Here is a 57671-nt window from a genome sequence, read left to right on the forward strand (position 1 = left end):
TCGCGGCCGAAGCCACCGACCTCACCTTCACGGTCGACTCGATCGCCGCCGTCCTGGCAATCACCACCCACACACTCATCGTGTGGACCGCCAACAACCCGCTCGGGACCGTGAGGTACTGGGGTGGGGACTACCACCAGATCGACAGCTCCCGTTACCCGGCGGAAGGGGAGTCCATCGATCGGATCGGCGTCAGCAGCCAGGACACGACGGGCAACGTCACCAAGACGAGCGTGACCGTCTCCCTCGAAGGGAAGGCGCTGTACGGCATGATGGAGACGAACAACTGCGCTCTGGGCGGCGCCAGCGGCGGGCCGGCACTGAACGGAACCACGGCCTTGGGTCTTCTCTCCGGCGGCACCGCCGAGACCGTGTGCACATCCTCCTCCAGCGGCACCTACCGGAACTACTTCACCAAGGTGCAGACCGTGCTGAATGAACGCGGCCTTCACGTCTACTGACGGCACTGGCCTGTTCAGCTGCCGTAACCGGTGAACCCTTTTTGGCCCGGCCACGTCACAATGACAGAACAGCTAGCCGCCGCTCCGCTTCGTCCGGGAGGGCACATGCGCTTTAGTGCATCGCGCTCGGTCAGTCTGCTTGCTGGGGCTACCTTGTCCGCTGTCGGCCTGGCGGCCATCTCCGGTTGCGGCAGCCAGAAGGAGGCGGCCGGCAGTGACACGGATGTACTCACGGACCGCGCCCGGCAGGTCGCCGCGGCCTGGGACGGCTCAACCGCAGCTGCCGCGTGGCATGCTGGCTACTACCCCATGGGAGAAGCGGTCCAGCTGCCGCGCGGCGGCCTGCGCAGCAAGGCTGACAAGCAGGCCTACGAGGTCCAGAACTGGGTCTGCCGCACGATCGGGTGACATCTGAACTGGCTTGCCCTGTGGGGCGGGTGGGAAGGATGTCGCTGTGCCCAAGCCTTATCCGGAAGAGTTCCGCGAGGACGTCGTGCGGGTCGCGAGGAACCGCGGCCCGGGGGTGACGGTCGAGCAGGTGGCCAAGGACTTCGGAGTCCACCCGATGACGCTGTGGAAATGGATGCGCCGCGCGGACATCGATGACGGAGCCAAGCCCGGGACGACCAGCCAGGAGAGCGCGGAACTGCGGGAAGCACGTCGGCGGATCAAGCTGCTGGAGCAGGAGAACGAGGTCCTTCGCAGGGCCGCGGCCTATCTGTCGCAAGCGCATCTGCCGGGAAAAGGATCTACCCGCTCGTGAAAGAGCTCGCCGCTGACGGGGTGCCCGTCACGGTGACGTGCCGGGTGCTCAAGCTCGCCAGACAGCCCTACTACCGCTGGCTGGGCAAGCCGGTCGCCACCGCTGTCCTTGCGGAGGCATATCGCGCGAACGCACTGTTCGACGCCCACCGCGACGACCCGGAGTTCGGCTACCGGTTCCTGGCCGATGAGGCCCGTGGTGCCGGCGCCGGGATGGCGGACCGGACTGCCTGGCGGATCTGCCGGGACAACCGCTGGTGGAGCGTGTTCGGCAAGAGGCGCGGCCGGAGCAGGAAGGCCGGCCCGCCGGTGCACGACGATCTCGTGAGCCGCAACTTCACCGCGTTGGGCCCGAACCGGCTGTGGCTCGCAGACATCACCGAACACACCACCGGTGAAGGGAAGTTGTATCTCTGCGCGGTCAAGGACGTCTTCAGCAACAGGATCGTGGGCTACTCCATCGACGCCCGGATGAAGTCCCGCCTGGCCGTGACCGCTCTGGACAACGCCGTCGCCCGACGCGACCAGGTGGACGGGTGCGTTCTACACAGTGATCGCGGATCGCAGTTTCGGTCCCGGAAGTTCGTCCAGGCCCTCGGCCGCCACCGGATAGTCGGTTCGATAGGAAGAGTCGGGGCGGCCGGCGACAACGCGGCCATGGAGTCCTTCTTCAGCCTGCTGCAGAAGAACGTCCTCGACCGCCGAACGTGGACCACCCGTGAGGAACTGCGGATCGCGATCGTGACCTGGATCGAGAAGACCTACCACCGACGCCGCAGACAAGCCGCCCTCGGCCGGCTGACCCCCGTCGAATTCGAGATCGTCATGACCACACCGGTCCTCCAGGCCGCGTGACCGAACCTGTCACCCGAACCTGCATCAGACCCACTTCGTTCTGAGAGGCGAGTTGCCCGGCACCGGGCCGAAGGACGGCCAGGTGACGTGGGCCGGGGACGGCTCACTCACCCGTCCGCTGGTCGGTGCGGACGAGTCGTACAAGACCTTGGTCGGCACCCGCGTCGATGGAGAACCGCACCTCACGGTGACCGGGGCGGAGCTGGGCGAGATGACGCTGGCCACCAGCCGTGGACCGGCGACGGTCCCGGCTTGGCTCTTCACCCTGGACGGCTATGCCACCCCTCTCAAGCAGGCGGCGGCCATCCCGTCAAAACTTCCCCCGGCGCCGATCAAGGCCGCCCGCGACATCCCTGGCCATCCGATCAACCGGCTCGTCCGGATCGCCGAAGACGGGCGCTCGGTGACCGTGGTCGCCCTCCACGGCGTCTGCGACGACGGTCCCGAGGTGGACGTGCTGGAAACGAGCAGCAGCGTCGTGCTGTCGGCCGCCGTCAAGGACCACAAGGACGACGGCACCTGCACCAAGCAGGCAAGAATGCAGCAGGTGACGGTGAAACTGGAACGCCCTGTGGACGACCGCGTCCTGCTCGACGCGCGCACCGGCCAGCCCGTCCCCTACAAGGGGTTGCGCGGGATCTCGGCATCGCCGAGTGGGAGCTGACTCTGCCGTTTCCGATCCCTGTTCCGCTGCGCTCCCGCAGCGGAACAGGATTCGACAACGCTGCCGAGCTTATCGGCCAGTTCACCACTCGCAACGCTGTGACCTGCAAACAGAAGGGGTACAGCTTCTGACGGCGATGACGCGGTCACCGGTTGACCTGGGCCATCAGCTCGCGGTTGGCCGCCCGTGCCGCAGCGAGGTCCTCGTCCCGTTCGTCGAGTTCCGCGCGGAGGTCGAGGATCTGCAGACCCTGCGCGCAGTTCCCTGACCCATGGGCCCATAGGAACCGGCGCACCCCGACCGACGGTGGGCCGCTTCACCCAGACATGCACCTGGGCGAAGCGGCTCGTCCGGACATTCCGCCACCAGGGTCGTCAGCTTCGGCTTCGAACAGGCGGGCCTGACGATCACCGTCTGCGCGGCCTGCATCGGAAAAGCCCGCCTCGTGTTCGCCCCGCGGCACGAGGGCAGTAGGTCGACACCGATGTCGGTCCGCTCGGGCATGATCGGCTCCGATCAGACTCAGCGGTGGGGTGGTGTGACGTGGGCGAGTGGCAAACCGATCCGACGTTCGCGATGTGCCGGGCGTTGACGGACGGGGCAGACCTGTCCTCATTCGCGGGCGGGCAGTTCGACGTGCGGGCGGTGGTGGCAGCCATCCGGCCCGAGGCGAAAGACGGATTCCTGCTCGACGAAGTCCCCTGGGAGCACTTCCCGCAGGGGGATCACGTCAGGGAGGCCGTGCACCTGCTGCACACCGGCAACTCGCCCGTTCCCACCGGAACGGGCGTCGTGAGCGGCATGTGTGCCAACGACATGCGGGCCGCCACCGCGCTCGCCGTACCGTTCCTGATCCGGATTGCAGCCGACACCCGCCACCCACAGCGTGCCGACGCGCTTACCGAAGTCTCCGCCCCGGCCCGCGCCCGCTACTTCGGCGTCGCCTCCCGCGACCAAATGCTGCGCCATCGCGCCGACAGCCAGTACGACAACCTCTACGACGATTACGACGTCGAGGTGACCGGCTACCCGGCGGGCTGGTCGGTCGCCGCCGCCCGGGCCGCGATCACCGCCGACACCACCCTCCTGGAGCCCCTTCTCGACGACCCCGACCCCGCAATCCGGATCCACGCCGCCTACGCCCTGGCCACGGCCACCGACCCCGACCGCACGGTCCGTGCCGCCTTCCGCACGCGGCTCGACCCCGAGCGGGACCCGATCGTCTGCGCCGCACTGGTCCTCGCCACTGCCGAAGTCACCCGCACCCACCCCCATCCGCCGACCACCGCATGGATGCGAGAGCGTTGGCGGGACCGGACGCAGGGGCCTGAGGTCCGGCTGGCCGCTGCTATCGGCTGGCTCTGCCTCGCCGACGAACCCGTCCCCGACGACCTGCGCGCCGCCGTCGACGACCTTGCCACCGACGAGCGCGTCCACGCCATGGACGCACTGCCCTGGATGGCCGCCGCCGGCGGATCCCACGAGACAGGACTGCGGCGCTGCGTTCGAGAGATGCTCCACCCCGAACGGCCCGATCCGGCGGGGTACGACGACCCGTGGGCCCCGCGCCGCTGACGGCGGAAGCCGACCACCAGTACGCCCCCTGGTTAAGCGCGACCACACCTACTACCCAGCCAACCTCGCGGTCGTGGAGGACTTCCCCGGTGAGGACCTGATGGACCTGGTCGACCGCGACCCGCGCGCCGAGAACCAACAATCGCACGCCTCGCCGAGGCCTTAGCCGCTCTGTGCCCCCCGAGGCGCCGTCTTTCAGCAAGGTGGCCCTGATCGACGGAGACGAAACGTCGCGGACCCCGCGACCAACTGCAGAAGGGCGAGCAATTCCAGATCCGCCCTCAGAGTCAGCTTGTGGCAGCAGCCCAGGTTTCTCCGGGGAATCCCTGTCCCTCACATGCCTCAACGGGGCCTGGCTCGCCATGGTGCTGCTGCACCATGGGACTCACATGTCCGCCCAAGTCCGGGCATGCAGATAACGCGGGTGTTGCAGGAGTCCATGTCGGCATCGACCCAGTGCCTGAACGACGTGCGTTGGTAGCCGTCGCGGGACTCGGCCGCAGTCGGCAGCAGGTCGATGCCCGCAGCAAGCGGCAGGGGAACGGTCCGCGTCTCGTGTGCGGGGGCCGGCTCTGGGGTTGCGATGTAGAGCCAGCCCAGCAGACGCTCGTTGGGCTGTATGCCCAGCAGGCGGCGGAGCTGAGCAGATTCGGTGAGACGGCCGGTGGGCCAGATGCTCCCGAAGCCGCGTGCGTGCAGCAGGAGCATCAGAAAATTGGTCATGGCGCTCGTGGCGGCCAGTTGCTCCCATTCGGGCACCTTGTGGTCGCTGAGCGGGGTGAACACGAGAGTGGCGAGGAGCGAGGGGCGGCGGGTCTGAGATGCCGTGCAGGTCAGGGCCTGTGACAGGGGGCGTCCGCAGCCCGCGGAGCAGGCACGCCCATCCCGGCGACACCCGTAGCGGTCACGGCCCGGCGCAGCAGATCCGCGTGCGGAGAAAGGTACCTGCCGTCCCGCGCGCAAGCGTCGACGAGCTCATCGCAGGAGCACGGCCCGAAAGCCCCGGCACATGGTCCACCCGCCAGGAGCGGATGCCGTCTGATGTCGGCCACCGCCGTACTCACCTCCCCGCCGGCTCCAGCAGTCGGCATGACCCTGCCGCGCCAGATGCCAAGCCGGCGCGCTCCGTAACTCCCTGCGACGGCACCCGCTGCCACGGCCGAGGCTTGCTCCTACTTCCCGAGCAGGCGTTGATGGAGGGGTTCCTGCTCTTTGGTCCGGGCCGGGCGGGCGCCCCGTCCTTTCGCGTGGACCCGAAGGCGGTACCAACCCGGGCCCGCGGGGTTGAGGGAGGGCGGTCCGTGGACCGGGCCCTGTTCCAGCGACTCGATCTGCGGCAGGCCCGTGGAGGCGTGCACGCTCACCTCCACGACCTCTTCCCAGGTGTCGTCCGCCGGGGTGGCGGGTGGGTGGGTGAGTGAGAGTTTGGGCTGTGAGACGGATGTGTCCCGTGTGGATGCCGGTGACGATGGGCACCCCCTCGGACATGGGCGCTGCAAGGCCGTTTGCCCAGTCGGCCGTCTGGACGGGGATCTCACCAAAGTCGAGGACATCGAACGTGCCCTCGGGGACGTACACGTTGTGCTGGGTAGTCATCGGGTCCTCCTGGTTTCCTCTCTGGATTGGCTGGTTCGGGCTGTGGACGGATGTGGTTGCTCTAGGGTGCGTGGCCGTGACAACCGTTTCGGGTGGGGCTTCGTGGCGTGACCAGCAGTTCGCGTTGCTTGCAGGGGCGCGGATCATCTCGGTTCTGGGTAACGGGTTTGCGCGGGTGGCGTTGGCGTTTGCGGTGCTGGCACTGCCGGGGGCCGGTGCGGGTCGGCTGTCGTTGGTGGTGGCGTGCCAAGCATTGCCGCAGTTGGTGTTCATCCTGGTCGGCGGTGTGATCGCGGATCGTATGTCACGTGCGCGGTTGATGGTCGTGGCCGATGTGCTGGGAACGGTCGCGTATGCGGGGCTGGCGGCGATGGTGCTGACTGCTCACGCGCCGCTGGTGGCGATGTGCCTGCTGGCGGTGGCGGCCGGAACGGCCACAGCGTTGTTCGCTCCGGCGATGGATGGCCTGGTGCCGCTCGTCGTGCCGAGAGACCGGTTGCAGCGGGCCAACGGCCTGTTGCGGGTGGGCACCAACAGTTCCATGTTGCTGGGGCTTGCCTTGTCCGGAGTGACCGTGGCACTGATCGGTGCCGGTTGGGCCCTCGCGCTCAACGCCGCTTCGTTCCTTGTCAGTGCGGCCCTGACGGCCCAGTTGAAGGTTGTCGCGCGGCCGCGTAAGAAGGCGTCGGGTTGGGACGATCTGCGGGAGGGGTGGCGGGAGTTCGCCTCTCGGCAATGGCTGTGGGTCGTGGTTGCTCAGTATGCGGTCGTGGTGGCCGCGCTCAATGCAAACGTCGGAGTCCTGGGCCCGCTGACGGCCGAGCAGCGTCTGGGCGGCGCGCGGGCGTGGTCGGTGATCGTTGCTGCGCAAGCGGTGGGCACCATCGCCGGTGCCGGACTCGCCGCTCGTGTGCGGGTAGAGCGTCCCCTTCTGGTGGCCGTGCTCTGCACATTTCCCGCTGCCGTACCGATCGCCCTGCTCGGCGCCGCAGCGCCCGTCTGGCTGATCGCCGTGGCCATGTTGGGCGCCGGTGTCGCCAGTGACATCTTCGGTGTCCTGTGGACCACCACCATCCAGCGCGAGGTCCCCGAGGAGGCTCTGTCCCGCGTCAGCTCCTACGACTGGTTCGGCTCCTTGGCCTTCGCTCCCCTCGGTCTGCTGATCGCCGGCCCGATCGCCACCGCCGTCGGCACCAGCCAGGCCCTGGCAGGCTGCGCAGCCCTCATCGTCCTGGCCACCGCAGCAACGCTGCTCTCCCCACAGGTACGCACCCTGCGCGCCCCCACTCAGCCACCAGCCGAAGCCCGGGACGAGAACCACCACAGCAGCGCAAGTACGGCAGATACAGACGCTGGGCCGGCAAAAGCGCAGAGCGCCGGTCCGGGCAGAGAGCATCGCTGCCACCAACGCGATGATCGCACCGAGACCGCCTGAGAAGTCCTATCGGGACCTGCCGCCGCAGCCACCGCAGCGCCACGCCCATGGCCGGCCATCCGGCAGGGGCTGTGCCGAAAGTGGACCTCCGCCCCCGCCAGGGGGAAACACGGGACAGAGACCCACCTCCCCATCACCCAGGCCGACTGCCCCGCTCCGCACTTCGACGACGCCTGCGCGCAACCGTACCGGGTGGCAGCCGCCTTCGGGCTGCAGGCCTGCTACCTGGCGTCCTGATGGCAGTGGCGGACGCCGGTGCAACGGCGAGACGGTGAGCGTCCGGACAACGAGGTGCTGCTCAACACCGTGGCGCAGAGGCAGCTGGCCGGGTGGTGTGGGATGCCGGCGGCGCATCTGGCGCGGGCGCTGCCGTCGTGGCAGACCGGGCCGGGAGCGCCGGACCGCTCCTACGGTGCCGGTCGCACGCCTCGCGGACCCACTGAGGGTCCAGGCAGGCCAGGCCGATCCAACCCGGCGAACCTTCCCGGTCAGAGCACCAGCGCTTGGCGGCGTCAGGCTTTGGGGGGTGTGTTCGGTCATGGTGCGGCTCGGTCGTTGGTGGCGTCGAGGTTCGTGTGGGACGGGTGGGCTTCCGGTTCTCGTCAGTGTGACCGTAATTTGGACGGGGGCGTGCTGTCACCGGACCGCGCGGCTTCGACGCGTCGTCATAAGGGTTGTTCTGGAGGCGAGTTGTGGAACCGTACGTAAAGCTGGCGTTCGCCATGCGCGACACCCCCGGTGCCTACGCGGTCCTGCTGGGAGCCGGAGCCTCGGTCGCGGCGGGCATGCCGTCGGCGTGGGATGTCCAGCAGCACCTCATCGAGCGTCTTGCTGCCGCGGAGGGCGCCTCGCACATCGGGGACCCGCACACCTGGTACCAAAAACGCTACGGTCGTCCCGCCACGTATGACGATCTTCTGGCGGCGCTCACGAGCACCCCTTTCGAGCGACAGGCGATGCTGCGCTCCTACTTCGAACCCGACAAGCAGGAACGCGAGGACGGCCGTAAGCAGCCCACGGCCGTACATCGTGCGATCGCCCGTCTGGTGGCTGCCGGGCACGTCCGTATCGTGCTGACGACGAACTTCGACCGGCTCATGGAGACCGCACTGCGCGAGGCCGGCGTCGAGCCGGTCGTCGTCGCCAACGCCGATGGTGCTGCGGGCCTTGCTCCGCTGCACACCCTCAAGTGCCTCGTCGTCCACGTCCACGGCGACTACCTCAACCCCACGAGCATGCTCAACACCCCCGAGGAACTCGACCGCTACGCCCCCGAGGTCGATGGGCTGCTCGACCGTATCTTCGCCGAGTACGGGCTGGTCATCTCCGGCTGGTCGGCCACGTGGGATCCCGCGCTGCGCAACGCCCTTTCCCGGAGCAGCACCCGGTTCTTCGCCTCCTACTGGACCGACCCGAAGGAGCTTTCGGTGACCGCCCGCGAACTCCTCACCCACCGGGGCGCCACGTACGTCCGGACCGACGCCGACGCCTTCTTCTCCCAGGCCGCCGACGCCGCCGCGGCGATCACCGACGCCGTCCGGCAGCACCCGGCGAGCATCGACGTCTCCGTCGCCGTCGCCAAGCGTGCCCTGTCCGGTACCAGGGTGGCGATCTCCCTGCACGACACCCTCCGCCGCGAGATCAGCCGTGTCGCCTCCCTCCCCCTGCGGAACAGCGGTCCCTGGCAGGTCACCGACACCGCTGCCGAGCACGGCCGCCGGCTCGAGACGCTGGAGGCCGAGGCGGAACTGTTGCTCGCCCTGGTCGCCACGACCGCCTACTGGGGGCGCACCGAGACCGACCGCTGGTGGCTCCGCGACATCGAGCAGCTCGGCACACACCACGACAAGTACGGCGACACTTCCCTGCTCAGACTGGCCCAGGCGCCCGCCACCATGGTGATCTACGCGGCCGGCATCGCCGCCCTGGCCGCGGAACGGTGGGGCACCCTCGTCCGCATCCTGCACGAGCCTGTCGTCTACGGCCCGCGCGGCGAAAGACCGTATGCCGCGGCGGGGCTCCTCAGCCCCGAGTGGACACTGGGGCTGCCCCAGGCCTCCGAACGCCTCCACATACAACTGAACGACGTCTTCACCCAACACCTGGCCCTCAGTGAGACCACCTACCTCGAGGCGTGGGAGCGCTTCGAGTACCTGCGCCTGCTCGTGCAGTGCGATGCCGGACTGGGATTCAGTGAGCCGCACATCCGCCTGCCCGGGTATCTCGACGACGCAGCGCCCGTCACCTGGCTGGACAAACAGGTCGCCCTGTACGGCGACAACCTCCCCCTGATCCGTGAAGGCCTTCTCGACGGAGACTCCCGCCGACTCCAACAGGCCAGGGACTCCACGAGCAACACGTTCATCGCGATGGCCGCCCGGCAGCGGCTCGGGTAGCGGCCGTCGACACCCACGGTCTCCCCCGTTCGGCCCCGACCGTTACGGTGGGCCGGTGCCCGATCCTCTCCCCTAGTGTCCTGAGTCGGGAATTCGGTTCAGATATCCGGCGAGGCGTTCGAGGATCTCGTCCGAGCTGGACAGCCTGGTCCTCGACGAAGCCGGCTCCACGGTGGGCGGCGACGAGGGTGAAAGCAACTTTCGTGGCCGCCGCTGCCGGTGGTCCCATCCAGATGGTGCGGCACGCGACAGGCACGATCTACGCGACCGACTCGGCAGAACACCCCCGCACCGGCGGGGAGAACAAGAGCCCGATGGTGTCGGCCCCGTAGCCCTGCGGAACACTCCCGCACCGGCAGGGAGGACCCAAGCCCGACCGGGGTCGTCACGGTGGCGTTCGGACCACCCCCGCACCGGCGGGGAGAACGCCCCCGTCCTCCGCGCCCTGCGGTCGCAGTGAGTCGAGACTGTCCCTCAGTTCGCTCAGGCTTCTCCTTCCCCGGTGCTCGCGCTTGCACCCACGATCGCCACCGCCTGTCCGCTCACTCGCACGCGCGGGTCCGTGGTGGATGCCTCGACCTGGAGCAGGCTGGAGCGACCGAGATCCTCCCCCTGGCGGATGGTGAAGGCACCGGAGGGCGGGAGGGCGCCGAGGGCGCGCAGGTAGCCGCCGAAGGCGGCGGCCGCGGCGCCGGTGGCAGGATCCTCGACGACACCGCCGATGGGGAAGGGGTCGCGGGCGTGGAAGAGGTCCTGGGCCTCACGCCAGACCAGTTGGAGCGTGGTCCAGCCGTGACGGTGCATCACTTCGGCCAGAGCGTCGAAGTCGTAGTCGAGGGCCGCGAGACGCTCGCGGGTGGCCACGGCCAGAACCAGGTGCTCGTTTCCGCCGAAGGCGACGTGCGGTGGGAGTGCCGGGTCGAGGTCTTGTGGGGACCAGTGCAGGGCCGCGAGGGAGGCTTTCACCTCCTCGTCGCTCGCCCGCCGGGAGCGGGTGGGGACGCTGGTGAGCGTCGCCGTCACGGAGCCTTCGGGTTCTGCAGAAGTGTCCAGGGCGATCTCACCCGCCGGTGTGTCGAAGACGAGCGGGCCGGGGCCGATCCGTTCGGCCAGGGCCACCGCGGTGGCGACGGTTGCGTGGCCGCAGAAGGCGACCTCGGCAAGCGGGCTGAAGTAGCGCAGTCGGAACCGGCGCGACGCGTGGTCCGCAGCGGTGACGAACGCGGTCTCCGAGTAGCCGACTTCGGCGGCGGTCGCGAGCATGGCGGCATCGTCCAGTGCGGCCGCGTCGAGCACGACGCCGGCCGGGTTGCCGCCGGCGGGGTCGGTGGTGAAGGCGGTGTAGCGCAGGATTTCGGGGCGCATCTGCAGGCTCATGCCCCTACCGTGGCACTGTACAGACATCCATACAAACAATGGATGCCGATTGAATCCATCGTGCGTATCCGATGCTCAACGCCATCGTCGGCGGCCTGGACACCCGACTGCTGCGGGCGGCCGGCACGACCATGGTGCCCAAGCGCACCACCGTCGATGCCTGGATCGACAGCTTTGACGGCGCGGCGGATGCGGTGCGTGCCGCGGACGGGCTGTGGAGCCAGGCGTGCGTCGAAGAGCGCGGCCGGCTGACGCAGTTGCATGTATTGCGCCCGAACTCATCTGTGACGATGTCGACTTGAGCAGTGCGTCGGCGGTGGTGTTCGAGCAGGCCGGGGCGCTGACCCTGTGCGAGATCGGCGGTCGTTCGGGTCATCCGGGCACCCGAGCCCCATTGCGCTGGGGCGTCGGGCGGCTCGCGGATGGCCCTGGTGGAGGTGATGCTCTGCCTTGCTCCGGCCGCCCGACGGGTGGTCGGAGCAAGAAAGAAGTCCGCGAGGACCGTGACGGCGTGCCCCGTTCCGGCTCAGCTCGCGTCGCGGAGCATCGGGGCGGCCGGGGCCGAGGCTGTGCCGAGGGCCAGCACCACGGTGGCTGTGAGTGCCGCGGGCAGGTGGTCGGGGGGCATGAGGACGACCGACCAGGGCTGGGGCTGACCGTTGCCGCCCGAGTTGCCGATGAGCATCATCGTGATCACCCAGGCGGCGGGAGTGATGGCGGCCGCCTGGTGACCGGCCACCCGCCGGGCACACAGCATCAGCCCGGCCAGGAACGCGGTGTTGCGGCCGGCCGTGTTCGCGGTCGGGGCGTCGAGGAGCACCGTGACGGTGTAGGCCACGGCCACCGTGGCCAGGACGGTGATCAGGATCAGTGCCTGGTCGAAGCGGGGAACGGGACGGCTGCCCGAGGTCTCGGCGGCGGGGAGCCTGCTGCTGAGGCACAGCGCGAGCCCCATGCAGGCCAGGAGCGGGGCGAACAGAACCAGGGGCCGGGCGGCGCCGCTGCCCAGGGAGGGGAGGTCGACCAGCGTGTCCCCGGCCGCCGCGGTCAGTGCGGCGTATGCCACGAGAGTGGCCGTGAGGATCGGGATCTGTCGCGTTTTCAGCCACAGGTGCATCGGTTCAACCTTCCGTCCTGGCGACGGCCGGCATGGTCTCCGGAGCGGGTTTGCAGTGCTGGAGCAGTGTGACGTTGCGGGTGAACCACGACAGCTGCTCGGTGGAGGACCGCTTGGTCTGCTTGTCCACCACGGACATCACCTGGGGGTCGGCGGCCAGCTTTTGACTGTACTGACTTCGGATCTCGTCGGCGTCCATACCGGCCTTGACCATGAGCCAGGCCGCGAGCGTGCCCGCATGGCCGGTGCGGGTATCGGAGGTGGTGGGGCACGGCGGGATCGTCGGCAGCGCCGACGCCGCGATGCTCGCTCTCACATCCATGTCGCTCATGTCCCGCTGGAGGAACAGCCGCCACGTCCGCGCATCGATGTCGGCCGCCTCGGAGACGAACGCGATTTCCTGCGGCGGCTTCAGGCCCGCGTCGACGAGGCGCGGCACGATCTCCTTCGCAGTGGCGTCCAATTGGTCCAGGCTGCCGGCCGCTTCCAGGGGGACGCAGATCCTGGGGGCCTCGCCGGTGCACACGGGCGGGTCGGTGCGGGCGCGCAGCGGCGGGTCGCCGTTCCAGTCGCGTACGGGCAGGATGGCCGCGACGGTGAACACGCTCAGGCAGACCAGGGACGCGGCGGCCGCGGCACCGACGCGCACGACGCGGGTGTGACGCCACCGGGCGATCTGGGCGCTGACCAGGACGGCCGTCAGGAAGCCTGTGGCCAGCACCATCGGTACGACGAGCGCCACCGGGTTCATGGTGATGGTGACGTCTCCGTAGGGGGCGGCGAGCCATCCGGTGAGTTCCCGCAGCCACATCGGGTCGACGACCGTGACGGGCATCACCAGGCACAGGTAGTCGATCACGAGGATCAGGGGCGTGGCCAGGATCCGCGGCAGCACCATGCCGAGCCCGTAGCCCAGGACGGTGTGGGCGGTGATGAGGTACCCGGCCATGGCCAGCACGCCCAGGTGGGGCCAGTCATGTGCGGCGCCGGTCTCCAGGCGCACGGTCAGCAGGCACATCATGACCCCGGCCACGCCGAGGAGTGCCACGGGCCACAGTGTGCCGACGGCGATGACGTATCTGCCGCGCACGGCCGCCAGTCGGTGGATGCCCGCCTTCCTCATGCGTCCGGCCTCCCAGGCCGCGAAGGCCGCGCAGGCGGGGGCGTAGAAGGGGAGGGTGTGTCCGACGAGAGCGGTGTTGCCGGCCCAGTAGGCCGGCTCGTTCGCCGCCTCGTGGCTGGTGACCAGCCACACCCAGGCGAGGACCAGAGGAGCGATCCAGATGACGCTGGTGGTGCGCAGTGCGGTTGTTATACGCACGCCGCCTCCTCCTGGACGGTGGCGTAGTAGGCGGCCTCCGCGAGGCGGCCCGGTGCGGTGCCGGACGGGGCCAGGGCGAGGAAGTCGCGTACCGCACCGGCGTAGCGGATGACGCCGCCGTCGAGGACGACGACGTGGTCGTAGGTGTCCTCCAGATCCGCGACGTCGTGGGTGGAGAGCAGCACGTGCTGGTCGAGGCCGCCGAGGATCTCGTGGAAGACGCGTCGCTGGCGCGGGTCCATGCCGGCGGTCGGCTCGTCGAGCAGGAGGACTTCGGCCTCGTGCACCAGTGACTGGGCGACGCCGACCCGGCGCTGCTGCCCGCCGGACATCCGGCGCACCTTCTGGTCGGCCATGTCGGCGAGTTCGACGCGCTCGAGAGCTGCGAGGGAGGCGTCCCAGGCGTCCCGGCGGTTCATGCCTTTCAGCCAGCCGACGTAGGCCACTTGTTCGCGGGCGGTGAGCCGGGGAACCGATTCGATGTGCTGAGGCAGCCACGCGATGCGCCGGCGGTACTCGGCCAGGTCGCCACGCCGGTCAGGCCTGCGCCTGCCGTAGGCGACGGTGCCGGCCTGCGGCCGTAGCACGGAGGCGGCCAGGGACAGGACCGTCGACTTGCCGGCGCCGTTGGGGCCGAGGAACACGGTCCGGCCGGGCGGGAAGGCGAAGGTGAAGTCTTGGATGACCGGACTGCGGCGGCGATAGCCGAACGCGGCCGCGTGGAAGCCGATGGGCATGGTGTGTGCTCTCTGAACGGTGGGGGGTGGAAGCCCGCACCGGTTCGGTGCGGGCCCTGAGCCGGCTCAGATCACCACATGTGCACGCGGCTGGCGCTCAGCGTCGGTCCGCTGCCGGCACCGTTCGTGCTCCCGTTCACCGACTTGATCTGGAAGAAGAGGTCATCGCCCTTCCTCCCGGTCCACTCTCCGTGGGACTGGCCTCCGTCGAAGCAGGCGGTGAAGGTCTTCGTCTCCCAGTATTCGTTCGGCGTGGTGTAGTTGTAGTTGATCAGCTGAAGCGAGGTCGACTCGTCGGTGTACCCGTGATCCGGGGTTCTGCAGTCGTAGAAGTCGATGATCGTCGGGGCTGTCCCGATGTCGGTCTTGCTGGACTGGAAGCCGGGCCGCACGCCCGAGAGGTAGCTGTCGATGGCCTGTACGGAGATCCCCTCCTGCTTGCCTCCGACGGCATCCTCGGCGGACGCGACTGGTGCGGCGACGAGCGGTAGCAGGGCGGCGCATGCAACAACCGCCGCAGCCTTCGTCATACTGAGAGAAGAACGCACGGATCACTCCTGGTGTGAGGCGTTCGCGAGGCCGGGATCGGCCTCGCCGTCCCCTTCGGGATTACGGCCCGGAGGGGACGCCAAGCTTCACTTGTGGTTCAGACCACACGGAAGATCATCTCCCTGAACGTGATCCTTCTGTGATCAACTCCCGTTCATGCAGGCGCATTTGTGTAGTTCCTCAACAGGGATCTGCTGATCGAGTGCCGAGTGCGAAGCCGCTCCGGCGCTGAGCCCGGTGGACACGTCGGCACTCCCGTTCGAGGCGACATGCCCAGTAAGCTGCGATTTCGCTGTTGCCGTACAGGTGCGGAGTCCGAGGATGGCCTCGGCTCCGGCAAGCCCGCCCGCTCCGCTCGGGCGCCGGTGATGTCGTGGCGGTGGCCGATGACGGCACGGCCGTTGCGGCCGGATAGGGGCGGAGGCCGCTGAGCCTCGCGACGCAGGCAAAGCGGAAGAGGAGACGGTGGTACCGGTACGGCGGTGACAGGACGAGCGATGGGCCACCCACCTCACCGCGGACCGCCAACTCCACACCCCCGAAAGCCACCTGCACGTTGCGAGGAAGACAGTGAAGGACGTCGCCGGCGAACAGATCAAGCTCGGGGCGTTCCTGGACAACGCCCGTCGTCGCATTGGAAGGTTGGGAGCAGCGGCGCACGGCGCTCGATGAACCCGGCATGCGCTGGTAGTCCTGTGGGTGCCGGCGAGGATCACTGCGAGGTGTTCTCGTCCAGCGCTTTGACGGTCACGCCTTGACAGGTCCGCTGCCCGGCTCCTTCACGATGCGATCGCCGACCGCGATCGACTTCCACAGTCCACGGTCGATGCGTACCTTGATGAACTGGCCGTCCGCACGCCTCACCTTGACGAAGTGGTACATGTTCGCGCCGTCGAGCATGCCCCGCGATTTGTCCTCAACGATGCCTTCCCAGGCATCGTCCGGTCCTGGTTTGCGAGATTTGAACATGCCGTAAGGCTACGGAGGGCGACAGGCGTGGTGCAGTGCCAAGGGGCACACATACGGCAGTACAGGTGTCACACAAGGAGCCCTACAAATGTCCTGAGCAGAGCAGTGCAGCAGCGAAAGCCCTCAGGGCACGACACGCCGGCCATGGCCAACGCTCCATCGGGAGACTGCCGCCGCATGTGACCGCGTGGCCGGTCGTGGATCCGCCGTCACCTGCTCCAGAGGACAGGCGGTGCGGGCTCAGGCCGCATGGAAATCGTCAGCGTGGCAGCGCATTGCAGCGGCTCGACCGGTTCGGCGTCCTGGCGGCACTTCGACGGGTGAGGCCTCTGAGCCGGGACGTCTCCACTCGCGAACGCTCCCCATTGCTGAGGCGTGTCCGGCGGACCAAGCTGCGATCGGCACGGTCTGGCAGGCCACGCACTACGATCACGTGATGTTTGAGTACCACGGTTGGATCACGGTCAGGGAGACCGCAGTTGGTGACGACGATGAGGCCCGTCTGCGACAGATCGTCGATGAGCTTCGGCTTCGCATCGCTCAGATGGACAGCCCGTACTTGCTTGACCTCAGGTGGATGAACGGCGAGCCGTTCATCCACCTCGGCGGCTGCGCCAATCACCGATCGTCGCCTGATGTCGCCGAACTGTTCGAGCATGTGGCGGTGGTTGCCCCTGGTTCCTACGGGCTCCTCCACGTTCGCGATGACGAAGAACCGGACCACGAAAACGAGGTACGCGTGCTCAGGCTCGTGAGGGGCGTGGTCACGCAGCACACGGAGGCGCTGCTGTGCGCCGGCTCGATGGCTGCGGCACCGCCTCCGCGTTCGCGCAGAGCCGGTCAGCGACAAGGCGGTCGCCCCTGACTTGCGGCAGCAGCCGCTCCTTGCCGTCCGGTCACGCCTGAGAACACCGGCCGACAGGTCGAGCACTGGGACGAGTCCCGTGACCGTCGGTGCAGGGGTTCAGGACTGTGCCGGGCTGCCGCACATGCGGTGCGGCCAGCCCTTGACGGAACCCGTCACAGGGTTCGGCTTGCGGTCCATCGCCGTGCACGGAAGCAGTGAGGACGTCACGGAACTCTTGGGGCGGGCGGCGCGGAGGGTATCGGCATCAGCCCTCGCCGCTCCGGTGCCGACCACCAGCACCGCCAGGGCCGCCCAGAGGGTCACAAAGGAGGCCACGACCTCCACCCGTCGGTTGCGGGCGGCCATGGGGCTCGTGCGGGTATCGGACATTTCACCACTCCGGGGATTGGGGGTCCTCCGCGGGAGCGCGAAGGCTTGTTCGGGGTTGGAGTCTCGCGAGAGGGCAAGTTCTGCATCGAGGAGCCCTGGAGGTCGCTCGCACGGGACGGCGATCAGGGCGGTAGCGCCACGTCGACCACGACGGAGGGCGACAAATAGGACAGTAGCGCTTACCTCGCACGCAAGTAAAGATTATGCTCTTAAAATGCGCAAAAGGTGAGATGGCGCACAAGGGGCACACTTCCGCGAGACCGCAATGTCCGGCGGGGCAGAGGGCGAACCGGCTCCGGGGCACCGAACCTCACAGCCTCGGCCGATGCCGGAGCGCGAGGCCGTGGCGGATGGGTGGCAGATGCGGTGAAAGCTCGGACGTGTACGCGTCGGCGATCTGTCCGGAGACCGTTCCCTGCGGGTCGGCGACGGGGCAGCCGGGTCAGGCTGCGGAGAGGTTGGCTGTCAGACGCTCGAGGAGGGACTTGGCATCCTCGATCTCCCAGGGACTGAAGCCGACAGCGTCCCTCATGGCGGCGGGGACGGCACGAGCGCGCTCGCGGAGCTCGGTCCTTTGCTCGGTGAGAGTGATCCGTACCGAGCCACTCAATGACTGTCCGTGCGAAGGCGCCCGCAGTGCGTGATCGTCGGGAGGGGTACGCACAGTACGCAGCTTCTCGGAACCTGGCCGGTCTCGCCTGCCCGGTGTCGGAGGGCTCCTGCATGAGGCCACCGTCGGGCGCGGGGGCAGTGCCGATCGACAGGCTGTGGCACGCCGCCCCGGCTTTCCCCGCGATCAGCGAGGTCCGGCTGAGGCTGCTGGAGACCCACCGAGGCTGACGGCGGTCGCTGCGGGTCGACCGGGCCCTGTCGGGTGGACGCCGCCTGCGGCAGTTTCCGCTCGCTATGCCCTGATCGCCGACGGCGAGCAGCCACACCCTTTGGGCTCACCTTGGCCGGACCTCCGATGCCGGGCTGCACGGCTCACGCTCCCGGCGCCGGAAGGCCTTGTCGGATGCGGGTGGCCAGCCACAGGTCGAAGCGGTCGTCGCCGTCGTCGAAGTTGCGGCCGGTCAGGCGCATGGCCTTGTCGATGCGGTTGCGGACGGTGTGACGGTGGACGGCAAGGCGGCGGGAGGTCTCGTCCCAGGAGCCGCCGGTGTCGAGCCAGGTCGCGAGGGTGCGGACCAGGCCGCCTGCCGGGTCGGCGGAGTCGAGGGGGGCGAGGACGGCATCGGCGTAACCGCGGAGCGCTTGGCGGTCGCCGAACCCCAGCAGCAGGCGCGCGGAACGCGCCTCGCGGGCCTCGGCGGGGTGGCCGAGCGCGCGGCTGACGCCGACCAGCGCGCGGGCCTGGCGCAGGGACCCCGTGGCTGCCTCCGGCGGGACGGCGGGGCCGATGCCCGCTGGAGAACCGGGTGCGAAGCGGGTGAGCACGTCGAGCAGGCCGAGGTCCTCCCCGACGACGGCCTCGACCAGGCCGTCGTGGACGCGGACCAGACCGCCCGGCACGGCGAGGGCGAGGTCGGCCGCCACGTCGGCGGGGGTGGCGCCGCCCGCCGGTTCGACGGCGACCGTACGGACGGTATCGGTGGACAGGCCCGCCACCGAGAGAACGTCGCGGGCGTGCTCCTGCGAGATGCCCTCGTCGAGCAGCCGGCGCAGCAGTGCCGAGCGGCGTCGCCGCTCGGGTTCGTCGGCCAGGTGGCGGCGCTCCAGTTCCAGTGAGAGCAGCGAGACCAGTCCGGAAGCCGGCATCCGGTCGTCCGGAGTGAGCGCGCCGACGAGCACGAGCAAGCCGCGCAGCCGGTTCGCACCCAGCGGCTGGACCTCGACGCCGAGGCTGCCCGCCGTGCTGCTGGCGGTGGCGCGTAGGCCGCGCGCGGCGACCTTGTGAACCAGTTCGGTGACGCGCGGCGGCAGGCCGTGTGGGCCGAACTGGTCGAGGCTCTCCAGTCCGACGGAGGCGATCGGGCGGCCGAGCAGGTCGGTGACGGCGGCGCCGACGCCGGTCGCGTCGACCCAGGCCTCCAGCGTCGCGGTCAGGCCGCGCCCCGAGGCCGCGGCGGCGGTCAGCCGGCGCTGGGCTTGGAAGGCCCGCTCCAGGGCGCGGTGCTGTTCGGCGGCCTTGGCGGCGAAGACGGCTTTGGTGATCGCGATGAACGGCACTTCGTCCGGGACGGTGAGCAGCGGCAGACCGACCTCCGCCGCGGCGGCGATCAGCGGGGCTGGGGCCTGTTGGTGCGGTAGGTCCTGACCGAGGCCGAGCACCAGCGCGCTGGCTCCGGCCGTCGCGCAGTCGAGCACGTAGGCGCGACAGGCTTGCGTCGTCATGGGGAGTAGCAGTCCGATGGTCATCAGCAGCTCACCCCCTTGCAGCCACTGTCCCGGGCGGAGTAGTTCGGAGACGTGGGCCGCCTCGACCGGACGGTCCAGCGGGTCCGGCGCGGCGACCACCGACAGGCGAAGCTCGGGTAGCGCGACCAGGTCGGCGAGGCGGAGGGACATGTACACAGTGTCCATCAGTCCGATCAAGAATCGACTCCGTGACCATCGTCCGGTGGCGGGAGGTCGCATACGTTCCTGCTACCACTCCGCCTCCGTGCAAGTCTGAAGGGCCTCATGGACCAGCACAGACACCACTCTCCGCATCTCGACGGCGGGTCTCGCGCCGAGAGTTCCAGTTCTGGTGGCGTCATTGAGACGCGCTCCATCGACTATGTGCCTGCCCGCGAGCGGCACGGCAGGGTCTGGCACCAGGGACCGTTCTGGTTCACCGGCAACTTCGTGCTGACCACGATGGTCACCGGCTTCATCGGCCCCTCGCTCGGGCTGGGCCTGCGCTGGTCGGTGCTGGCCGTCGTGCTGGGCGCCTGCTTCGGCACCTTCTTCATGGCCTTTCACGCCAACCAGGGCCCGCGGATGGGCCTGCCGCAGATGATCCAGTCGCGGGCCCAGTTCGGCATCCGCGGCGCGATTGTGCCGTTCGCGGCCGTGGTCTTCGTCTACATCGGCTTCAACGTCTTCAACGTGGTCCTGGCGACCCAGGGCCTGCAGACGATCCTGCCCGGCGGCACCACCCTGTGGTACGTGCTGCTGATCGGCCTGGCGATCGTGCTGGCCGTGGTCGGCCACGACCTGCTGCACGCGGTGCAGCGCTGGCTCACCTACGTGCTGATCGCCGTCTTCGGCGTTCTGACCGTCGGTGCGATCGTCCAGCTGCACCCGCACGCTGCGGCGGGTGGTTCGGGCGGCGGCGGGTTCACCGCGTTCCTGGTGGTCTTCTCGGCCGCGGCCGGTTACCAGATCAGCTACGCCGTCTACGTCTCGGACTACTCGCGCTACCTGCCCAAGGACGTTCCGGCCAAGAAGGTCATCTGGTGGACCTACCTCGGCGCGGCCGGGTCGGCCGTGTGGCTGATGTCGCTGGGCGCGCTGCTGGCCTCTTCGCTGCCGAACCCGGACGCGATCAGCGGACTGCGGCAGGTCGGCAACGACATCCTGCCCGGCTTCGGCACCTTCGCCGTGGTCGTCTCCTCGCTGGCCCTGATCTCGATCATGGCGGTCAACGCCTACGGCGCGATGCTGACCTCCACCAGCGCGGTCGACGCCTTCCGCAAGGTCCGTCCGACCGTGAAGTCCCGGATCGCCGGCATCGTCGTGATCGAACTGATCGTCTTCGTGGTCGCGCTCGCGCTGCCCGCCGACTACCTGGCGAACTTCAACAACTTCGTGCTGCTGATGCTCTACTTCCTGATCCCGTGGACCGCGGTCAACCTGGTGGACTTCTACTTCGTCCGCCGCGGCCACTACGCGATCACCTCGATCTTCGACCCACGCGGCATCTACGGCCGCTGGTCCTGGCAGGGCCTGACCGCCTACGTCGTGGGCTTCGCGGCGATGATCCCGTTCTTCGCCACCTCCTTCTGGACCGGCCCCGTCACCGAGGCGCTGGGCGGCGCGGACATCTCCTTCGCGGTCGGCCTGGTCGTCGCCGGCGTCCTGTACTACGTGCTCACCCGCGGCCTGGACCTGAGCGCCGAAAAGGCGGCGATCGCCGCGAGCGACCGTGAGCTGGAGGGCGAGGACGCGGGCGGTCCCGATGCCCGCAACGGCTCCCCGCTGGGGGCCTGACATGGCTGTCCCTCACGCCGACACCACCCGTGTCGCCTGCGCACAGCTCACGCTCGACGTCGGTCGTCCGGAGGGCAATCGCGCTGCGGCCCGCACGGCGATCGAGCGCGCCGCAGCAGCCGGGGCCGAGGTCGTGATCTTGCCCGAACTCACCAACAGCGGCTACGTCTTCCACGACTGGGCGCAGGCCGCCTCGCTCGCGGAACCCCTTCACGGCCCGACCGTCGCCGACTGGACCGCGCTCGCTCGGCGCCACCGGCTCGTCGTCGTCGGCGGCCTCTGCGAGCGCGGCGAAGACGGTCTGATCCGCAACTCGGCCGTCCTCGTCGACCCACAGGGCCTGCGGGCGGTCCACCGCAAGGCCCACCTCTTCGGCAGCGAGAAGGAATTCTTCGTCCCCGGCACGGAACCCCCGCCCGTGGTCGATACCGCCGTGGGCCGGGTCGGCCTGATGATCTGCTACGACCAGGAGTTCCCCGAGTATGTGCGCGCCCTCGCGCTGCAGGGGGCGGACCTGTTGTGTGTGCCGGTCAACTGGCCGCTGTTTCCCCGCCCCGACGGTGAGCGGCCATCCGAGGTGATCCGTGTGCAGGCGAACGCGGCGACCAACCGGATGTTCGTCGCCGTCTGCGACCGCGCCGGAACTGAGCGTGGCGTTTCGTGGACCGGTGGCTCGGTGATCGTCGACCTGGACGGCTTTCCCGTTGCCGGACCCGCGACCGAGACCGGCGGCGACCTGCTCATCGCCGACTGTGCGCTGGCCACCGCCCGCGACAAGGGTCTCGGCGAGCACAACGACGTCCTCGGTGACCGCCGTCCCGAGCTCTACCGCAGCATCGTCAGCTCCGCCGGCCCCGAAGAGGACGAGGCACGCTGAGCGCGACGCTCAGCGGCCCGATGGATGCCACCCGAGTCCCTCGCCAGGTCGACCATGTGGACGTGGCCGTTGTCGGCGTCCCGTTCGACAGCGGCGTCAGCTACCGCCTCGGCGCGCGCTTCGGCCCTGCCCATGTCCGCGCCTCGTCCAAGCTGCTGCTCTCCCCTACCACCCTGCACGGACAAGAGTCCGCTGCGAGCGTGCAGGGCCGTGCAGGGGGTGTCGGGTTCGGTGGTGCAGGGGCCCGTGGCTCTACGGCTGGGTCTGCGGCGGGGAGGGGGGTTCCAGGGCGTCTCGCAGCATGGCCCGGGAGGTGATGCCCAGTTTCGGATAGATTTGGTAGAGGTGGGCGCCGACGGTCCGGTGGGAGAGGAACAGGCGTTCCGCTATCTGCTTGTTGGTCAGTCCCTGGGCGGCGAGCCGGGCGATCTCCAGTTCCTGGGGGGTGAGCGTGCGCGCCTTCGGTGTGCCGGGCCGGCGTCTGCCGGAGCCGGCGGCGCGCAGTTCCGTCTCGGCGCGTTCTGCCCATGGCCGGGCCCCGAGGTGTTCGAAGGTGGCCAGTGCTGCGCTGAGCGGTCCTCTGGATTCCGTGGTCGCTCTCACGCGTCGCAACCGCTCGCCGTAGGCGAGCTGGACGCGGGCGAAGTCGAACAGCCATCGTTCGGCGTCCGCGGTCGTCAGGGCTTTCGTGAACAGGTCGAGGGCTTCGTCGTCGTCCGCGGTGGCCAGGGCGGCGCAGGCCTGTGTCAGCAGGGCGTGGCGTGAGGAGAGGGCGGCCACACCGGCTTCCCGCATCGCGCGCGCATGGGCGGCGGCCTCGGTGCGCCGGTCGGTGCGGACGGCGGCTTCCACCAGGTCCATCGTCGCCCACAGGGCGTGCGGCGCGTGTGAGGCGAGGCTTCCGGCCGGGCTGATGGCGCTGGCGTGCCCGTACGCGCCGGCGAAGTCACCGCGTCCCAGGGCTGCCACGGCCGCTGCGTGGTGGGCGTAGTGCGCGGCGCAGTTCGCCCTCTGGCGGGTGGCCCAGTGCATGATCCGCCGGGCTGTCGCGTCCGCCCGGTCCGCCTGTCCGCGTGCGGCGTCCAGGATGGCCTGCACGTAGAGGAAGTACCAGACGAAGGCGGTGTAGCCGTGTGTTTCGCACAGCTGGATTCCTTCGTCGGCCAGTTGGGACGCCTCGTCCCACTGGCCGGTGAGGTAGTCGTCCAGGCAGAGGTGGATCAGGCCGGACAGGTAACGGCGGGCCGGTCCGCCGTCGCGTCCCACGCGCACCACGCGCCACATCGCCTCGCGGGTGTCGCCGAGCCGGTCGAGGTAGAGGGCCGCCGTGCCGGTCCGCGTGATCTGGACGAAGTCGGTCGCCCGGGCCAACTGCGCGATGAGCTCGTCGAGTTCCTGTGAGGCCTGGGCGCCGGTGCGCGCGGGGTCGGAGAACGTCTTGCCCAGCGCGGACAGGAGCGTGGGCGCCCTGGGGGTCAGTTTCTCCAGTGCCCGGTAGTAGGGCTGCCACAGGTCTCGCCGGGCGCCGAAGAAGCAGATCAGTGCGAGCGTGTGCAGAGCGTCCACGATCGCCTTGTCGTCGGCGTCGTACGCGTGGATTCCGGTGTCGATGGCGGCCACCAGCAGGCTGTGGGCCGTGTCGACGTCGCCGTCGCCGTTGAGGAGGAGAAGGGCGGCGGCCGCCGCCGAGTGCAGGCAGCTGCGGGAGGCCGGGGCCGTGTGCCTGGCGTCGTCCAGGAGCCGTCGGGCGCTGGGCAGTGCTCCGGTGGACTCGGCGCCGACGTAGGCCGCTTCCGCGAGCCGGCGGCTGCGGGCGGGGCCGGGCGGGGTGAGGTGTGCTGTCCGGATCAGGGTGCGCATGCCGCCCACGGCATCGCCGCGGCGCAGGGTGATCCGCGCCGCGTGCTCCAGCAGGGCGGCCACGTCCTCGTCCGGTTCCAGGGTCGCCTCGCCCAGGTGCCAGGCCCGGCGCTCGGGCTGGTCCACCAGGACGTGGGCGAGCGCCGCGTGCACCGCACGTCGTTCGCCGCTGGTGGAGGCCTCCACCACTGCCGAGCGGATGAGCGGGTGGCGGAAGGTGAGCCGTCGTGCTCCTTCGTCGATGTGCACCAGCTGCCCGCGCTCGGCCGGTGCCAGGTCGTCCAGGTCGTATCCGTCGTCCGCCTGACGCGAGGCCGCCTGCAGCACCCCGAGATCACCGACGCCTTCCAGTGCGGCCAGCAGCAGGAAACGCTGCGACGACTGCGGCAGACTCGTGATCCGGGAGCCGAACACGGTCTTCAGGCGCCGGCTGAGCGGCAGCACGGCGGGGATGTCGTCGTGGAGGGGACCGTGCACCGCGGGCAGCGCGGACGGCAGCTCCAGCAGGGCCAGCGGGTTGCCGTGCGCCACGGCCAGCAGGCGCCGGCGTGCGCAGGTGACCAGGTCCGGGAACCTCGTGCTGACCAGGTGGTCCGCGGACTTGCCGTCCAGCGGCTGCAGCCAGTAGGTGGGCAGGACGCCGCTGTCGTGCAGGCTGTGGGAATCGGAACGCGACGTGGCGAGGAAGCTCACGCGGATGCCGGCGGCCCGCCGCGCGACGAAGACCAGCACCGCCGCGCTCGCCGGGTCGAGCCAGGGCAGGTCGTCGACGAGCAGGACGAGCGGGTCACCGGCCGCCACCTTCTGCAAAAGGAGCAGGACGGCGTTGGAGACCATGAGCTGTTCCGGCGGCGGGCCGCTTTCGAAACCGAGCGCGACGCGCAGGGCATCACGGAAGGGCGCCTGCAGTTCGCCAAGTGCGTCCTGGAAGGGGAAGAGGATCTGGTTGAGACCCGAGTAGCTGCAGTTCGCCTCGAACTCCACACCGGCGGCGCGCAGCACCCGGGGTCCCTGCGTCCGGGCCGTCTCGGCGAGGGCGTCCAGCACTGCCGTCTTGCCGACGCCCGCTTCTCCCGACAGCAAGAGCGCTCCGCCTGCGGTACCGAAGCCCACAAGGTCGCGGATCCGCTGAAGGTCCTGGTCCCGGCCGATCAATGGGCGGGCCGTGCCGCGTGGGCGGGAGTCACTGTCGATCATTACACGCTTTTCGTCGCTGTTCGCAGGCCAGCTCCATTTTGAACTAGTGCATAACAGTAATTGAAATAGGAGAATACACGGTCGATGGCGGGCTCTGCCGTCCGGTCCACGCCGCCGGCCACGGTCGGTCCTGGCCGGGCTCAGCTCCGGATGCTCGACGCCGCGGAGTGCACGCCCGTCGGCCGTCCGCGGCCCCGTGACGCGGTGGTGGTGGAGGGCCTGGGCCGGGGCGGCCTCTTCGGCCTCGTCCCCGCCCGGGGACTGCGGCCCGTCCCGGCCGGCGTCGACGACGAGGCCCTGCCCAACGACGTGGACGCGGCCCTCGGCAGGGTGCGGGGCGGCATGTCCCGCGAGCTCTCCAGCAACGCCGGAATGCGTCGCTGGGACCGCTGCGGGCCGGCTTCGGTCCCTACAGGAGCAGGGCAAGGCTCACACCACCGCACGTGCGGTGGTGTGAGCCTTGCCCTGCCTGCGGCGGGAGGGGGTGGGTCAGGGACCGGTGCCGAAGGCCTGCCTGAGTGTGGTGATGGCCTGGGCCGTTGCCCTGCGGGCCGGCTCGGTGGACGACAGCGCGTCGAGCATGACGAAGTCGTGGATGGTCCCGTCGTACCGGGTCGCGGTGACCGGCACACCCGCGGCGCGCAGTTTCGCCGCGTAGGCCTCGCCCTCGTCCCGTACGACGTCGGCCTCAGCGGTGATGACGAGCGCCGGGGGCAGATCGGTGAGCTGCTCAGCGGTGGCCCGCAGCGGGCTGGCAGTGATCTGCGCGCGGTGCGTCTCGTCGCTCGTGTACTGGTCCCACAACCACCGCATGACGTCGCGGCGCAGACCGTAGCCCTCGGCGAACCGGTGATAGGAGCCGGTGTCGAAACCCGCGTCGGTGACGGGATAGAACAGCACCTGCTGGACGAACGAGACGTCCCCGCGTTCCTTGGCCAGCAGCGTCAGGGCCGCAGCCATGTTGCCGCCCGCCGAGTCGCCGGCGACGGCCAGCCGGGCGGGATCGATGCCGTGGTCGCCTCCCTGGCGCGCCAGCCACCGGGCCACCGCGTAGCACTCCTCCAGCGCGACGGGATAGCGCGCTTCGGGCGACAGCGTGTACTCGGGGAAGACCAGCGCGCTGCGCGCGCCCACGGCCAGCTCACGCACCAGCCGGTCATGCGTGCGCGCACTGCCGAAGACCCAGCCGGCGCCGTGGATGTACAAGGTGGCGGGCAGCATGCCGACGACTCCTCTGGGGCGCAGGATGCGGACCGCGACACTGCCCTTGGGGCCGCCGGAGACCGCGACCCAACGCTCGTCCGTCTCCGGCTGGGCGGGCGGTGGGGACTGCGCCTTCTCCAGCGCCCTGCGGCCCTGCACCAATCCCAGGTCGAACAGGAACGGCGGGGACGCGGTCGCCTCGGCGAACTCGCGAGCGGCCGGTTCCAAAACCGGTTCCCCCGGGGGCAGGACGTAATCAGGCATCACACATTCCTTGGCGGGTCAGGGCACCGCGCGAGGCACGGGCGTCCCGACAGCGAACGCCCGTTGAGTGTCAAAAGGCCGGCCGTGGCCGCGCAGCGCGGGACTGCTGCAAGACAACTCCCCCAAGAACGTCTGTGCATCGGTCATGTGACTGCGGGCGTGCGGCTCCGTCCGGCCTCGAGCGCGCCGGGCAGCCAGGTGCCACGGCCGCTGCGGCCGCCCCGTGCAAAGCCGGCCGGTCCCGCCGGACCCGCTCCGGGTCCGTCCGGCGAAGCACCCGGCCCCCCGGGGTATCCCTGCGTCTTTGGTCAAGGTGTCTTTGGTCAGGGTGTCTTTGGTCAGGGTGTCTTTGGTCGAGCTGGTGGAGTGGGGGGGCGGGGCGCCTGCGACGATGTGTCCGTGCATGCTGATGATCAGGTTGGCGAGGGTGTCTCCGCGGAGCTCGCGGCCTTCCTGCGCAGTGCGGTCGACGGCCGCCCGGTGAAGATCGCGCCTTCTGTGTGTGGGTGCGGCGGCCGCGTGTTCTTGGTGCTGGTCAATGCGTCCGGAGCGGAACGGGTGTGTTCTGGCTGCGAAAGCCGTGCGTTCGTCGCGGACAGCGAGGAGTACTGGAACGAGGAGTCCTGGGAGGACGACGAGCCTGGTGCGGCCGGCTGTCCGTGCGGGAGCGAGGAGTTCGAGGCCGCGGTCGCGTTCTCGCTCGGCGACGACGGATCGGTCCGCTGGGTGACCGTGGGCCTGCGGTGCACCAGGGACGGATTCTGCGGGGTCTATGCCGACTGGAAGATCGACTACGGCCCCACGGATCACCTCCTGACCAGGGTCTAGGCCGGCCGGGCGATGGTCCGGACGGGCTGGGGTTCGTGGAAGGTTCCGTCGCGGAGCAGGGCGAACAGCACGTCGGCCCCTCGTCGGGCAAGGCGCCGGGCGATGGAGCACCGGCTGCTCAGGCGGACCTGTCGCTGCCGTTCAGGATGGAGAACAGCTGCAACGCCTCCACATAGATCCACACCAGGGTCAGGGTGAGGCCGAAGGCCGCCAGCCAGGACTCCTCGCGTGGGGCCCCGTGGGTGATGCCGTCCTCGACCTGCTTGAAGTCCAAGGCCAAGAAGCACGCGCCCAGAAGGATGCCGACGACGCCGAAGACGAGGCCGAGGCCACCGCTGCGCAGGCCCAGGCCGTCACCGCCGGCGAACGCGGAGACCAGCAGGTTGGCGGCGTTGAGCAGCACGAAGCCGATCGCGGCGGCCGTCACGAAGCCGTAGAAGCGCCGGGTGACACGGATCCAGCGCATCTTGTACGCGATCAGCACACCGGCGAAGACCGCCATCGTGCCGAGCACCGTCTGGATCACCACGCCGGAGCTGATGTAGGTGGAGGTGACGCTGGAGATGACTCCGAGGAAGACGCCTTCGAACGCCGCGTACGCCAGGATCAGTGCCGGGAGGGGCTTGGCCTTGAACGTCTGGACGAGTGAGAGGCCGAAGGCCAGCAGACCGGCTCCGATCGCGATGCCGTACGACCTGCTCAGGTCGGCCTCGTCGACGGGCAGGAGCACCCACGCGAGGACGGCGCAGAGCACGACCGTGGCGAGTGTCGTTGCGGTGCGGGCCACGACGTCGTCGATGGTCATCGCGCTCTGCGCAGCAGGCCGGGCATCAGGCATGGTGTCCGCGTCGTGTGCGTTCGCGCTGCGGCCGGCCGTGTCCTGCGCGTAGGGGTTGGTACCCATCGGGGTGTCATCGGTGTGCGGCTGCTGCCCGGTGTGGTGGAACGCCCGTCGTGAGAAGACGGGATTGCTGCTCTTCATCTCACTCTTTCCTCTGTGGTTCGCCCCGGGTCCGGTCTCGATGTGGATCTGAAGATCCGGGTACCGGGTCGGCGGGATGCCTCGAAACGGTTTGCGTCGATGGCTTGCGGCACGGGCGGCAGCTCACCGGCCTCGTGCAATCGGGTGTCTGAGGGGTGCGCGGGAGCGTGGGCCGCTTGCCTGGGGCCGGTGTGCTCGTGTGTTCGTTCTCGGCCACCGACCGTGCGGATGCGGAGCCGGCCGAAGCCCGGCGGGCCGCGCCGACCGGCCATGCGCTCACGGCCGGTGCCGCCAGGCCGGCGGTAGGCCGCCGGCGTTCCTCATCCGCGTCGGGACACGGCGGTTCGCCGGGCGTCGTCGGTGTGCACCCGGCCGGCGGCAGTGTCGCGGTCTCGGCGCGCAGCCCGCTCGCTCGCAAAAGCCCGGGGACCGTGGTCAGTCGAAAAGGCCGCGCCGGCATGCGGCATCGGTGAGCTTCCGGACCAGACGCAGGCGACCCTGACGCAGGTGCGCGGTCACGGTGCCCAGGGGCAGGCCCAGGATCTCCGCGATCTCCACGGGGGAAAAGTCCTCGGCGTCCGCCAGGTACACCACCATCCTCAGCGCGAGCGGAAGGTGCTCGAGCGCGGCCGTCACCTCATGGCCGGGCAACCGGTCCAGGGCCTGGACCCCGAGCGTCAGCAACGCCGGGGCATGCGGGCGTTGCCCTGCCGGCCGGCCGTCGCGGTCCTGGTCTGCCGGCCAGGCGGGGCGCGGCGGGCACGGCCGCCCGCCACAGGCGCTAAGCGCGCTGTCGTCCAGGGTCCGGAACATCCAGACCCTGAGGTCGGTGATCTTTGCGCCCGACCCGAGCGCGTCGAGGGTGCGGCGATACGTCTGATGGACCAGGCCTTCCGCGCAGGCGCCGGTGCATGTCATCTGTCTCGCGGCTGCGTACAACCGGTCCAGCAGCGGCACGGCCTCGCGCTCGAACCGTGCGAGTGCGGCACGCGTGAGGGTTGTCGGCGGGCTTCCGTGCCCGCCTGCGCTCTCACCGTCGTCCTCGCCCGTACGACGTTGCCGGCCGAGGTGCCCGGCAGGGCAGGGGGTGGGGTTCACGTCTGCGGCTGTGCGGGATCGTGAACGGCCAGGTGGCGGTGGCGGCCCCGGCCGGGACGTCTGAGGTCCCACACGCGTTCGGGCGCCGCTCCCCCACGGTGGCGGCCTTGCGCGCGATCGGTGCTCCCCGACCGCCACGGGGCGTCGGCAGTCAGAGATATTGCTGAGGACATGGCGTTCTCCAGAAGGCGAAACAGAATGCGTCCCGCGAAAGGGCGATGGACGCAGGAAGCCTGGCCGCCGGGCAGGCGGCGACAGGAAAGTCATCGGATGGAGTGGATTGCGTGGTCCGGGGCGCTCTGCCGGGCAGCGGGCACGCCTCGGCGCCGGATGCGCACACCGACGTCACAGCGCCGGCGCGCCGGCCGGCCCGTGCACGGGCCGAATCCGCACCGACCCTGCCGGAACAGGCAGCACCGCCCCTCCCCCACCGCTCACGCACATGCGCGTGCGTGGAACATCACGCCGCACGGACGCCCAACGCACCCGCATGCCAGGTGTCTTGAGGCACCGTCGGGCATCCGGCCCGGCGGCCGGCGTCGGGGGCGGACGCGGCATGCGGCGTGGCCGCGTGGCCCGGGGTGGCCGAGGGACCCGGGGTCGAGTCGCTCGGCCACCCCGTGGAGCCGGAACCGCTGCCCAGGGTCGGGCACGGCCGGGCACGGTCTGCTAGCGAAGGGACCGGAAACCGGCGCGGAGCTCGTCGACGAACAGGGCCGGCTGCTCCCAGGCCGCGAAGTGGCCGCCCACAGGGAGCCGGTTGTAGTGGACGAGGTTCGGGTAGGCCTGCTCGGTCCAGCTCTTCGGGGGCTGGAAGAGCTCGTCGGGGAAGACACTCACGGCAACCGGGAGCTTGACGCCCTTCGGGGCGAAGAACGGGGAGATCCGGTTCTCGGCGTAGAGACGGGACGCGGACACACCCGTGTTCGTCAGCCAGTAGAGCGTGATGTTGTCCAGGACGTCGTCCCGGGACAGGCCCTCGACCGCCCCGTCGAACGCCCGGGAGATCATGGCCAGGCTGGCCGCGTCGTGGTCGAGCAGGAAGGCCGCCAGGCCGACCGGGGAATCCGCCAGCCCGGTCAGCGTCTGCGGACGGGAGGCCATCATGAGGGCGTAGTAGACGTGCTTGTAGAAGAAGTCCAGCTGCTCGACAGCGGCCTTCTCCTCGTCGTCGGCCAGAACGACGTCGGACGGCAGCGGGTTGCCCACCGCCACGGCCTGCTCGATGGCGGGCGGGAACACGCACGCCAGGTTGGTGTGGATGCCGACAAGACCCTCGGGTTCCTGCACACCCATCATCTCGGTGATGAGCGCACCCCAGTCGCCGCCCTGGGCCACGTACTTGGTGTAGCCCAGGCGCTTCATCAGCTCGGCCCAGGCCACGGCGATGCGCTCGGGGTCCCAGCCGGTCGAGGTCGGCTTGCCGGAGAAGCCGTAACCGGGCATCGACGGGATCACCACGTGGAAGGCGTCCGAGGCGTCCCCGCCGTGGGCCGTCGGGTTGGTGAGCGGCTCGATCAGCTTCATCTGCTCGATGACCGTCCCCGGCCAGCCGTGCGTGACGATCAGCGGCAGGGCATCCTCATGCTTGGAACGGACGTGGATGAAGTGGATGTCCAGACCGTCGATCTCGGTGATGAAATGCGGCAGCGCCTTCAGCTTCGCCTCGGCCTTGCTCCAGTCGTACTCCGAGGCCCAGTACCGCGCCAGTTCCTGGAGGGTGGCCAAAGGGGTGCCCTGCGACTGGTCGGTGACGGTCTCCTTCTCGGGAAAACGCGTCGCGACGATCCGCGCACGCAGGTCCTCGAGCTCCGCCTGGGAGAACTCGAACGTGAACGGGCGGATCGCTTCCCGGTCAGGGGTGACGGACATGATGGCCTCCATGATGTCTCAGCTAGGTGCAGGAGAAGTCGGGATTCGACGCTGAGTTCGCAGATGAATGTGCGACGTGTCGATCCCGTCGGCCGGCACTGCGGGCTGCGGCCCGCACTTCCTTCCGGCGCATTTCCATGATGGGCCAGGGCCGCCCCATCAGTAATCTGGAAAGTGACCTAGATTCCACAGAGGCGGTGGCATTTTCTTCTAGGTAACGTGACGCGGCGCCACCGGCAGACGGCATGACAGTCATGTGACCCAATCCCGCCCGACCCGCCATGACGACGGACTGGGCAAGGGAGTTGCCGCATGATCGGGTGCCGTCCGGCAAAAAAAGGGGGGATCACGCAGCACAGCAAAACCCCGGACGCCCCCGTACTTTGACCCGCTTGCTTCGACGCCGGCGCCATGGACCGGAAGAAACTCCGTGATCCTCACTCATGGCCAAGTAGCCACCGATCGACGCCGATTACGGGAGCGACCTCGACCGCTCACGCCGGTCACTGCCCTGCGCACCGGGACGGGATCGGGGGCAGGCGCCTGATCAGCTCGGCCGGGGCCAGAGCCGGGACGCGCGGCTGCGGCTGCGGCTACGGCGGAGGGGTCGATGGGGCCGGACGCGCCGGACGCTCTGCGGGCCCGGCGCCCAGGGCGACCACCGCGGTCACGAGGACCTGGTTCTGCCGCAGGTACCGGGCAAGCCGGCAGCCGTGGGCTCCGGTGCCCTCGACCCCCACCGGCAGGTGGGTGCCGGCTGGTGGCAACAACGCACCTTTACGTCTGTGGGCGATGCGCGGACATGTGTGAGCGCCGACGACCGTGAACTGCGCGGCCTGGACCTGGAAGAGGCGCACAAACGCCCGTCGCCCGTCGCCTGTCGGGCGACGGGCGACGAACGACGGACGACGGACGACGGGCTGGGACCATGTGACACCAGGGCAGCTGCACGGCCGGGTGGCGTGGAACGACGGTCTCTGCACACCGGAGCCTCGGCGAAGGCGTGCGGGTGGGGCGGTGAGCCGCCGACGCAGCCTGAAGGCCGCCCCTGCAGGCAGCGGGCTCTGGCCGAACAGGGACAGCGGGCGGCTGTGTTGCAACGGAGCCGCCCGCAACACCCTGAAGGGGCCCCGCCTGCTAGCAGGCGGGGCCCCTTCACGCGGGTACGACACCACTGCCTCAGATGCCGTCCCCGTGCGCCGCAGGTTGCTTGGTGACGTTGCGCGCACCTTATGGGTTGCCACCGATACAGCAGGCTTGGGCCGGCTCAGCTTCTGAGCCGGCGGGAGCCGATGAGGGCGGCGGCTGTGCCGGCGAGAGCAAGGAAGTGCTCGGCCTTGCGCTCGTAGCGGCGGTGCAGGCGTCGGCATCCGGCGAGCAAGGACACGGTTGTCTCAACGACCCAGCGGTGGCGGCCCGGTCCCGTGCGTTGTCCGGCTTCGCCTGGCGCGCGTCATGCCGCCCGGGGGAAGGGTCAGGCGGCGTGGTGGACGGCCACGGGTTCGCCGGGTGCAGGGTGGTGGGCCACGCTCGGGTGCGCGCGAGGGGCGGTGCGGTCGGTGGCCGCGCTCTGCGGCCGGTGCCGTGCGAAGACGACGAGGCGCAGCACCGCGAACCGCGCGATGCCGACGAGCGCGGAGGCCGACAGGTAGACGATCTGCACGAGCACGACGCCGGGTGCCACCACAAGTTGCTGCAGGATGAACATCGCCCCGCAGGTCGCCACATAGGCGGCCGCCGCGGACCCGGCGGACTGCGCATGCTGGCGCCGGGTCGCGCGGGTGCCCCCGCCGAAGGTGAAGCGGGCGTACAGCTCGGTGGCCAGGAGCGTGGAGACCACGGCGACCAGGGCGTTGGCCAGGCTCCAGGCGATCAAGGAAGCCAGGGCCGTCACGGCGAAGCTGGAGGCGAGTCCCACGGCGCCGCCGCAGAGCACGAATCGGGCGAAGGCGGTGACGTTGCCGGGTTCCGCCGGCTGCTGTCTCGGCGCTGTGTACATGTTCTGCCCCCTGTGAGAGCCCGCCCCGCACAGCGCGCACTTCCCGCCCCCGCAGGGCTCTCTCGCGTGTGGCGGATGAAGGAGGCGCCACGGTGCGTTCATGTCGCGGGCGATCTGCCTGTTGCGCACGGCCCGTATGTCCGCAGGCGGTGCCGGAGTGGTCATCGCGATGGTTCGGCTTCGACGCGACGAACGAATGTGGAGTCCCTTGCGATGCCCGACGTGTCGGGGAAGGGGCCCTGTCCCGTCACCTGCCGGAGGGCGGCGGCCCCAGGTGTTCCTGGTGCGGACGCCGCCTCCGGCACCCCGCGGGTGCCGCACCCGTCACCCGTGGCCGGCAAGGCCGCAGGGTCAGGAGTCCGCCCGTCTCGGCAGCCGCCAGTTCGGGCGCACGAAGTGACAGGTGTAGCCGTCCGGATAGCGCCTGAGGTAGTCCTGGTGCTCCGGCTCGGCTTCCCAGAAGGTGTCGGCCGGCACGACTTCGGTCACCACGCGTCCCGGCCACAGGCCCGACGCGTCGACGTCGGCGATGGTGTCCTCGGCGATGCGCCGCTGCTCGGCGTCGTGGTAGAAGATGGCGGAGCGGTAGTCGACGCCGACGTCGTTTCCCTGCCGGTATCTCGTCGTCGGGTCATGGATCTGGAAGAAGTACTCCAGGACGGTGCGGTAGTCGGTGGCGGCAGGGTCGAAAACGATCTCGATCGACTCCGCGTGGTTGCCGTGTTCGAAGTAGGTCGGGTGGCGCATGATGCCGCCGCTGTATCCCACCCTCGTGCTCACGACGCCGGGGAGGGTGCGGAGCAGATCCTGCATGCCCCAGAAACAGCCGCCCGCGAGCCATGCTTTGTGCTGGACTTCACTCATAACCTGTTCGCCTTTCTTCGATGTTCGAGAACACCCGTGCATCCGGGCCGGTGCGCGTTAGGGTCGGCGGCCGGCCAACGCCCGGGCGTCCTGTAGTGATTGCGGGCAGCTCACGCGCCGGGCCGGTTCGCGGTGCTGCACTCTCGCCGGTGTGACGGCGGCACACACGGGCCCGCGAAGGCCCCGTGCGCGGGCCCGTACCCCCACATCGCCGCTGTCTGCGCCCATGACCAGACCCAGGTGGGGTCCGGCCACCCGCCGCAGCGGCCGACACCGAACGTCGGGGGCCGTTGGCACAGCCCGCCCCAGGCGGTCGGGGCATCGCAGGGACGGCGCAGGCTGTGTGGGGGTGTGTCTGTCGCGGGTGGCACGCTCTGCCCGCCCTTTCCGGGGTGTCTCATCCGCGCGCGGGGGCGGTGACGGGCTCAGGAAAAGAAGACGGGTCCCGCGCTCCGGTCCCCCGCTGTCGGGCGCGGGGCCGAAGCCGGGGGTTGCGGGACCCGCCGGTCGAGGGGGCCCTAGGAGGGTCGGCCCGGTACCCGGCCTCCAGGCGTCGGCGTTCGGGTGCTCATGGCCCGGGCGCGTGGCGTGGCCGGGTGACCCCGGGGCGGCCGAGTGGCCCGCGAAAAGGCCGCTCGATCGCCCCGGTGCGTCAGCGCCCGTGCAGTGGTCCGTAGACGACGGACTAGCGCAGGGAGCGGAAGCCCGCACGGACCTCGTTCACGAGCTGCTCCGGCTGCTCCCAGGCGGCGAAGTGGCCGCCCTCCTCGAGCCGGTTGTAGTGGACGAGGTTCGGGTACGCCTGCTCGGCCCAGCTCTTGGGGGCTTGGTAGACCTCGTCCGGGAAGACACTGACGGCGACCGGGAGCTTGACGCCCTTGGCGCCGAGGAACGGGGTCTTGTTCTCCGCGTACAGACGCGCCGCGGACACGCCGGTGTTCGTCAGCCAGAACAGCGTGATGTTGTCCAGGACGTCGTCCCGGGTGAGGCCCTCGACCTGTCCGGCGAAGGCCCGGGCGATCATCTGAAGGCTCGGCGCGTCGTGGTCGAGCAGGTAGGTCGCCAGGCCGACGGGCGAGTCCGCGAGTGCGGCCAGCGTCTGCGGGCGCGAGGCCATCATGAGGAACTGGGCGATGTTCTGGTACAGGTGGCCGACCTGCTCGACCGCACGCTTCTCCTCGTCGTCGGCCACCACGAAGTCGGCGGGCAGCGGGTTGCCGACCGCGAGCGCCTGCTCGACGGCGGGCGGAACGGTGCCGGGCAGGTTGACGTGGATGCCCGCCAGGCCCTCGGGCTCCTGCACGCCCATGAGGTCCGAGATGATGGCACCCCAGTCGCCGCCCTGCGCCACGTACTTGGTGTAGCCCAGGCGCTTCATCAGCTCGCCCCAGGCACGCGCGATGTGCTCGGCGTCCCAGCCGGCCGAGGTCGGCTTGCCGGAGAACCCGTAGCCCGGCATCGACGGGATCACCAGGTGGAAGGCGTCCGAGGCGTCCCCGCCGTGAGCCGTCGGGTTGGTGAGCGGTTCGATGATCTTCAGCTGCTCGATGATCGACCCGGGCCAGCCGTGCGTGACGATCAGCGGCAGGGCGTCCTCATGCTTGGAACGGACGTGGATGAAGTGGATGTCCAGGCCGTCGATCTCGGTGATGAAGTGCGGCAGCGCCTTCAGCTTCGCCTCGACCTTGCGCCAGTCGTACTCCGACGCCCAGTAGCGGGCGAGTTCCTGCACCGTCTCCAGCGGCACACCCTGCGAATGGTCTGCGACAGTCTCCTTCTCGGGAAAGCGCGTCGCCTGAATGCGCGCACGCATCTCCTCGAGCTCCGCCTCGGGGAACTCGAACGTGAACGGACGAATTGCGGACATGTTGGTCTCCACGATGTCTGAAGTGTTTTCAGCAGAGGGGGCGGGATTCGACGCCGAGTTCGGATGTTTCCGTAACTCGTCTCTCCCGCCGGCCGAAGCCAGGGACCGTGTGACCCGGTCCTGCTTTCCGGCGCACTTCCATGATGGGCCCGGGGTGCCGCCCCGGTAATCCGGAACGTGACCTAGATTCCGCACGGGGCGGTGTCGTTCTTCCCCGGTAACCTGACGCGGTACGTCACGCATGTCGCGGGCAGTCATTCGACTTACAGCGGCTCACACAAGGAGATAGCCCGGCCACGATGACGGCCGGCAAGACCGCACACGTCCTCGCCCTCGCCCTCGCCTGCACAACCACAGCCCTCACCGGCCACCGACGGCTGATCCGGTGAGCCGGTCGAGCGGGAGCACAGACCGGCCCACACCGGTGGTGTCAGTGACGGCCCGTAGGGTGCGCTGGTATTCGACGAGGAGGTTCCATGGGCTTTTCCGGTCATCTGGTCTTTGCACGCAGCGAGCGCCCGCTGCGGGAAGCACCCCTGTTCGACAGCACCGATCCAGAGCTGAACGACGAGGTGTATGAGTGGCCGCCGCGACCGGGCGGCTGGCAGACCCTGCAACTGGACCACGGCATCTGGGAGGACGAGGACCTGCCCGACCTGGTCGAATGGACGGGTGCGCCGGCTTGCGTCGCCGACATCTCCGACAGCAGCATCGCCCTCGTGACCGCACTGGACACCACCGGCCGACGCTGGCAGGCATGGCTCAACCTCGACAACGCCGCGGCCCTCCTCGTCGAGGAACCCGAGGACGTGGACGACATGAGCCTGTGGATGGCCACCCCGGAGTTCGACGAGGCCATCAGACACAAACTCGCCGAACTCGATGCAGAGGTTCCCGCCGACGCCGAAGGCGCCCTCGCGTGGGCCTCAGCAGCCGGCGTCCCGGCCACGGCACAGCAATCCCGGATCGAGGAACTGCTGCGTTCTCACGAAACCTTCGCGGAGGAACTGTTCGACGCACTACTGGACGAACTGGGCTTCCCCGAAGCCGCCCAGTCCTCACCACAGCCATAGGAAACGACGTATCAGCCCAACTCCTTCACGACGGCCCGCCCGTTTCCTCGGCGGGCCGTCCCGGCCGCCCGGAGCAACACAAACACACTGCGGACCCCGCCCGGACACGCCGGCCGTGCCACCGTCGCAGCACGACGACCGGGCAGGTTCGGCCGCCGGGCGCGCCGTCGCGGATCCCCCTGTCCACCCCGGCGCTCACCGTCCGACCGAGGACCGCACCCGCACCCGCACCCGCACCCGCAGGACGGCTCGACGCGTGAATCCTCCCCCTCACAGCGAGAGGACCTCTCGCCTACCGGTGAGAGCCTTCACGACGCACCAGCCCGGCCTGCCGGCCCTCTCGGCTCGGAGGCATGTGCTGCGGAAACACCGGTGGATCCGGGCTCAGCCGTTCTTCTCATGCCTGCTGTCGTCCATGTCATCACATAGGACACCCTCTTCAGTCAGCTGACTGATGCCCAGGATGTGGTCGTGGAGCCAAGGTGGACGAAATTCCCGCATCGAAAGGGGCGTCGCCCCATGCCATACGAGAAGCCGGGCCTTTCGGCTCGCGGCCGGTCCGCTCACCGCACGCGCCCGCTGCGCCTGCACATCGACAGGATTCTTTGCCCGTCGGTCCGTATCCCGCTCAAGGCCGAGTTCCATTACACCGAGGCGGACCCCCTCGTCGTGCTGATGGAACTGCACCCGGCACAGGGCGGGGTGGTCCCGTGGGCCCTCTCACGCGACCTGCTCTTCGACGGCACCGAAGAACCCAGCGGCATGGGGGACGTACGGCTGTGGCCGTCCATCGCCCACGGACGCCGTGTGGTGCACATGAAACTGGAGGCACATGGCCGGTCGTGCCTGCTCGAGATGGACCGGGGGCGGCTGGAGGAATGGCTGCTGGAGACCTTCGACCTGGTCCACCCCGGCACGGAGTTCCACCGGATGGACTGGGCCGCCGGTGTGGCCTCTCTCGTCGAGGGGAAGCGGAATCAGCCGTGAACCGGGCGGCACAGAGCGTGCGGGTCAGGGCGTGCACGGGCATGCCGTGTGCGGGAGTCGGCGGGCGAAGCCGCGCTCACCGGGGGTAGGCAGATCCTGGCCGGCGTTCCCGGCCGCAGGGGTTCGCGGCCGGCCAGCGGCGCGACCGAAAAGTGGCACCGGCATGCGCCCGCGGCTCGGCGAACAAACCCGCGGCAGTGCGAACAAAGGGATGCACGCCGCAGGGCGGCGGTTTCACCGTTCCGCGGTGGTGGCGTGTGAAGGATGCAGTGCCCATCCGCAGTCACATGACTGATGCGCAGACGCTCCCGCAGGAGTCGGGGCGCACGCAGTTGCGTACGACTGCTGCACCGCCACGGCCCTTGACGGTCACTGGACATCGTCTGCCCGGCGCCGGATTCCGGTGCCTGTGCACACTGGTCCCGCCCGTCACCGACACCGATTTCGAGGCCGGCGCCTGTCACCGGTTGGCTGAGGGCTGTGTCCTGCGCCGCGATGCCGTGCAGTGGTTGTGGGACCCGCACACGAGCGGCGAGATGCGCCGCGCGCAGATCACCGCCGGCCCGCTGCGGGCCGGCCAGGAGCAGTCCAGCCGTCTGCCCCCGGTACTTGTCGTCACCGCACAGGCCGACGTCGTACGGGATGAGGGCAAGGCTCTGCGCGGCGAAGCCGCGCGCTGCGGGCGTGCCGGTCACCGTGCCCCATACGACGGGACCATCCACGACGTCGTCATGCTCGACGCGCTGTCGTCCACCGAGGCGGCCCGCAGGGCAACGGCCCAGGCCATCACCACACTCCGGCAGGCCCTCGGTGCCGGTGTGCCGGTCTCTGACCCGCCGGGACCCGGGCCGCGGGCGGGGCAAGGCGCCGGACGCCCGATGCCATCCGTCAGCCAAAACGCCCGGTGCGGTGCGGGCGGATCGCGGCGGTGACGGCGTCGGCCAGGGCCGGCACCTCGTCCGCCGTCAGGGGCGAGATGGTGATGCGGATGCCGGGCGGTGAAGCGAGCCGGAAGCGAGCGCCGGGCGCGACCGCCCAGCCGGCCTGCAGCAGCCGGGTCACCGCCCCAGTCTCATCGGGAACCGGCACCCACACATTCATGCTGCTGCGGCCATACGCCGTCACACCGCGGTCGGCCAGTGCCTGCACGAGCGTGTCGCGGCGCGCGGCATAGGCGGCGGACACCGCCGCCACGTCCACCGCGCCGGTGCGCCACAGATGGGTCACGGTGTGCTGGAGCAGGTGACTGACCCAGCCCGGGCCCAGGCGGTAGCGGCCGCGGATCCGGTCCACGGTGAGGGGATCGCCGGTCAGGACGGCCATGCGCAGGTCCGGGCCGTAGGCCTTGGCCATCGAACGGACGAGCATCCAGTGCCGGGTGCTGCCGGCGAGCGGATGAAGCGGCAGTTCGGTCAGTCCGTGCACATGGTCGTCGTCGATGACGAGGACCTGCGGGTGATCCGCAAGCAGGGCGCGCAGGTCCTGGGCGCGGGCGGCGGAGATCGTGGCGCCGGTGGGGTTCTGGCCGCGGTCGGTGACGATCAGCGCCCGCGCCCCCTGCCGCAGGGCGCTGTCCACGTCGTGGGGCAGCGGGCCGTCGTCGTCCACGCCGACGGGGACGGGCCGCAGGCCGAGGGCGGGGACGAGGTCGAAGAGGCTGCCCCAGCCCGGGTCCTCGACCGCCACCGCGTCACCGGGCCGCAGATGCGCGGCAAGCGCGCGCTCCATGGCGTCCAGTGATCCGGAGCTGAGCCCGACGGGGCCGTCGGGGACGCCGTCGGCGTCGAAGGCAGCGCGGGCCAGACGGCCGAGCTCGTCGTCGACCGGGGCCTGGCCGTACAGCATGGGCTGCCGGGTGTGCCGGGCACCGGCCTCGGCCAGGGCCTCGCCGAGCGGGGGCAGCAACGCGGTGTCGGGATTGCCGTCGGACAGGTCACGCACGCCGGGCGGCACCTCCAGACGGATCTCGTCGTGCGCGGTGATGGCCGGGCGCGGCCGCACCCGGCTGCCGCGCCGGCCCGCGGTCTCGATGACGCCACGGTCACGCAGCAGGCGGTAGGCAGCGGCGACCGTGTTGGGGTTGACGCCGAGTGCGCCGGCGAGCTCCCGCAGCGGCGGGAGCGCGGCGCCCGGCGCGAGGGTGCCCTGCCCGATGGCCTCCTCGACGCTCGCTGCGATCTCCGCCGCACCCCGACCCGTGAACGTGTACTCTCCTATCACAACACCCATTATGCACTAGTTCAAAAGGATTGCGCTATATCTTCCCCGCCCCCCACCGGCAACGCCTACACCGCCACGGACCGCACCGTCCCCACCCGCATCCGCCGGCACGCCTCCTACGATCGTGAACTGGTGCACGCGATCCTCGACGCGGACTACCTCTGCCACCTCGGCTTCGTCCGCGACGGCGCCCCCGTCGTCCTGCCGACCCTCTACGCCCGCGTCGCAGAACGGCTCTACATGCACGGCTCCGTCGGCTCCCGGCCGCTGCGCTGCGCCGGCGAGGACACCGGCATCGCCGTGTGCCTGACCGTCACACACGTGGACGGACTCGTGCTGGCCCGCTCCGCCATCCACCACGCCATCAATTACCGCTCCGTCATCGTGCACGGCACCGCCCGCCAGGTCACCGACCCCGTCGAACGCTCCACCGCGCTGAACGCCCTGATCGAGAACATCGTGCCCGGCCGCGCCGCCGACTCCCGCCCCGCGAACGCCAAGGAACTCGCCGCCACCGCCGTCGTCGCCCTCGACCTCGACGAGGTCTGCGCCAAGGTACGCACCGGCGACCCCAACGACGACCCCGAAGACCTCGCCCTGCCCCACTGGACAGGCGTCCTGCCCGTCCAACGGACCTACGGCACACCCACGCCGGCCGGGGACCTCGACCCCACGATCACCACCCCCGACTACCTCACCAACCGCTGAAACACCACCCCCCTGAAGCACAGCGGACGCGGGGCTGCCGTACGACGAGGCACAGGAAACCACGGGCGTCACCGGAAGCCGCAGGCGCGCTCGCCGGGGTTCGATCGCACGAACGGGAACGCCCCCGCCGGAAGTGTCCGGCAGGGGGCATCCCATATGCGCGCCGTGGCGTTTCGGTACGGCCACTGGCCGTATCGAAACGCCGCGGCACCGGTCATCTGCCCGACAGGGCGACGTCGGCCTTCGCCGGGCTGTTGCGCTTCACACTCACCTTCTTGCTGCGCTTGCCGTGCCCCTGGTCGCTGACGGTGACGGTGACGGTGACGGCCGGCGCGGTCGCCTTCAGCCACACGTCGTACCCGCCCCGGCTGTCGGTCGTGACCGTGACCGGATGCCCGCCCGCATGCGACACGGCAACCCTCGCTCCGGGAAGGGCCCTGCCGGTGGCCTCATCGGTGACCTTGCCGGAGATCTCCGCCCAGGAAGCGGGAGCGTCCGCCTGCAGAGCGACGGGGACGGGCCGGTACACGTACGGCGAGTCGGTGATCATGGAGAGGGTGGCCGCGTATCCGCCCGGGGCCGCGAGGACCTTGGCGTCTGCGGTGACCCGGATCCGTGCCGAGCGGCCGGGTGCCAGCTTCACCGTCGTGCGGCTCTCCGACAGCCAGCTCACATCGTCGCCGCCGCACTGGTCGAACCCGGGCAGGATCGCCGCGCCGGTCGTGCCGTCCTGGAAGTACCCCGGATTCTTCGTCCCGCCGATCTGGGCAATCCCGCAACCGGTGCCCGTCCCGCCGGAGACGACGCTCTCGGGTGCACTGGGCAGATGGGTCCAGACATCGGCGACCGGGTCGTACTGCACCACGCGGTCTGTGCGCTCCATCGCGTGGCTGACGGGGCCGTACGCCAAGCCCCCGACCGCCTGGAGGCGGCCGTTGGCGGAACTGTAGGACGCGCCGGACACGGCGTAGGGCATGTCGGCGCCCCGCGACCAGGTGTCGGTCCTGGGGTGGTAGAGGTACGTGGCCGCCACGACCTCCAAGTCCTGGCCGCCCGCGCACACGATCGCGCCGACGACCCCGCCGCACCCGCCCGAATGCAGGGCGGTCGGGTAGTCGGCAATCCGGCTCCAGGTGTCGCGAGCGGGGTCGTAGCGGTAGACGGCTGAGCTTACGGACGAGTGGGCATTGAGACCGCCGGCCACGTACAGCTTGCCGTCGAGCACGGCAGCGAAGGCGCTCTCCAGCGGCTCGGGCACGTCCGCCACCCGCGACCAGCTGTCACTGCCCGGGTGGTAGGCGTAGGTGGTGGCGGTGACGATGCCGCTCTGGCCGCGCTCCGGCACGTAGGTGCCGCCGGCCACGTACAGGGTGCCGTCCACGAACGCGCCCGCGGCACCGGCGCGCGGCTGCGGAAGGTCGGCGATCGGTGACCAGGACGCGGCGCCGGGCGCGTAGACGTAACCGCTTCGGCGCGGTTCGCCTCCCCAGTTGTGGTCGAGGCCGCCCACCGAGTACGTCCTGCCCGCGTGGGAGCCGACAACGTTGGAGAAGACCGGCTCGGGGTAGTCGGGCAGTTTCTGCCACGACCCGTCGGCGGGGGCCGCCTTCGGTGTGGTTCTCGGCACGGCGCTCTGCTCGGCCACCGTGACCCTCAGGGGTGCGTGTCCGGTGTTGGTGAGGGTGAGGTCCTGGCTCACGCTGCCGCCCAGTGCGGTCTTCAGCGAGACCTCGCCGGGTGTGACCTTCAACCGTCCTGCCTGCAGTGTGGGGTGGTAGGTGAAGACCGTGTCGGAGACCGTGACGTCAGATCGGGCCGTCGTGTACCGCGGCGCGGTCGTGGTGAGTGTGTGGCGGGCCGCCGTCGAGCTGTACAGCCAGTAGAAGCCGTCAGCCAGGCCGGGGTCGTCGGGGGTGGCCGAGCTGACCGCGGTGGTGTAGGCGTCGGTGACCTGGGCGGAGGTGTCCGTGACGGTGGCGTCGTTGACGGGCCGGCCGGTGTTGGCGTCGCGGATTCCGGGAACAGCGGCCGCAGCGTGCCGGCCAACGCCGACAGGTGCAGGCCCGCCACATCGGCGCCGCTGGGTGCGGCTTGGCGGGCCATGTCGACGATCGGGCCGAGGGTCAGCGCCTCACGAAACGGCGGGCACACCGCCACCAGCGTGCGCGCACCTTCGTCGGCAAGTGCCGCCAAGGCCTCCTGCACCAGGCGGCTCTTGCCGATGCCCGCCTCGCCCTCCACCAACACCAGTGCAGGCACATGCTGCAGCGCCTGCGTCACACGCGTCAGTTCCGCGTCGCGCCCGACAAAACGGGGGCGGCCACACGCAGGGGATGTCGACAGTGCGGTCATGGATCTGAAGCAACGCTCCCAACTCGTTCAGCAGGTGCCGTGGGGACGACGATGGCCCGTATCCAGATGCGGATGCGGATGTGTCGGGGCTGCCCTCGGGGACCAGGGCATGTCCCTGGACCCCGACGGATGGTGGCCTTTGTCCGGATGGCCGCCAGGGGGTGCTCACCGCATCTGCGGCCGGTCGGCGGCCTTTGCGCAGTGCCGGGCGGGGCCGCCTCCTTGCGGCCCCGCCCGGCGGGGTTTGCTGCATCCGATGACGTCAGCGCAGGCCGAAGGCCCGGGTGATCGTCTGCGAGACGCGGTTGCCGGCGCTGTCCTTGGCGGTGACCTTGAGCGTGGCGAAGCCGGCCGACTTCGGGGCGTGCAGGGCGGTCTGCCATCCCGCACCCTTGCCGCTCAGGGTGGCCTTGTGCCAGGTCGCCCCGTCGTCGTAGGAGACCTCGAGTGAAGGCTTGCCGACGGCGGCGGTGGTGCCGGGCAGGTGGGAGGCGGTCACCGTCAGCTCGGCACGCCGGTCCGCCCGGCCCGCCGTGTCGGTGTCCACCGCGTAGTCGAGCTGGATCAGCGCAAGCGGCTCGGCCGACTCGACGCCGGTGGCCGCGGAGGTGAAGTTCCACTCGGTCAGCGTGTGCGTCGAGTACGGGCCGGCCCAGGCCGCCCGGTCGTTGTCGACCACCAGCCGGTAGGGCAGCCGCTCGGCGGCGCGCCCGGGAACCGACAGGAACTCGGCGTCGCCCCAGTCGAGCTGCTCATCACCCTGGTAGAGCGACATCCAGTCCTTGACGTCGTAGTTGCCGTGGGCCTCTCCGACGTGGCCGCCCGCGTCACCCCACCCCGGTGCGGGGATGTACAGGGTGTCGAGGTAGCGCACGGGCTGATAGCCCCGCGGCCCCATCCGGGGCCGCTGGATGGGCCCGAACCAGTTGGTCTTGGCCCTCTTGCCGGCCGGGTAGTGCAGGATGTCGATCGAGTGCTGCCCCATCTCGGAGGGGATGAAGGCGTCTTCCACCCAGTCGGTGCCTGCGGTGACCCAGTCGGTCCGCTCACCCTGGGCAGGAGCCGACACCATGTTCGCGATGATCCAGCCCCGCCACACGTCGGTGCGGAACTCCATCGCCTTGCCCGGCCGGTGGTTGCGGAACGAGACGTCCACGCGGGCCAGATCGCTGCGCTTGACCTGCCAGGTCGGGTCCGCCGGAACGGCGCCCGTCCAGTGGTGCACCACGTCGTAGAGGTAGTCGGTGGTGGGGTGTGAGGTGGCCTTCAGCGTGACCGCTCCCTTCTGGAGCGCGTCGATCAGGTCACCGCCCTGGTCGGCATCGAGCGTCGCCACCGTCAGCGGAGCGGGCTTTTGCGGGCCCCACAGCGTTTCGTCCCAGGGCTGCAGCCGGCCGATGCCGTCGTTGACCACCAGCAGCAGTTGTGCGCCCGCGGCCGCAGCGGCCTTCGCCTGCTCCTCGATGGTGACGGTGTTGCTGCGCCGCACCACCACGGCCTTGCCGCGGACGGTGCGTGCGGCGACCTGCTCGGGCGTGCCCTCGCCGGCGAAGACGGCGGTCAGTTGCCGGGTGCCGGCCGGCAGCGGCTCGGCCGCGCGCTTGACCAGCGGGTCATGGAAGGTCTGCGTCTTCGTGGCCAGGCTCAGTGCCGGCTGCTCGAGGCGGAAACGGGCACCGAACTCGAACTCGCCGTCGGTGACCTTCTTGCCGGTCGGCAGCGCCCACACGCTGTCGTAGGCCTCGCCGGGCAGCATCGAGGTCTCATCGAAGCGGCCTGCGCCCCAGCGGCGGCTGATGTCCAGCCGCGGAGCGACCGCGGTGGTCTGCTGCGGCGTGCGGGCCAGGATCTGACGGGCCTTGCGGGCGTCCAGGGTCACGGTCCGGTCCTGGTCCAGCTGGACGTCGGTGAAGCTGAGCATCGCCATACCCAGCGAGTGGGGCCCGTTGGCCCCCTGCACGTCGGCGATGAGCCATCCGCTGTAGCTGCCGGCGGGCACCCGCAGGGTGTCGGTGCCGGACTCGTCGAGACGGTAGGTGCCGGAGAAGTGCTCCGCGGTGAGGACGAAGTAGCCGCTCAGCGGCGCGCCCCAACGGTCCTTCGCCACCACCTTCAGGTGGTGGCGCGCGCCCTCCTTGGCAGCGCCGATCAGGGTCCGGGCCCGGATTGCTCCGGTGCTGTCCGTACCGGTGATCATGCCGCTGACCGGCCGGTCGGCGGGCACCAGGTCCAGTTGCGCGGTCAGGGTTATGGAGGTGTTGTCGTGCGCGGGGATGCTGATCCGGTTCTCGGAGAGGGTGAACGCCCCCGCGGGCGCGGCTGCGTCGACGGCGAGGTCGAGGCTGACCGCAGCATCGCCGGTATTGGTGTAGGTCACCTTCTGCACGTCGCTCTGCGCGGGCTTCGTGGGCCAGGCGTGGAAGCCGGAGTAGGCGCTGGCGGTCGCGAAGACCGAGGCGTGCACGGCCGCGAGGGCGTCCAGGCGCCCGCTGCCCGCCTGGTACGGCGTGTACGCCTTGGTGGCCTTGGTGCTGCTGACCAGCGCGTCCTTGAGCTGCGGGCCGCTCCAGTCGGGGTGAGTGGCGGCGAGCAGTGCGGCAGCACCAGCCACATGCGGGGTGGCCATCGACGTGCCGCTCATCGTGGTGTACGGGCCCGAGCCGGAACTGTCCTTGGAACGGGCCGCCACGATGTCGACGCCGGGGGCGGTGATCTCGGGCTTCAGCCCTGCGTCGCCGCTGCGCGGGCCCTGGCTGGAGAACTCGGCGAGCTTGTCCTCGGCGTCGACGGCGCCGACGGTCAGCGCGGCGTCCGCAACACCGGGGCTGCCGACCGAGTACGGGTCGGGGCCGCTGTTGCCCGCCGCGATGACGAAGAGCGCGCCGGTCTCCCGGCTGAGCCGGTCGACCGCCTGGCTCATCGGGTCGTCGGCGTCGCCGCCTCCGCCCAGACTCATGTTGATGATCTTGGCCTGTGCGTCGCGGGCGGCCCATTCCATGCCCGCGAGGATCCAGGACTCCTGTCCGCTGCCCCGCCGGTCGAGGACCTTGCCGACCTCCAGTCGGGCGCCGGGCGCAACACCCCGCTCCTTCCCGTCGGAAGCCTTGCCGCTGCCGGCGATCGTCGAGGCGACATGGGTGCCGTGGCCGACGTAGTCGGTCATCTCCTCATCGTCCGGCACGAAACTGGTGGTGGCATCGATCTGCCCGGCCAGGTCGGGGTGTTCGGTGTCCACGCCCGTGTCGAGCACGGCGACCTTGACGCCCTTGCCCGTGTTGCCTTCCGTCCAGACCTGCGGCGCGCCGATCTGGGCGGTCGAGTCGGCCAGGGCCGCCTTCACCTTGCCATCGAGCCAGATCTTGGCGATGCCGCCCGCGAAGGCCGGCTTCGCCGCCGATCGGGCCGTCGTCGCGGAACCTGCGGTGAGCGCGGACCAGAACACCGGCGCCTGCCCGCGCTTTTGCTTCAGCGCCGCGCCCTGGATGCTGTCCAGCCGGCGCACAGCAGTCGCCCCGGCCGGCTTCGGCCGAATCCGCGACCTGGCGGCGGCATCGGTGTAGCGGACGATGAGCGGCAACGCAGCGGCGTGCGCGTCGTCATAGCCGTCAGCGATCAACTGCGTCACGTTGAACAGCCGCTTGTCGAGCTTGCCGGCACTCACATAGGGCAGCGCGGCGTCGGGATAGACATACGTCGCACCCTCGACGACCGAGGTGTGGAAACCGGTCGCCCTGCCGTCCGCGCCTTCGAAGGACCGGACAGTGGTGCCGTCGCCGGCGGTGCCGATCGTGACCTTGTCACCGGTGATCAGGGTGACACTGCGGGTGCCACCGCCTTCGGGTGACTGGTGTCCGGCACCGGCAAAGGACAGGGCACCGGTGTCCGCGCGCGCCGCGGCGGTGGCCGGTAGGACCCCTATCGCCAGAGCAGCGACCGCGGCAAACACGATCGGCCCCGGCCGGGAAATGGGAACGCTGGGCAAGAAGACCCCTCGAGTGGAGCGAAAACGCAAAAGCCCGCACGCCGCCGAGCATCCCGCACCATCGCCTGGGGGCTCATGCTTCCGACCATGCGCCCGGACCCAGGGTTCACACCGGTCATGCGACTGCATGACCGACTCGTGGCCGCCCAGATACCCGCGCGCCGTCGACTCCTGCTGACTGTGCGCTCACCCTCACCCATCAACGCCACCGACTCGACCTGATTCGGCCTGACCCGAACAACGACATTCCACAAGGACCACACCAGACCGCCCGGTTCGGCCTCACCCGAACAGCGGCAATGCGCAAGGACCACACCAGGCCGTCATCACGTGCCGGGCGGCATGGCGTAACCCGTACAGGCCGGTGACCGTCCCCTTCACACAGACACCCGCAACTCCCCACACACAGCCAGGGCTTCACACGCAAAGAGACGACACCCCCCCTCGCCGAACGGGAGCCTTTGGGGAACCAGCAAGCACACCACCGCCGGCCGGCGGACTGAATGTCGGACCCGTTCCTGTGTGCCGTTTGGACGGGCGCCGACACGGCCGGCCGGGCCCAAGCACCGTCGGCGCCGGCCCGGACTATCTCACCGCGCCCGGCACCTGCGGCCGCCTCGCTCACGGGCAAGTTCATCGTGAACAACCCGGCCTCCGTCGCGCGTACTCAACGCCGGGTCGTGAGCTACTGGAGCTGCTGCCACCGGGGCACCTACGCAAGTTTTCGGGGCCACCCGGGGTGCACTCTTGTGGACCTCCTACGGTCCGCTGCCTTTGACGGAGCAGGACGTCCCTGGCCCAGCCTCACTGCGACCGGCGCCAAGCCGGACGGCTACTGCCAGCGGTCGGCGCGTTCCACGAAGAGGTCACGCAGGTGGGCAAGGCTCCGCTCGGCCAACGGGCGCAGGGCCGGGGCAGCGGCGCGGGCGTCCGCCTGCAGCCGGGCCACGGCATCGGGGCCAAGGACGTCCCTGGCCTCGCCGGCGAACGACGTCTGGGCGAGCCACTCGTCCAGAAGGCCGGCAGTGACCTCCAGATGGAACTGAAGGCCCCAGGCGGCCGGCCCGGCCCGAAATGCCTGGCACAAGGTGGTGTCGGTGCGGGCCAGAACGCGAATGCCGTCAGCGGGCACGATGCGGTCGCCGTGCCAATGGAGCACGGCGGGGGCATCAGCCAGCGGGCCGACGACCGGATCGTCACGGTCCACGCCGTCCAGCGGAAACCAGCCGATCTCGCGTCCGTGACCGAGCTCGGCACCCGTCCGTACCGCCAGGCCCAGGGCACGGGCCAGGAGTTGAGCTCCCAGACACACCCCCAGCGTCGGAGTCCCGGACCTCAGCGCCTGGGCCAAGAGCTCCCGCTCCCACTTCAAGGCCGGATGTCCCGCCAGGTCATCAGCGTTCATGGGACCACCCATCACAACCAGCCCCGCCAGCTCGGACACGAGCGGCAGATCACTCGCCGAGGCGCCCGGCGTGTCGACCAGGTTGCGGATGTCGACGTCGAGACCGCTGCCGCCCAACACCTCCAGGATCAGCCCCGGCCTTTCGACCTCAAGGTGCTGCAGGACCAGGACACGACGCGCGGGCACAGGGGGATCTCCTCGCACAAACGGGGAACCACAGACAGGGCTTTGTCCCTGCAGATTGTCCCATGCAACGGTCCAGGTGAGCGTTGACGGTGATCGACGCCAAGACGTCGACGACGGTCCTTGTGGTCCATGAAAAGGGCCGTACCGAGCCCGCCTTCCCCACTCGGGTCCAGACAGCCCGATCGGCGTGTCGGCTCCGCGCGCGGCCCGATCATCCTCAGCACGGTCGGTAGATCGCCGGTCACGGCGCCTCGCGCGAATGCGGCGGTGGGCCCTCGCCGCAGCCAGGCGAACCAGGCTGCACCAAGCGCCCGCAAGCCGACACCCCGATCATGTCCCAAGGGCCCCAGGCGTCGTCGTTCCGGCATGGTGACGGTCGGGCGCCTGGTGTCCGACGGCCCGTGGAAGCTGTTCGAGGATGCGGTGCCGCGAGCACCGCATCGCCGCAGGGCGGCGGACGACGACGCTTCGGTGACCGCGAGACGCCGGCGACGATCTTGTATACGGCCACATCCGGCCGCACCGGACAGCAGTTGCCGCCCCGCCACAACGCATCTCCGCCGAGCCGGGCAGACGGAACCCGGACACGATGAACCCACCCGTTCACAGCACCCGCCACAGGCGCGCGTCCTCAGCCGTCCCCCGGCACATCGAGGAGGGCCCGGCCGAGGGGAGTAAGGCTGTGCAGCACTGAATTGCGGTGGCGCAGCGAGCAGATCAGTCCGGCTTCGCGAAGAACGGTGGCGTGTTCGCTGGCACTCGCCGGTGCGATACCCGCACGAGCGGCCAGCTCCTTGGTGGAACACCCTTCGTGCTCCGCGATGGTGGTGAGCACCGCCGTACGCGTGCGGCCCAAAAGCATCGACACACCTGGCACACGCCCCTGACCCGGCACACACGCACGGGGGGTGAGGTCACCGGGACGTTGGTCCGGACAGGCCGGGTAACTCACCACAAGAGGCCGGCCCCCGGTCACGGCGGCGCGGGCGCCGAACATCGACGGAACGAGCAGCAGCCCCTCACCGTCCAGGAAAACATCCCGCTCGGATCCGCTGACCATCCGGACCTCCAGAACCGGCGCCTTCCACCGCATCCACTGAGGATTGGCCCGGGTCAGCAACTCCTCGACACCACCGGTCAGCAACTGCTGCAGACGCAGCGTCCGGTCGACCGCCAACTGCTCGGTGAACCGGCCCCACTGCGGAGCGAGCAGACACGCATGGAGATCACCGAGCCCCGTGCACAGCTCGGCGAACAACGCGGCATCGTCCGCCAGACGGCGCGCCCACACGGGCAGCGAAGGACGACACCGCGCCGTCTCCAGCACACTCGCCCTGACCTGCTCACGCGGTGTGCTGCGCACCTGCTCCAAAAGCTCCTCGATCGCCCCCGCCCTGGCCGGGCTGAGGAAGCCCGGCGAACAGCCCACAGCAGGCATCAAAGCCAGCACCGCGCGAGCCTGGGCGGACAGCTGTGCGCGGGCACGACGGCGCCAGGCATCCAGCCGGGCGGGCCGACACCGGCTCTGCAGGGCCCGCGCCGCAAGCTCCAGCTCGTGCAACGGCATCGGCGCCTGCGCCACACGCGTCCGGGCCAGATCTTGAACCGTGAAATGAATGCGGTAGACCATGACAGCCTGGGCGATCCTTCCAAAAGTCGTCCTTCGGGCCAGGCCGAATCAGAGCGAGAAACGTATCGATCAAAGAGAAAAGCCGGCGCCGGCCCTCCGGCCGGCCGACATGCTAAACCGCCCGAACACGTGCAGGCGAAGACACACGGTGATGCCCCGGCCCGGCACCGGCACACGCACACACGCACACACGCACACCTACGACATACACCCGCAGTTCCGGGAAAGGTTGGTTGTCTGCGGGCCGAACACCACGGCACCCACCCCGACAACACCGGCCAAGAACAGGTCCGCCCCACACCCCGCCGCCGCACACGGGCACGCGGACCGGACGGGACGGCAATCCCCTCGCGAACACCGGGGCCACCGGCACAGCAGCCCTGACCTGTACGGCTCCCGGCAACCGACCAGCCGATTGTGCAGGCACTCCCCCAACCACCGGGCCTGCACACGGTCCGCCGCCGCCCAAGGGCGCCACACCCGCAGACAACCGCCGGCCGAGCCACCCGATCACCAGTAATGCCGCCCCGGCCAGCGCTGTCAAGACTGCACCCACCCGGGCACACCGATGACTGAGGGCCTGCCCGGCGACCGACACGTCACGTGACCTAGGAAGCCCGACATCGCCCGCCCTGCAACACAGTCACCCGGCTGATCCCCAGAGCGCCCGCCCGGATCCATCATGAGACGGCGACGGACAACAGGAGCAAGGCCGCACCAGGCCGCGCCGATCAACCGGAGCAACGGCCCGATGTCCCACCCCCACCCTGTACGCCCCCTGCGAAACCGACGCCGAACACACCCCTCCGGGACGCCCAAGAGTTCAACACGATGTGAAGGCCTGGCGGCCCAGACGGCCGGCGGCCCTGACGGGCCGGGCGTCATCCACACAGAAGTTGGTTCCCGCCCCTCTGAGGGTGGATCGGAAAAGCGAGCGAGCGCAATGAGCAACACCCGCACCACAACGCCACGGGACCTGCTGATCACCGCTCTCGACCAGGACGACAGCCGAGCCGTGCGTACGGGTGAACTGTCACTCGCCCTCGCAGGCGCCGAACTGATCGATCTCCTGAAAGCCCCGACCATCCGCCTCGACGGCGGCCGTATCGTCCCGGGCCACCTGCCCGCTCCGGCGGACCCCCTCCTGAAAGAAGCAGCCGCCTCCTTCGTCATGACCGAACCCTACGAAACGATCGCCGACTTCCTGTGGCGCCGGGGCACACACCTGACCGACACATACATGGCCGCCCTCGAAACAGAAGGGGTCCTCGCACGACGCCGCGGACACCTCCTCCGCAAGAAGCAGACAGTCCTCGTCGACTCACCACCCCGCCATCACGCGGCCGAACGCTGGGATACGGCAGAACCCGTCCTGAGCACCCTCGCCGAAAACCTCGGCATCCGACACCCCCACACCACAGATCCACCCGACATCAGCGACTACGCCGTGCAGAGCGTGCTCGACGCCGTGAGTGCAGCCCTCCAGGAACTCGAAGCCGAACGACAACGCCGCCGCATCGAACAGGCAGCCTTCGACAACATATGGCGCAACCTCGACGACTGACCCCACACCCAGCACCAGGTGCCCACCCCACCCGCCCCTCCCCCAGGCGTTCTTGTATGAGAGGTCCCCGCACGGGACACAAACCGCCGACGACCCCCTCACGAGACACACGCCGCAGACGACCCTCGCCCCAGCCGCCGGTACCGACGCCGGCGACCACCCCTGCGCCGCACTGGCCGTGCCCAACCCCGGCACGGACACCACCCCGCACGCCCCCAGTCCCCCGGGGTCTGCTGCGCGGAAACCCCCGAGCCCCTCGCGGGCCACCCTCCGAAGGAAGAGCACCATGCCCTACGACCTGCTCCCGGACCGCACCCTGGACAAACGCGAACTCCAGGAACTCGTCGACACCCTCGCCACCCGCCCCGACCTCTGGCGCGAGCAGGTCGCCTTCTGTGACGAGGCACGGCACTACGCCTCCCTGCACCGTGACGAGTACGTCGACGTGTGGCTGCTGTGCTGGACCCGGGCGAACGACACCGGCTGGCACGACCACGACATCTCGTCCGGCGCGGTCAGCGTGGTGCAGGGCGCGCTGAGCGAGTCCAACCCACGCATAGGCGGCAGTCACCTGTCCGTCACCGTCGGGACCGGCGAGTCCTTCAGCTTCGGCCCCGAGCACATCCACCGGCTCACCGGGGCCACCGACGACGCGGTGTCCATCCACGCGTACTCGCCGCCGCTGTGGCGTCTGGGCCAGTACGACATCACCGAGGACGGCCTGATGCGCCGCATCTCCGTCTCGTACGCGGACGAACTGCGCCCCCCGGACAACCCGGCCGCCTGACACCCCTCCCCGCCACGACGACCAGTACGCCGCGGTGAAACACACACCTTCCCGACTCATTTGTGAGGACCGATCTCTGTGCCGTATGACATCGAAAAGCCCGACGAGCAGTGGCGCGCCGAGCTGACCCCTTCCGAGTACCAAGTCCTACGCCGCGCCGCTACAGAGATGGCCTTCACCGGCGAATACACCGACACCAAGACGCGAGGCGTCTACTCCTGCCGCGCCTGCGGCGCCGAACTGTTCACCTCGACAGAGAAGTTCGACTCCGGCTGCGGCTGGCCCTCCTTCTACGGCCCCAAGAACAACGACGCAGTCGAACTCACCGAAGACCGCGCCCACGGCATCGTGCAGACCGAAGTACGGTGCGCCCGCTGCGGATCACACCTCGGACACGTCTTCGAAGGAGAAGGCTTCCCCACCCCCACCGACCAGCGCTATTGCATCAACAGCCTCTCCCTCCACCTCACCCCCCACGACAACTGACAGCAGCAGACGAGAACTGATCACCCATGTCAGTGCACAAGGTCAACCCCGGCATCGTGCCGGATCGCAGTGTCCACTCAACTGCCGGACAAGACCTGCACAGTGCGTTCTGCGTGCAAGCGGTGTCCCAGCGGGATGAAGCGCCCGCAGCACATCCCACCGGCCCGGCCCCCGGCCGGCCGCGACACCTGCGGGGTCGGGTCCCTTGCGTGCGGGACTCCTCACGCAGGCGACCCGACCCCGCGCAGACACACACCACAAGTCATCCCTGCGATCAGCACGTCGCATGACTGGCCGCCACGCGAGCGGAATACCGCGTCACGGTACCCAGGGAGAACGACACCACCCCCGCAGGATCTAGGTCACATGACAGATTCCGAGGACCGCATCCCACACTCCATACTGCGACGTGTATGGTCCTCCGGCCATGAGGCTCTTCCGACCGCGCGCCAAGCGGAATAGTGAACCCCCTGTGTCGCGGGCCATGGACCTGTACAGGGCCGGGCGCTACGCAGAGGCGGTGACCGAGGCCCGCGCCGTGGCCCGGTCGCTGCCACCCGATGACACGTACACACCGCTGGCACTGAGCATCACCGCGAACGCGACGGGCGCCCAGGGCCGCCATGCCGACGCACTCGCCATATACGACGAAGTGCTGCCGGCCGTCGGAAAGACTTTCGGAGCTGATCACTGGCAGACCCTCAAACTGCGCTCCGACCGCGCCCAGACGCTGGCCGCGCTCGGTCAGTACGCCGAGTGTGAGGCAGAGTGCGCGGCCGTCGCCCAGATGGCGAGCCGCGGTACAGGGGAGTTGAAAAACGTAGTCAGGGCCGCCAGTAACGGGCTGGTCTTCGCTCTCAGCGCGCAGGGGCGCCACCCGGAGGCCGAGGAACGCGCCCGCGAGGCCCTGGGCGCCCATCCTGAACCGGACCGGCTGACTCTGGCATTGCGGCTCGGCCTGGCACGCAGCCTCAACGGCCAAGCCCGCCACGAGGAGGCCCTCGCCGAGGCGGAGCACGTCCACGGGCTGTGCCGCAGCCTGCCCGCGGGAGAGATCCGCCCAGAGACCGGCGCCATCGAGGTGGTCGTAGCCGCCGCCCTCCTGGGACTGCACCGCTACACCGAAGCTCGGATTCAGGCCGCAGCCGCTCACGAGGCCTGTCTCGCCTCATTCGGCCCGGACCATCGCCGCACAGTCGAGGCTCAGGCTCTGCTCGACCGAATCGACGCCGCTTGATCGGACCGAGCACTGCGACTCCGGACAGGAGTGTCCCAGGTGTCCAGCGGCCGGTCATAGCCCTGAACTGCACGGACCCCCGGACAGCTATGTTTCCAACTGACCGGGGTGTCCGGGAGTCGGCTTCACCGACGGGCCGCAACGTGTTCTGCAGGCCACTGTGCCCTCAGTGGCGACGGCGTCGGCCCGGCCCGGCTACACCCGGACACTCGACACGCTCTGCTGGGACTCAGCCCGACTGCAGGCCGGGGAACAGCGCCCGACTTGCGAGTTCGTCCGGCCACACGCGCTCGGCCACAGGGGAAGCAGGACCGCGCAGTTGCGGCATCACCCGCTGAAGATCCCTACGAATCCGATCAGCCTCATCACGCACCTGCGCCGGAATATCGCCGCGCTCCGTGATGAGCTGTCGGTAGATCGGGGCTTCCTGGAACACGAACAACGCGTCCTTCCTACTTGGCGGCCCACGCGGACGCGGAGGCAGCTGCCGGGTGTACGGGCGAACCAGAAGCGGACTCCGCGCAGTCTCGCCAAGTACCTTCCCTAACCGTGGTCGTCGACCGATCCCCGTTCAAGCGTTGATGCGGACGACAACGGCGCGCCAGCAGGGGTGAACCGGACTACGATGCCACCACCATCGTCTCCAGGTGCTCCACGTGCCTCCGCACATCTCTCAGTTCGGTCCGCTGTTCTTGTTGACGCACGGGAAGCCGTTCCCTTGTGGTGGCGAATTCCTCCAGACGCCCTGGCGCCAGACGCCGTGCGGACAACGCAAGGAGTCGAGGAAACATCCTGTGCGCTCACGCGTCCCTGGGCTGTCCGAACCCGAGACGAGCTGTTGGAGGCCGGCCCGGTACAGGTCGTGCTCCACTGACACCACGGCTACGGGCAGGTGCTGTTACCGGACGCTGCGCATCGCTCCAGGGTGCGCAGGGAGGTGCTGACCCACATTCGCTGTCGGTGGTGTCTTCTACTGTCTCCCTCATGGGAAACCACTTCCAAACCATCGTTGATCTGGACGCCACGCGTGCAGACGTCCGAAGTCGGGCAGCCAGTGGCCTCGAGTGGCTGGTGAGGGAAGGGATAGTCCGAGCTGAACTCACCGATTGCGTTCTCGGGGCTCCGCTGGGGCATCCGCCCGGGCCCTTCTGGACCAAGGCGGTCGGCCAAGAGGACTGGGAGCCCAGCGACGGCCTCAACATCGAGACTGGCCGAACCGTCTTCACCGGTGGCCAGGGTGATGCCATGTTCGCAGTGTGCCCCCACTGTGCCGGCCGGGTAGACCTGTACACCGACGAGTGGGACACCATCGAAGGCGCGTGGGAACCCTTCGGAAAGGCCATAGGAGCCTGGCACGACACAGGCGACGCCACCGTTGCCTGCCCACGTTGCCGGCGACCTGGTGACTTGACTGCGTGGACTTGGGCCGATGACTATTACGCCTTCGGATACCTCGGCTTTGAGTTTTGGGACTGGCCCGAGTTCAGCCCCAGCTTCCTCAACGGATTCTCACGCGCACTGGGCGGCCACCGCACGGTCCTCGTCGGGGGCAAGCTCTGACCTTGTCTTCAACCTTTACATCGGTTGACGCCTGAGGCATGAGGTGTGCCGGGGCACGGCAGAGGCGACAGCCACCCCAGATGCACGCATGCGTGATGCCGGGATCCTCCAGCTCGCTGAGCAAACAGCCGACCTTAGCCCGGATCAATGGCTGCTGAAGTTCGCAGAGCTCTTGGTCCAGGCAAAGAGTCCTGAGCACCAGACGACCGCTGTTCAGCGAACAGACCGCCCGGCACCGGTCGGCCCTGCCTCGCCCTGTTCGAGACGCCCTCACCGCCTACCACCGCCAAGCCACCGATCAAGTGGAGCCTCGTAGGGTCACTCGTTGCTCGTGCTGGCCAGGTCGTCCCACACCCGAAAAGGAACTGAGGTACGGCGACCCCTGGCGGATGACCTCGGCGTCCGCCGCCCCCTTCGGCGCGACCTGTCGTCACTGCAAGATGACGTTGACGCCCCGGCCCGCGAAAATCTCCAGGATCCCATCGAACAGGATCACCTCGCCGCCATCCCTGGTGGGCCAAAGCTCGGCCGACGAGGCCCTGGTCGTGGCCACCCGCTACGACAAGCTCGCGGTCCGCCATGAGGCCACTGTCCTCGTAGCGGCCATCAACGAGTGGCTGTGATCAGCACGTGTCCCTAGAGCTCGTAGTCCTGGGCCAGCTCCTCCCAGCAAATGCTGCGAAGAGCAAGATCAGCAATCTCGCCCGACGGGACATCCGGGGTGGCCTGGAACCAGGCCACGATGAGAGCGGAGCGGTGCAGCACTGCGTCGAGTTCAGGATCGACTGCTGTAGAGCCGAAAACACCGATGCAAGCTACGGAAGGCAGCACCTCAACGGGGCCGAAGGCGCCAGCAGTCTGGTCCGGATACTCGCGGGAGGGCAAAACGAGATGTACCGGCGCGAAGGAGTACGCGTGCTCGGCCTGTCGCAGGAGGCCACTGACCTTCATGTCGTTGATGCGCTGGCACGGATAGCCCTCCAGCATCCCCCCATAGGTCGAAGACATCCGCAGCTCGGTGAGCTCGATCGAACGACCGGACGAGAGGGCTATGTGGCTCAGCGACATGCCGACACCCTATGTACATGATCCGCTTCCGATACACGCCCTAGGCCAATTGGATCGTTCCGGAGCAGCAGAACAGCAGCGCTCTCCAGCGGGCAGCAGCCATGCGGCCGCCATGTGGCGAGGTCAGCTCGCCTTGCGCAACGGTGCTGCCTGACCGTTCCTGTCGGACCGGCTCCAGCAGTTCGTCTTCGAGATCGTCAGAACACTGGCCGACTGGCCCCCGTGCGCCAAGTAGCACCCGAGAGCCCACCCTGCCTTACCACCGGCGCGGGCTCTCCCGTCTTCGGAACATCAGCCCCTCGTGTCGATCAGATAGCGCGATCGGCGCTC

The 57671-nt window shown here is 69.5% G+C and carries 47 protein-coding genes and 2 pseudogenes; 22 read left to right on the forward strand and 27 right to left on the reverse strand.

Annotation, left to right across the window (positions count from 1 at the left end; genetic code table 11):
- From ACZ4IF_RS41980 to ACZ4IF_RS41995, 4 genes are all read left to right on the forward strand, one after another.
- A partial coding sequence (locus tag ACZ4IF_RS41980; RefSeq protein WP_467573706.1) for a S1 family peptidase occupies window positions 1-461 on the forward strand: 461 nt, incomplete at its 5' end.
- A 153-nt stretch (window positions 462-614) separates the two neighbouring features.
- Window positions 615-869 (forward strand): hypothetical protein, encoded by a 255-nt coding sequence (locus tag ACZ4IF_RS41985; RefSeq protein WP_467573709.1) that lies wholly within the window; start codon window positions 615-617, stop codon window positions 867-869.
- 46 nt (window positions 870-915) lie between these two features.
- Window positions 916-2078 (forward strand): IS3 family transposase gene (locus ACZ4IF_RS41990; protein ID WP_467573711.1). Its coding sequence is split into 2 segments (ribosomal slippage): window positions 916-1200 and window positions 1203-2078, totalling 1161 coding nucleotides; the frame shifts between segments, so codons are not numbered across the junction.
- A gap of 82 nt (window positions 2079-2160) precedes the next feature.
- The gene (locus ACZ4IF_RS41995; protein WP_467573714.1) at window positions 2161-2742 is read left to right on the forward strand and encodes a hypothetical protein; all 582 of its coding nucleotides are present in this window, start codon (window positions 2161-2163) and stop codon (window positions 2740-2742) included.
- A gap of 145 nt (window positions 2743-2887) precedes the next feature.
- Here ACZ4IF_RS41995 and ACZ4IF_RS42000 read toward each other — a convergent pair whose 3' ends face one another.
- Complete coding sequence (locus ACZ4IF_RS42000) at window positions 2888-3037, reverse strand: hypothetical protein (protein ID WP_467573716.1); 150 nt, start codon at window positions 3035-3037, stop codon at window positions 2888-2890.
- 248 nt (window positions 3038-3285) lie between these two features.
- On the opposite strand from ACZ4IF_RS42000, the gene ACZ4IF_RS42005 reads away from it, so the two are divergent.
- On the forward strand, window positions 3286-4317 hold the full coding sequence (locus ACZ4IF_RS42005) for a HEAT repeat domain-containing protein (RefSeq protein WP_467573719.1): 1032 nt from the start codon (window positions 3286-3288) through the stop codon (window positions 4315-4317).
- 342 nt (window positions 4318-4659) lie between these two features.
- Here ACZ4IF_RS42005 and ACZ4IF_RS42010 read toward each other — a convergent pair whose 3' ends face one another.
- Window positions 4660-5103, reverse strand: coding sequence for a nitroreductase family protein (locus tag ACZ4IF_RS42010; RefSeq protein WP_467573721.1), 444 nt, complete (start codon window positions 5101-5103; stop codon window positions 4660-4662).
- A gap of 886 nt (window positions 5104-5989) precedes the next feature.
- Here ACZ4IF_RS42010 and ACZ4IF_RS42015 point away from each other — a divergent pair.
- Together ACZ4IF_RS42015 and ACZ4IF_RS42020 are read left to right on the forward strand one after the other, a co-directional pair.
- Complete coding sequence (locus ACZ4IF_RS42015) at window positions 5990-7348, forward strand: MFS transporter (protein ID WP_467573724.1); 1359 nt, start codon at window positions 5990-5992, stop codon at window positions 7346-7348.
- Between the two features lie 692 nt (window positions 7349-8040).
- Entirely contained in the window at window positions 8041-9744 is a 1704-nt protein-coding gene (locus tag ACZ4IF_RS42020; RefSeq protein WP_467573727.1) for an SIR2 family protein, read from the forward strand.
- 483 nt (window positions 9745-10227) lie between these two features.
- On the opposite strand, the gene ACZ4IF_RS42025 is transcribed toward ACZ4IF_RS42020, so the two are convergent.
- Complete coding sequence (locus tag ACZ4IF_RS42025; protein WP_467573730.1) at window positions 10228-11121, reverse strand: PhzF family phenazine biosynthesis isomerase; 894 nt, start codon at window positions 11119-11121, stop codon at window positions 10228-10230.
- 71 nt (window positions 11122-11192) lie between these two features.
- On the opposite strand from ACZ4IF_RS42025, the gene ACZ4IF_RS42030 reads away from it, so the two are divergent.
- The gene (locus ACZ4IF_RS42030; protein ID WP_467573734.1) at window positions 11193-11423 is read left to right on the forward strand and encodes a hypothetical protein; all 231 of its coding nucleotides are present in this window, start codon (window positions 11193-11195) and stop codon (window positions 11421-11423) included.
- A gap of 224 nt (window positions 11424-11647) precedes the next feature.
- Here ACZ4IF_RS42030 and ACZ4IF_RS42035 read toward each other — a convergent pair whose 3' ends face one another.
- From ACZ4IF_RS42035 to ACZ4IF_RS42055, 5 genes are all read right to left on the reverse strand, one after another.
- Window positions 11648-12238: a hypothetical protein gene (locus ACZ4IF_RS42035; RefSeq protein WP_467573738.1), complete on the reverse strand. Its 591-nt coding sequence runs from the start codon at window positions 12236-12238 to the stop codon at window positions 11648-11650.
- Between the two features lie 4 nt (window positions 12239-12242).
- Window positions 12243-13559: a DUF7224 domain-containing protein gene (locus ACZ4IF_RS42040; protein ID WP_467573741.1), complete on the reverse strand. Its 1317-nt coding sequence runs from the start codon at window positions 13557-13559 to the stop codon at window positions 12243-12245.
- Entirely contained in the window at window positions 13550-14296 is a 747-nt protein-coding gene (locus ACZ4IF_RS42045) for an ABC transporter ATP-binding protein (protein ID WP_467573744.1), read from the reverse strand. Before ACZ4IF_RS42045 ends, ACZ4IF_RS42040 begins: the two co-directional genes overlap by 10 nt.
- Before the next feature lie 71 nt (window positions 14297-14367).
- Complete coding sequence (locus ACZ4IF_RS42050) at window positions 14368-14826, reverse strand: hypothetical protein (protein ID WP_467573747.1); 459 nt, start codon at window positions 14824-14826, stop codon at window positions 14368-14370.
- Window positions 14827-15592: 766 nt separating this feature from the next.
- A complete protein-coding gene (locus ACZ4IF_RS42055) occupies window positions 15593-15814 on the reverse strand; it encodes a DUF7489 domain-containing protein (protein WP_467573750.1) in 222 nt (73 codons plus the stop codon).
- Window positions 15815-16250: 436 nt separating this feature from the next.
- Here ACZ4IF_RS42055 and ACZ4IF_RS42060 point away from each other — a divergent pair, with 436 nt between their 5' ends.
- The gene (locus tag ACZ4IF_RS42060) at window positions 16251-16679 is read left to right on the forward strand and encodes an Imm7 family immunity protein (protein WP_467573754.1); all 429 of its coding nucleotides are present in this window, start codon (window positions 16251-16253) and stop codon (window positions 16677-16679) included.
- Window positions 16680-16778: 99 nt separating this feature from the next.
- On the opposite strand, the gene ACZ4IF_RS42065 is transcribed toward ACZ4IF_RS42060, so the two are convergent.
- Complete coding sequence (locus ACZ4IF_RS42065) at window positions 16779-17051, reverse strand: hypothetical protein (protein WP_467573757.1); 273 nt, start codon at window positions 17049-17051, stop codon at window positions 16779-16781.
- Window positions 17052-18035: 984 nt separating this feature from the next.
- Window positions 18036-19559, reverse strand: a complete 1524-nt coding sequence (locus tag ACZ4IF_RS42070) for a PucR family transcriptional regulator (RefSeq protein ID WP_467573760.1) — start codon at window positions 19557-19559, stop codon at window positions 18036-18038.
- A gap of 114 nt (window positions 19560-19673) precedes the next feature.
- On the opposite strand from ACZ4IF_RS42070, the gene ACZ4IF_RS42075 reads away from it, so the two are divergent.
- The 3 genes from ACZ4IF_RS42075 to ACZ4IF_RS42085 are packed head-to-tail and all read left to right on the forward strand — an operon-like array spanning window position 19674 to window position 22379.
- Window positions 19674-21185, forward strand: coding sequence for a purine-cytosine permease family protein (locus ACZ4IF_RS42075; protein WP_467573762.1), 1512 nt, complete (start codon window positions 19674-19676; stop codon window positions 21183-21185).
- Window position 21186: 1 nt separating this feature from the next.
- On the forward strand, window positions 21187-22062 hold the full coding sequence (locus ACZ4IF_RS42080; protein ID WP_467573764.1) for a nitrilase-related carbon-nitrogen hydrolase: 876 nt from the start codon (window positions 21187-21189) through the stop codon (window positions 22060-22062).
- A 20-nt stretch (window positions 22063-22082) separates the two neighbouring features.
- On the forward strand, window positions 22083-22379 hold the full coding sequence (locus tag ACZ4IF_RS42085; protein ID WP_467573766.1) for an arginase family protein: 297 nt from the start codon (window positions 22083-22085) through the stop codon (window positions 22377-22379).
- Here ACZ4IF_RS42085 and ACZ4IF_RS42090 read toward each other — a convergent pair.
- Together ACZ4IF_RS42090 and ACZ4IF_RS42095 are read right to left on the reverse strand one after the other, a co-directional pair.
- A complete protein-coding gene (locus ACZ4IF_RS42090) occupies window positions 22315-25119 on the reverse strand; it encodes an ATP-binding protein (RefSeq protein ID WP_467573769.1) in 2805 nt (934 codons plus the stop codon). The genes ACZ4IF_RS42085 and ACZ4IF_RS42090 overlap by 65 nt on opposite strands.
- Window positions 25120-25608: 489 nt before the next feature.
- Window positions 25609-26586 carry an alpha/beta hydrolase gene (locus ACZ4IF_RS42095; protein ID WP_467573773.1) on the reverse strand — a complete coding sequence of 326 codons (978 nt, stop codon included), beginning with the start codon at window positions 26584-26586 and terminating at the stop codon, window positions 25609-25611.
- 399 nt (window positions 26587-26985) lie between these two features.
- On the opposite strand from ACZ4IF_RS42095, the gene ACZ4IF_RS42100 reads away from it, so the two are divergent.
- Window positions 26986-27414: a hypothetical protein gene (locus ACZ4IF_RS42100; RefSeq protein WP_467573777.1), complete on the forward strand. Its 429-nt coding sequence runs from the start codon at window positions 26986-26988 to the stop codon at window positions 27412-27414.
- Window positions 27415-27532: 118 nt separating this feature from the next.
- Here ACZ4IF_RS42100 and ACZ4IF_RS42105 read toward each other — a convergent pair whose 3' ends face one another.
- From ACZ4IF_RS42105 to ACZ4IF_RS42135, 7 genes and pseudogenes are all read right to left on the reverse strand, one after another.
- On the reverse strand, window positions 27533-28396 hold the full coding sequence (locus tag ACZ4IF_RS42105; protein ID WP_467573780.1) for a Bax inhibitor-1/YccA family protein: 864 nt from the start codon (window positions 28394-28396) through the stop codon (window positions 27533-27535).
- A 435-nt stretch (window positions 28397-28831) separates the two neighbouring features.
- Window positions 28832-29353, reverse strand: a complete 522-nt coding sequence (locus ACZ4IF_RS42110; RefSeq protein WP_467573783.1) for a sigma factor-like helix-turn-helix DNA-binding protein — start codon at window positions 29351-29353, stop codon at window positions 28832-28834.
- Between the two features lie 810 nt (window positions 29354-30163).
- Window positions 30164-31366, reverse strand: a complete 1203-nt coding sequence (locus tag ACZ4IF_RS42115; RefSeq protein ID WP_467573785.1) for an epoxide hydrolase family protein — start codon at window positions 31364-31366, stop codon at window positions 30164-30166.
- Between the two features lie 1267 nt (window positions 31367-32633).
- Window positions 32634-32783, reverse strand: a pseudogene (locus ACZ4IF_RS42120) (IS5/IS1182 family transposase); the annotation flags it as partial.
- Between the two features lie 57 nt (window positions 32784-32840).
- Window positions 32841-33365 (reverse strand): GtrA domain-containing protein, encoded by a 525-nt coding sequence (locus ACZ4IF_RS42125; RefSeq protein ID WP_467573788.1) that lies wholly within the window; start codon window positions 33363-33365, stop codon window positions 32841-32843.
- Between the two features lie 351 nt (window positions 33366-33716).
- Window positions 33717-34229, reverse strand: coding sequence for a peptide-methionine (S)-S-oxide reductase MsrA (msrA, locus tag ACZ4IF_RS42130; RefSeq protein ID WP_467573791.1), 513 nt, complete (start codon window positions 34227-34229; stop codon window positions 33717-33719).
- Window positions 34230-34914: 685 nt separating this feature from the next.
- Window positions 34915-36096 carry an epoxide hydrolase family protein gene (locus ACZ4IF_RS42135; protein WP_467573794.1) on the reverse strand — a complete coding sequence of 394 codons (1182 nt, stop codon included), beginning with the start codon at window positions 36094-36096 and terminating at the stop codon, window positions 34915-34917.
- A 476-nt stretch (window positions 36097-36572) separates the two neighbouring features.
- Between ACZ4IF_RS42135 and ACZ4IF_RS42140 the strand changes: the two genes are divergently transcribed.
- The 3 genes from ACZ4IF_RS42140 to ACZ4IF_RS42150 all read left to right on the forward strand — a co-directional run bounded on the left by ACZ4IF_RS42140 (window position 36573) and on the right by ACZ4IF_RS42150 (window position 39088).
- Window positions 36573-37169, forward strand: a complete 597-nt coding sequence (locus ACZ4IF_RS42140; RefSeq protein ID WP_467573796.1) for a hypothetical protein — start codon at window positions 36573-36575, stop codon at window positions 37167-37169.
- Window positions 37170-37688: 519 nt separating this feature from the next.
- On the forward strand, window positions 37689-38156 hold the full coding sequence (locus ACZ4IF_RS42145; protein WP_467573798.1) for an SsgA family sporulation/cell division regulator: 468 nt from the start codon (window positions 37689-37691) through the stop codon (window positions 38154-38156).
- Window positions 38157-38443: 287 nt separating this feature from the next.
- A complete protein-coding gene (locus ACZ4IF_RS42150) occupies window positions 38444-39088 on the forward strand; it encodes an alpha/beta hydrolase fold domain-containing protein (protein ID WP_467573802.1) in 645 nt (214 codons plus the stop codon).
- Here the strand turns inward: ACZ4IF_RS42150 and ACZ4IF_RS42155 are convergent.
- On the reverse strand, window positions 39045-40376 hold the full coding sequence (locus tag ACZ4IF_RS42155; RefSeq protein ID WP_467573805.1) for an aminotransferase class I/II-fold pyridoxal phosphate-dependent enzyme: 1332 nt from the start codon (window positions 40374-40376) through the stop codon (window positions 39045-39047). The two genes, ACZ4IF_RS42150 and ACZ4IF_RS42155, sit on opposite strands and share 44 nt — an antisense overlap.
- A gap of 36 nt (window positions 40377-40412) precedes the next feature.
- On the opposite strand from ACZ4IF_RS42155, the gene ACZ4IF_RS42160 reads away from it, so the two are divergent.
- A complete protein-coding gene (locus ACZ4IF_RS42160) occupies window positions 40413-41084 on the forward strand; it encodes a pyridoxamine 5'-phosphate oxidase family protein (protein ID WP_467573877.1) in 672 nt (223 codons plus the stop codon).
- 214 nt (window positions 41085-41298) lie between these two features.
- Here ACZ4IF_RS42160 and ACZ4IF_RS42165 read toward each other — a convergent pair whose 3' ends face one another.
- From ACZ4IF_RS42165 to ACZ4IF_RS42185, 5 genes and pseudogenes are all read right to left on the reverse strand, one after another.
- On the reverse strand, window positions 41299-42834 hold the full coding sequence (locus ACZ4IF_RS42165; protein WP_467573808.1) for a Kelch repeat-containing protein: 1536 nt from the start codon (window positions 42832-42834) through the stop codon (window positions 41299-41301).
- Window positions 42835-43130: 296 nt separating this feature from the next.
- A pseudogene (locus tag ACZ4IF_RS42170) lies at window positions 43131-43436 on the reverse strand (ATP-binding protein); the annotation flags it as partial.
- Window positions 43437-43698: 262 nt separating this feature from the next.
- A complete protein-coding gene (locus ACZ4IF_RS42175) occupies window positions 43699-47382 on the reverse strand; it encodes a S8 family serine peptidase (protein ID WP_467573810.1) in 3684 nt (1227 codons plus the stop codon).
- An 868-nt stretch (window positions 47383-48250) separates the two neighbouring features.
- Window positions 48251-49009 carry a type 1 glutamine amidotransferase gene (locus ACZ4IF_RS42180; RefSeq protein WP_467573812.1) on the reverse strand — a complete coding sequence of 253 codons (759 nt, stop codon included), beginning with the start codon at window positions 49007-49009 and terminating at the stop codon, window positions 48251-48253.
- Window positions 49010-49640: 631 nt separating this feature from the next.
- On the reverse strand, window positions 49641-50639 hold the full coding sequence (locus ACZ4IF_RS42185; protein ID WP_467573814.1) for a winged helix-turn-helix domain-containing protein: 999 nt from the start codon (window positions 50637-50639) through the stop codon (window positions 49641-49643).
- 943 nt (window positions 50640-51582) lie between these two features.
- Between ACZ4IF_RS42185 and ACZ4IF_RS42190 the strand changes: the two genes are divergently transcribed.
- From ACZ4IF_RS42190 to ACZ4IF_RS42205, 4 genes are all read left to right on the forward strand, one after another.
- Window positions 51583-52203: a GOLPH3/VPS74 family protein gene (locus tag ACZ4IF_RS42190; protein WP_467573817.1), complete on the forward strand. Its 621-nt coding sequence runs from the start codon at window positions 51583-51585 to the stop codon at window positions 52201-52203.
- Window positions 52204-52489: 286 nt separating this feature from the next.
- Entirely contained in the window at window positions 52490-52990 is a 501-nt protein-coding gene (locus ACZ4IF_RS42195) for a cysteine dioxygenase (RefSeq protein ID WP_467573821.1), read from the forward strand.
- A 78-nt stretch (window positions 52991-53068) separates the two neighbouring features.
- On the forward strand, window positions 53069-53476 hold the full coding sequence (gene msrB / locus ACZ4IF_RS42200; RefSeq protein WP_467573825.1) for a peptide-methionine (R)-S-oxide reductase MsrB: 408 nt from the start codon (window positions 53069-53071) through the stop codon (window positions 53474-53476).
- A 520-nt stretch (window positions 53477-53996) separates the two neighbouring features.
- The gene (locus tag ACZ4IF_RS42205) at window positions 53997-54713 is read left to right on the forward strand and encodes a tetratricopeptide repeat protein (protein WP_467573828.1); all 717 of its coding nucleotides are present in this window, start codon (window positions 53997-53999) and stop codon (window positions 54711-54713) included.
- A gap of 229 nt (window positions 54714-54942) precedes the next feature.
- Here the strand turns inward: ACZ4IF_RS42205 and ACZ4IF_RS42210 are convergent, their stop codons facing one another.
- Entirely contained in the window at window positions 54943-55149 is a 207-nt protein-coding gene (locus ACZ4IF_RS42210; RefSeq protein ID WP_467573833.1) for a hypothetical protein, read from the reverse strand.
- Window positions 55150-55697: 548 nt separating this feature from the next.
- Here ACZ4IF_RS42210 and ACZ4IF_RS42215 point away from each other — a divergent pair.
- A complete protein-coding gene (locus ACZ4IF_RS42215) occupies window positions 55698-56273 on the forward strand; it encodes a hypothetical protein (RefSeq protein WP_467573835.1) in 576 nt (191 codons plus the stop codon).
- Between the two features lie 636 nt (window positions 56274-56909).
- On the opposite strand, the gene ACZ4IF_RS42220 is transcribed toward ACZ4IF_RS42215, so the two are convergent.
- Window positions 56910-57341 (reverse strand): hypothetical protein, encoded by a 432-nt coding sequence (locus ACZ4IF_RS42220; RefSeq protein ID WP_467573838.1) that lies wholly within the window; start codon window positions 57339-57341, stop codon window positions 56910-56912.
- Window positions 57342-57671 lie beyond the last annotated feature (330 nt).

The organism is Streptomyces sp. NPDC025784 (assembly GCF_055558435.1).

Bases quoted from the DNA above. Each gene is read 5' to 3' on its own strand.
- ACZ4IF_RS42030 (WP_467573734.1), top strand. From the start codon at position 11,193: ATGCTCAACGCCATCGTCGGCGGCCTGGACACCCGACTGCTGCGGGCG.
- ACZ4IF_RS42135 (WP_467573794.1), bottom strand. From the start codon at position 36,096: ATGTCCGCAATTCGTCCGTTCACGTTCGAGTTCCCCGAGGCGGAGCTC.
- ACZ4IF_RS42055 (WP_467573750.1), bottom strand. From the start codon at position 15,814: ATGTTCAAATCTCGCAAACCAGGACCGGACGATGCCTGGGAAGGCATC.
- ACZ4IF_RS42095 (WP_467573773.1), bottom strand. From the start codon at position 26,586: ATGCCTGATTACGTCCTGCCCCCGGGGGAACCGGTTTTGGAACCGGCC.
- ACZ4IF_RS42185 (WP_467573814.1), bottom strand. From the start codon at position 50,639: ATGGTCTACCGCATTCATTTCACGGTTCAAGATCTGGCCCGGACGCGT.
- ACZ4IF_RS42215 (WP_467573835.1), top strand. From the start codon at position 55,698: ATGGGAAACCACTTCCAAACCATCGTTGATCTGGACGCCACGCGTGCA.
- ACZ4IF_RS42060 (WP_467573754.1), top strand. From the start codon at position 16,251: ATGTTTGAGTACCACGGTTGGATCACGGTCAGGGAGACCGCAGTTGGT.
- ACZ4IF_RS42220 (WP_467573838.1), bottom strand. From the start codon at position 57,341: ATGTCGCTGAGCCACATAGCCCTCTCGTCCGGTCGTTCGATCGAGCTC.
- msrA (WP_467573791.1), bottom strand. From the start codon at position 34,229: ATGAGTGAAGTCCAGCACAAAGCATGGCTCGCGGGCGGCTGTTTCTGG.
- ACZ4IF_RS42070 (WP_467573760.1), bottom strand. From the start codon at position 19,559: ATGTCCCTCCGCCTCGCCGACCTGGTCGCGCTACCCGAGCTTCGCCTG.
- ACZ4IF_RS42075 (WP_467573762.1), top strand. From the start codon at position 19,674: ATGGACCAGCACAGACACCACTCTCCGCATCTCGACGGCGGGTCTCGC.
- ACZ4IF_RS42080 (WP_467573764.1), top strand. From the start codon at position 21,187: ATGGCTGTCCCTCACGCCGACACCACCCGTGTCGCCTGCGCACAGCTC.
- ACZ4IF_RS42085 (WP_467573766.1), top strand. From the start codon at position 22,083: ATGGATGCCACCCGAGTCCCTCGCCAGGTCGACCATGTGGACGTGGCC.
- ACZ4IF_RS42190 (WP_467573817.1), top strand. From the start codon at position 51,583: ATGAGCAACACCCGCACCACAACGCCACGGGACCTGCTGATCACCGCT.
- ACZ4IF_RS42140 (WP_467573796.1), top strand. From the start codon at position 36,573: ATGGGCTTTTCCGGTCATCTGGTCTTTGCACGCAGCGAGCGCCCGCTG.
- ACZ4IF_RS42115 (WP_467573785.1), bottom strand. From the start codon at position 31,366: ATGTCCGTCACCCCTGACCGGGAAGCGATCCGCCCGTTCACGTTCGAG.
- ACZ4IF_RS42065 (WP_467573757.1), bottom strand. From the start codon at position 17,051: ATGTCCGATACCCGCACGAGCCCCATGGCCGCCCGCAACCGACGGGTG.
- ACZ4IF_RS42050 (WP_467573747.1), bottom strand. From the start codon at position 14,826: ATGACGAAGGCTGCGGCGGTTGTTGCATGCGCCGCCCTGCTACCGCTC.
- ACZ4IF_RS42025 (WP_467573730.1), bottom strand. From the start codon at position 11,121: ATGAGCCTGCAGATGCGCCCCGAAATCCTGCGCTACACCGCCTTCACC.
- ACZ4IF_RS42125 (WP_467573788.1), bottom strand. From the start codon at position 33,365: ATGTACACAGCGCCGAGACAGCAGCCGGCGGAACCCGGCAACGTCACC.
- ACZ4IF_RS42105 (WP_467573780.1), bottom strand. From the start codon at position 28,396: ATGAAGAGCAGCAATCCCGTCTTCTCACGACGGGCGTTCCACCACACC.
- ACZ4IF_RS42035 (WP_467573738.1), bottom strand. From the start codon at position 12,238: ATGCACCTGTGGCTGAAAACGCGACAGATCCCGATCCTCACGGCCACT.
- ACZ4IF_RS42045 (WP_467573744.1), bottom strand. From the start codon at position 14,296: ATGCCCATCGGCTTCCACGCGGCCGCGTTCGGCTATCGCCGCCGCAGT.
- ACZ4IF_RS42195 (WP_467573821.1), top strand. From the start codon at position 52,490: ATGCCCTACGACCTGCTCCCGGACCGCACCCTGGACAAACGCGAACTC.
- ACZ4IF_RS42150 (WP_467573802.1), top strand. From the start codon at position 38,444: ATGACTGATGCGCAGACGCTCCCGCAGGAGTCGGGGCGCACGCAGTTG.
- ACZ4IF_RS42145 (WP_467573798.1), top strand. From the start codon at position 37,689: ATGCCATACGAGAAGCCGGGCCTTTCGGCTCGCGGCCGGTCCGCTCAC.
- ACZ4IF_RS42090 (WP_467573769.1), bottom strand. From the start codon at position 25,119: ATGATCGACAGTGACTCCCGCCCACGCGGCACGGCCCGCCCATTGATC.